This is a genomic window from Devosia sp. XGJD_8, from assembly GCF_046614475.1.
Taxonomy (GTDB): Bacteria; Pseudomonadota; Alphaproteobacteria; order Rhizobiales; family Devosiaceae; genus Devosia.
Window position 1 is genome coordinate 223,271 of record NZ_JBKJHF010000003.1, and the last position, 53,239, is coordinate 276,509.

Genomic DNA, 53,239 nt, shown 5'->3' on the forward strand with positions numbered 1-53,239 from the left:
TATGACGTCAGGCGGCACTGTTTCACGTGAATCAATCTGGTCACTGCGGGCACCCTCCACAGTGACGATCAGCTTGAGTTCCCGTGCTACCGTCCGCAGGAAGCTGACCTTGCGGCCATTGGGCTCGACCAGGGTGAAGTGGTGATTCGGCCCCTTCAAGGCGATGGCCAATGGCAGTGCCGGCAGGCCGCCGCCACTGCCAAGGTCCAGAAAGGCATGGTCGCTGGGTTTGAGCAGCGGCAAAACCTGCAGGCTGTCTATAAAGTGCCGCGACCACACGTCATCCAGTGTTTCACGTGAAACAAGATTCTGCACTGCCTGCCATTTGCGCAGCAGCTGAGCATAGGATTCCAGATCGGCCGCGACTTCGCCCGCCGGCCGGGTGAAGTACCTCGCATAGGGCGCGAGCGCATCGAGATTGCTCATCAACCAGCCTTGCGGAATTCACCGCGCCGGATCACCGCCAGCAGGAGCGTCACTGCTGCCGGGGTCATGCCGTCCATGGCCTGTGCCTGGGCAATGGTCTGTGGCCGGTATTGCGCCAGCTTCTGCCGCAGCTCCATGGAGAGGCCGGGAATCGTTGCATAATCAAGGCCGTCAGGGATTGGCTTCTGCTCATCGCGCCGCACGGCGGCAATGTCATTCTGCTGTCGGTCGAGATAGACCGCATATTGCGCATCCACGGTCAGCTGCTCGACAATGCCGGTCTCGATCTGCGCCACTTCAGGCCACAGGCGGATGACATCCGCACTCGTCAACTCGGGATAGGACAGCAGGTCGAAGGCGGAACGCGCCTTGCCATCTTCGTTCACCGCGATACCGGCCTTGCGGGCAGCACTCGGCGAGGTGGTGAGTTGCATCAGGATGGTGCGGCCACGATCGAGTGCCTCGGCCTTGCCTGCGAAGAGCTCGCGGCGCTCTTCCTGCACCAGACCGGTTGTGACGCCGAGCGGCGTCAGCCGCTGGTCGGCATTGTCGGCCCGCAGATGCAGGCGGAATTCGGCGCGCGACGTGAACATGCGATAGGGCTCGGACACGCCGCGCGTTACCAGGTCATCAACCATGACGCCGAGATAGCTCTCGGTGCGCGACAGGACCAGTGGCGCCGCGCCGGTAGCGGCGAGAGCCGCATTGGCACCCGCCAGCAGACCCTGCGCCCCAGCCTCTTCATAGCCCGTCGTGCCATTGATCTGGCCAGCGAGATAGAGGCCAGGCTGGCGCTTGACCTCGAGCGTCGGCCGCAGTTCGCGGGGATCGACATAGTCATATTCGATGGCATAGCCGGGCCGCACGATGCGGACATTTTCGAGCCCCGGCATGGAGCGCAGGAAGGCCTCCTGCACGTCAGCCGGCAGCGAGGTCGAAAGGCCATTAGGATAGATGGTCTGGTCGTCAAGTCCTTCTGGCTCAAGGAAAATCTGGTGGCTGTCGCGATCGGCGAAGCGGACCACCTTGTCCTCGATAGACGGGCAATAGCGCGGGCCGCGGCTCTGGATGCGGCCGGAATACATGGCCGAGCGATGCAGATTGTCCGAGATGATGCGATGCGTCTCGGCCGTGGTGCGGGTGATGTGGCAGCTGACCTGGCGCGTGGTAATGGCCCGGGTGAGCGCCGAAAAGACTTCGGGCGGATTGTCGCCCGGCTGCTCTTCGAGCACGGAGAAGTCGATGCTGGTCGCATCGAGTCGGGCTGGCGTGCCGGTCTTGAGACGGCCCAGTTGCAGGCCGAGGGCTTCGAGGCGCGTCGAGAGGCCGAGCACGGGCTTCTCGCCGACCCGGCCGGCCGGCGTGGTCTCCTCGCCGCGATGGATCAGGCCGCGCAGGAAGGTACCGGTGGTCAGCACCACCGCCCTGGTGCCGAGGCGGCGGCCATCGAGCAGGACAACGCCGCTGACGACGCCATCGGTGACTTCGACATCGTCGACTTCGCCCTCGATCACGTCGAGATTGGCTTGTGCTGAGATGGCGGCCTGCATTGCCTGGCGGTAAAGCTTGCGATCGGCCTGGGCGCGGGGACCGCGCACCGCCGGGCCCTTGCGGCGATTGAGCACGCGGAACTGGATGCCGGCCTGGTCGGCGACACGGCCCATCAAGCCATCCAGCGCGTCGATCTCGCGGACGAGGTGCCCCTTGCCCAAGCCGCCAATAGCGGGATTGCAGCTCATCTCACCGATGGTGGCGAACTTGTGGGTGACCAGGGCGGTTGGCGCGCCCAGACGTGCCGAGGCGGCCGCGGCCTCACAGCCGGCGTGGCCTCCCCCTACAACGATGACGGCATAGTCGGTCATGCTTGATCTCCGACCGGCTCAATAGGCCAATGTTTCACGTGAATCAATTCTAGAGCTGATCACGCTGCAGCGTTCGGCGTGAAGATTGTTCCACGTGAATCATTTGCCGATGCAGAAGCTGGCAAACAGGCGATCCAATACGCGCTCGGCATCCAGCCGCCCCACCAGACGCTCAAGGGATTGCGACGCGATCCGCAAACTCTCGGCCGCGAGTTCCGGGACCGCCAATTGCTGGGCGGAGGCATCCAGCGCGGTCATCGCCGCTTCCAGAGCAAGACGGTCGCGCTCCCGGCTCAAAAGCGCTGGCTCTCCGCTCGACAAGGAACTGCCGATGGACTCGATGCGCTGTAACAGGGCGTCGAGACCTGCGCCGGATTGCGCCGAGACCACCAGGTCGGCATTGGCCACGGCGGCGAGGTCGCTCTTCGTACCGACGCGGATATGTGTGGACGGCAATGTCTGCGGGGCCTCGCCAATAATGTCGGGGGCGGTGAGCCAGAGCACGATATCGGCCTGGTCGATGGCCAGGCGGGCGCGGCGCACGCCTTCGGCTTCGGCCTTGCTGTCGGTGTCGCGCAAGCCGGCCAGGTCGAGCAAAATGTAGAGCTGGCCATTGATGTCGAGCGGGACCTCGCGCACGTCGCGCGTGGTGCCGGCCTCGTCGGTGACGATGGCGATGTCTGACTTGGCCAAGGCATTGAGAAGACTGGATTTTCCGGCATTGGGCGGTCCTGCCAGCGCCACCCGAATACCCTCGCGGACAATGCGGCCGTGTTCGATCGAGGCCAGGGCATTGCCGATATCGGCACGCAGGGCGGCGATGGCGTCGCCGAAACTGGGCGGCAGCGCCTCGTCGACATCGCCTTCGTCGGAGAAATCGAGCCGCGCCTCGATCTCGGCGCGCAGGTCGAGCAGTTGATCGCGCCAGGTGTCGATGCGCTGGCTGAGGCCACCCTCGAAGCGGGCCAAAGCCTGGCGCCGCTGGTTTTCGGTTTCCGCTTCCAGCAGATCACCCAGCCCTTCGATCTCGACCAGGTCGAGCTTGCCATTCTCGAAGGCGCGGCGGGTGAATTCGCCGGCCTCGGCAAGGCGCGCGCCCTGGCTGACCAGGAGCTTGAGAATGGCGCGGACGCCGGCCGGCGAGCCGTGAACCTGGAGTTCGGCGCAGTCTTCGCCGGTAAAGCTGTGCGGTGCCGGAAACCAGGCGATAAGGCCGCGATCGAGCAGGCTCTCCTGGCCGATGGCACGGAGGGTCAGCCTGCGCGGTTCGGGCAGCTTGCCGGCGATTGCCCGTAGCAAAGGTTCGGTCTGCGGACCGGACAGCCGGATCACCGCCACGCCGGAGGGCGGCGCGCCGGAGGACAGGGCCACAATTGTATCGCCAGTCTGCATGCCGGAAGGTCCAAAGCAAAGAGCGACACGCCTTCCGGCATGCCGCTCTTTGGATAACATCACACGACGTGTTTCAGGTATTCATCGAATCGAAGAAGTCGGAATTGGTCTTGGTCTGCCGGACCTTGTCCATCAGGAATTCCATGGCGTCGATCGTCCCCATCGGATTGAGGATGCGGCGCAGGACGTACATCTTCTTGAGGATGTCCGGCTCGACCAGCAACTCTTCCTTGCGGGTGCCCGACTTGGTAATGTCGAGGGCAGGGAAGATGCGCTTGTCGGCGACCTTGCGGTCAAGGATGATTTCCGAGTTACCGGTGCCCTTGAATTCTTCGAAGATCACTTCGTCCATGCGGCTGCCGGTATCGATCAGCGCCGTGGAGATGATGGTCAGCGAACCGCCATCCTCGATATTGCGGGCGGCGCCGAAGAAACGCTTCGGGCGCTGCAGGGCATTGGCGTCGACACCACCGGTCAGCACCTTGCCGGAGCTCGGCACTACGGTGTTGTAGGCGCGGCCGAGGCGGGTAATGGAATCGAGCAGGATGACCACGTCACGCTTGTGCTCGACGAGGCGCTTGGCCTTTTCGATCACCATTTCGGCGACCTGGACATGGCGCGAGGCCGGCTCGTCGAAGGTCGATGAGATGACTTCGCCGCGCACCGAGCGCTGCATGTCGGTCACTTCTTCCGGCCGCTCGTCGATCAGCAGCACGATCAGATAGCATTCGGGGTGATTGGTGGCGATCGATTGTGCGATATTCTGCAACAATACGGTTTTACCAGTACGCGGCGGCGCAACAATAAGGGCGCGCTGGCCCTTGCCGAGCGGCGCCACCAGATCGAGCAGGCGGGCCGAACGATCCTTGAGGGTCGGATCGGGCAGCTCCATATGGAGCCGCTCTTCGGGATAGAGCGGGGTGAGATTGTCGAAGTTGACCTTGTGGCGGACCGCCTCGGGATCTTCGAAATTGATCGTGTTGACCTTGAGCAGCGCGAAATAGCGCTCGCCATCCTTGGGAGACCGGATCTGGCCTTCAACCGTGTCGCCGGTCCGCAGGCCGAAGCGGCGAATCTGGGATGGGCTGACATAGATGTCATCGGGACCCGGCAGATAGTTGGCGTCCGGGGAGCGCAGGAAGCCGAAGCCATCGGGCAGGACTTCAACGACGCCTTCGCCGGTAATGTCCACTTCCTGGGCGGCCAGTTCCTTGAGAATGGCAAACATCAATTCCTGTTTGCGCATGGTCGAGGCGTTCTCGACCTCGTGTTCTTCAGCGAACACCAGCAACTCGGCCGGGGATTTGGCCTTAAGCTCACTGAGCTTCATATTCTGCATGTAGCGGATAGACCCTTGAGGGAAATCTGGAAGGCTGGGTATTTTGGAGGGGTAGGCACCGCGCAGCGACCGGGGAGGTCAGCTTGTTTCTTGGGATGCGTTGTCAGCCATGTAGCGCGAACCGGGCACTTATTCAAGAATGAAACCGAACTGGCATCCGGATTCACGTGAAACGTCGAGCCGTCCCGCAGGGAAAATCACTCCAGTGGAGTGATTTTAGGCCATGAGGCCTATGGCCGAATGGCAGGGGCCGCTCAGCCCGGTGCTCAACCCCGCTTTCGCTAAGTGTAGTACCCTCGGGTCAAGCCGAGGGTGACGATCGTGGGATGTTGTACCCTTTGCGGCTAGAACGGCTTCACCACGACCAAGATGACGATCAGGATCATCAAGACCGTCGGCACTTCATTGATGATGCGGAAGAATTTCTGCGGCTTGGTGTTTTCGTCCTGGGCAAAGAGGCGGGTATATCTCGCCAGCATGCCGTGACAGGCCGTCAGCAGCAGCACCAGGAACAGCTTGGCATGCAGCCAGCCGGACATCATGTCGACCCAGCCGCCGAACACCATCCACAGCCCGAACACCCAGCTGGCAATCATCGCCGGATTGATGATGCCCTTGAGCAGGCGCCGCTCCATGACCTTGAAGGTCTCGGACTTGTCCGATCCGATCTCGGCGACCGCATGATAGACGAACAGCCGCGGCAGATAGAGCATGCCGGCCATCCAGGCGATCACCGAGATGACATGCAGTGCCTTGACCCATTCCATGGATTTCAACTCCTCAACAGTTGAACGCTTCAGCCCTTCTTGACCCGGTCGACCAGCCGCGCGACGTGTTCGATCGGGGTTTCGGGCACGATGCCATGGCCCAGATTGAAGATATGCGGGCGCGTGCTGAAGGCGTCGATGATGGCATCGACGCGCCGGTCGAGCTGATCGCCGCCCGCCACCAGCCGCAGCGGATCGAGATTGCCCTGCACCGGCAGCGTAGCCGGCAGGTGCTTGCCGGCAAAATCGAGCGGCGTGGCATAATCAAGACCCAGCGCATTGACCCCTGTCAGCTCGGCATAGCGCGCCAGATTGCCCGCCGCGCCGCGCGGAAAGCCGATGATCGGCGCATTGGGCACCCTGGCGCGTACGCCGGCGACGATACGGCGATTGGGCTCGATGACATGGCTGGCAAAGGCTGTGTCGTCGAGATTGAGCGCCCAGCTCTCAAACAGCTGCACCACGTCGGCACCAGCCTGCAGCTGGGCGACCAGGTAATCGACGCTCGTCGCCACCAGGATATCCATCAGTGCAGCAAAGGCATCGGGATGGCGCAGGGCGAACAGACGCGCGGCGGCCTGGTCGGTCGAGCCGCGGCCCCCGATCATATAGGTCGCCACCGTCCAGGGAGAGCCGCAGAAGCCGATCAAGGTCTTTTCCGGCGCTATGGCCGCCCGCAGCCGCCGCACGGTCTCCAGCACGGGCGCCAGATGATCGAGAGCCCGTTCCGGCTTCAGCGCCGTGATGGTTTCGGCAGCAACCGGATCAAGGATAGGGCCTTCGCCCTGTTCGAAGCGAACCTTCTGTCCCAGCGCATCGGGAATGACCAGGATGTCGGAGAAGAGGATCGCCGCATCGAGATCAAAGCGCCGGAGCGGCTGCAGCGACACTTCGACAGCCAGATCGGATGTATAGCAAAGCTCGAGGAAGTTCTTCGCTCTCGTCCGCGTCTCGCGATATTCCGGCAGATAGCGGCCAGCCTGGCGCATGATCCAGATCGGTGGTCGTTCCTGGCGTTCGCCCAGCACGGTTGCCAGCAGAGGCCTGTGGGTCACGTCGTCCTTCCCTTCCAAACCCCTAAAGAGTCTTTCTTGCTTGGTATTTGTATTATCATGGCGGTGTTTTGGGCCAATTCAGCATCGTCCACAATCGGGGTCGTGGCGGCACATGCGCGCAGGGCTATGGTTAATCGAGCCTTAACAGAGGCTGTGAATCCATTTTGGTCCCCAGCGGCGCCACACTCATTAACAAAGCCTTAACGAGCCGACTCCGGAGTCAACGATTCGTCTGGCGCTGTGTAAAACCACTTGGCGGGGCCGGGAGCCACCAGAAGGGTTATCCCCAGACCTATCCATCGCCCGGCTCAAGACGGGTGCCGGGTTGAACTGTTAACGCTTCGGTAACCAAGTCGAACAAATCGGGCCGAGGGCCAAAGTCATGAGTCATTGTCACAGGCACGGGGTTGAGCTGGGGATGACAGTGTGGAAAACATGGCCACCATGTTGATCCTTGCCAGCCAGAGCGACACCCGCAAAGCCTTGCTGCAGCAGGCCGGACTGGACTTCTCCACAGCCCCGGCGCGCATCGACGAGCGCGGCCTCGAACGCGCCGCCCTGGACGCTGGCGGCGATGGTCGCGACGTCGCCCTGCTGCTGGCCGAGCGCAAGGCCGCTGCGGTCGCCGCGGCCAATCCTGGCGCCATTGTGATCGGCGCCGACCAGACGCTGAGCCTGGGCGCCGAACTTCTGCACAAGCCGGCCGACCGGAGCGAAGCTGCCGCCCAGCTCGACCATCTGCGCGGCAAGACCCATCGCCTGCATGCCGCGGTCACCCTGGTGCGCGACGACCTGCTGCTCTGGTCCGATATCCAGACGGCGGAACTAACCATGCGCGATTTCTCGCCCGCCGAGCGCGAAGAGGTGCTCGACCGCGAAGGCGACGCCATCCTGGCCTCCGTGGGCGGCTATCGGCTCGAAGGGCCATCCATCCGCCTGTTCGAAACTGTCGCCGGCGACTATTTCACCATTCTGGGCTTGCCCCTGCTGCCGCTGCTGGCGGCTCTGCGGAACCTCGCCCCCGAGACCCTCACGTGACCATCAAAGCCTTTGTCATCGGCCACCCCATCGCCCATTCCCGCTCGCCCCTGATCCACGGCCAATGGCTGGTCGAGCACGGCATCGACGGCAGCTATGAGGCGATCGATGTGGCGCCCGAGGCCCTGCCCGGCTTTTTCGAGCGGCTGCGCAGCGGCGAATTTGCCGGCGGCAATGTCACCATACCGCACAAGGAGGCGGTGTTCGCGCTCTGCGACAGCGTCGACCCCCTGGCGACCACGATCGGCGCGGTCAATACGCTGGTGGTGCGCGACGGCAAGGTGCATGGCAGCAATACCGATTATCTGGGTTTTCTCGGCAATCTCGATGCCGCAACGCCCGGCTGGTCCGATGGTCCCAATGACGCGATGATCATCGGCGCTGGCGGCGCGGCACGGGCCATCCTGGTGGCACTGCGCCGGCGCGATGGCGGCAAGGTGCATGTGCTCAACCGCACGCTGGAAAAGGCCCAGGCCCTGGTCGCCGAGATCGACGGCCCCTTCGAGGCGCATGGTTTCGACGCTTTCCCCCAATTGGCGGCGCATACCGGGCTGGTGGTCAATACCAGCGCCATCGGCATGCATGGCAGCCGGTTCGACTGGCTCGACTTCGCCCTCCTGCCCAAGGCCACGCTGGTGACCGACATCGTCTATACACCCTTGGTGACCCCGCTCCTGGCCGACGCGGCGGCGCATGGCCTGCGCACGGTGGACGGGCTGGGCATGCTGCTGCATCAGGCCGTGCCGGGCTTTGAAGCCTGGTTCGGCGTCAGGCCCAGCGTGACGCCGGCCCTGCGCGCCCGCATCGAAGCGACGCTGGAGCATTGAGTATGTGGCGCATCGGCATGACCGGTTCCATTGCCACCGGCAAATCCACCGTGCTCAAGGCCTTTGCCGATCTGGGCGTGCCGGTCTTTTCGGCCGATGAGGCCGTGGCCGAACTCTATGCCGGCGAGGCCGTCGCCCCGGTCGAGGCGCAGTTTCCCGGCGTGACGCGCAATGGCGCCATCGACCGGGCGGCATTGTCGCAAAAACTCGCCGCCGATCCTTCCGGCTTCAAGCGGCTCGAAGCCGTGGTGCATCCCCTGGTGCGGGCGCGCATTGCCCGTTTCATGGATGAGGCGGAGGCCGCCGGGCATGAACTGGCCGTGGTGGAAGTGCCCCTGCTGTTCGAAAGCGGCTATGACTATGGCTTTGATGCCATTGCCGTGACCTGGGTCGACGAGGCCATCCAGCGCCAGCGCGCGTTGGCCCGGCCGGGCATGACGGTGGAAAAGCTCGACACCATCCTTGCCCGACAGCTGCCCCAGGCCGAAAAGAAGGCGCGCGCCACGTATCTGTTCGACACGTCCATGCCGATCGCCAGGACGGTGGAAATGGTCGCCGCGCTGGTGGCAGCGATCAAAGCCAGAGGGCCAAGCCGTTGAATCGCGAGATCGTGCTCGATACCGAAACCACCGGCCTGTCCCCCGCCATGGGCGACAAGCTGGTCGAAATCGGCTGCGTCGAGCTGATCAACCACATTCCCTCCGGCCGGCACTATCACGTCTATCTCAACCCGCAGCGCTCCATGCCCGAAGAGGCCTTCCGCGTGCATGGGCTGAGCGAGGAGTTCCTCGCCGACAAGCCGCTGTTCAAGGCGGTGGCAGGCGATTTTCTCGATTTCATCGGCGACGCCACGCTGATCATCCACAATGCGCCCTTCGACATGGGCTTTCTCAATGCCGAGCTGGAACGCGCCGGCCACCGGCCGCTGGCCAATACGGTAATAGATACCGTCATGCTGGCGCGCGAGAAGCATCCGGGCGCCCGGGTGAGCCTTGATGCGCTGTGCAAGCATTACGGCATCGACAATTCCCGCCGGACCCTCCACGGCGCGCTGCTCGACAGCGAGATCCTGGCCGAGGTCTATCTCGAGCTGATCGGCGGCAAGCAGGTGAGCCTGGCGCTGATCGCCGAGACGCGGATATCGGGCGCCGAGGCCATTGCCACGCGCACCGTGGTGGCGCCGCGGCCCACCCCGCTGCCCTCGCGCCTGACGGCGGATGAAGAGCTGGCCCATGAGCGCCTGGTCGCCACTTTGGGGGCAGAGTCGATCTGGGCGCAATATGCCGATGTCGCCGGCCCGCTCCGCGCCACCCAATAAAAAAGCCCCGGTCTCCCGGGGCTTTTTCGTCAATTGCAGGATATATCAGTTGAGCTTTTCGGACTCGCTGCCCGGAGCAGGCTGGGCGCCCGCGCCCTGCTGCTTGGCGGCCAGCGCCGCCAGGTTCTGCCGGTAGATGGCGGCAAAATCGACGGGCTCCATCATCAGCGGCGGGAAGCCGCCCTGCTGGGTGACGCTGGCCAGCACCTGGCGGGCGAAGGGGAAGATCAGCCGCGGACATTCGATCATCAGCAGCTGGCTGAGCTGGGCCTCGGGAATGTTCTTGAGGCGGAACACGCCGCCATAGACCAGCTCGACATTGAACAGGATGGTCTGTTCGCGATTGGCCTTGGCATTGAGCGTCAGCTCGACCGCATACATGTCGTCGGCCTGCTTCTTGACGGCGACCGAGATCGAGACGTTGAAGGCCGGATTGCCGCCGCCCGCCATGATCGAGCCGGGCGCGCCCGGATTCTCGAAGGAGAGGTCGCGGATATACTGGCCCACCATGTTCATCGAGGGCAGGTTTGCTGCCTGGGGGGCGGCACCGCCCTGGGTTTCGTCAGCCATGAGCTTGCAGTCCTTTGCCGAAATATCGTTGTTGGGTCGCTACCATCTTTGCGCTGGAGCGACAAGCTGGCGCCCGTCAGCGCGGGCGGTAGTCATCGTCGTCGAGATCGATCGTGCCATCGTTGAGCCGCGGGTCGCCCGCCTCGCTGCGGCGGCGGTAGCTGGCGGTCTCGACCACCGTGACCCGGCTGGCCAGACTGGAATAGATCCAGTTGCGCACCGGTGGCAGCAGCAAGGCCAGCGCCACGATATCGCTGAGAAAGCCGGGCAGGACCAGGAACAGGGCGGCCACCCCGAGCATCATCGCATCGGCAATGGTGCGGCCCGGCATGCGGCCGGAATTGACATTGCTGCGCAGCTGTCCGAGCACCGAAACGCCCTGCTGGCGCAGCAGCAAACCGCCCAGAATGGCGGCGCCGATCACCAGGGCCAGCGTGGGCAACAGGCCGATGGTCTGGCCCACCTTGATGAAGATGGCGATCTCGATAATCGGCAAGAGGATCAGGCCTAGGGCGAAAAATCGTGCCAAGATCGGGGTTTCCTTCTGTATGCGCTGCGGCAAAATAGGACTCTCGCCCTATCGTGAACTGGTTTTGGGGTGAGGCTTTGCCTATATATAGGACAAACGAGGCGCTCAACGAGCGTCGCCGCGTCGTTTTCTTCGGCGCGCTCACGCTAAGGTGCATTGCCCCATGGATGAATTCTTCGACCTGCCGACCCTCATCGTGATTGCCGTGGCCGTCTTCGTGCTGTTCCGGCTGCGCTCCGTATTGGGCACCAGGACCGGCAATGAACGCCCGCCGCTGGAACGCCGCAAGCCGGCAGCGGAAGCGGCGGCCGATGATACGGTGGTGCCGCTGCGTCCGCGGGGCACGGCCGCGCCCGAGCTCGACGAGGATCACCGCAGCCGCAAGATCGAAGCCGAGATCGAACAGTTCGCCAAGGGCAATGACGAACTGGCCGCCGGCTTCCGCGCCGTGGTGGAGGCCGATCCGACCTTCACCCCCAAGAGCTTCCTCGAAGGCGCCAAGCAGGCCTATGAGATGATCGTCACGGCCTATGCCACGGGCGACCGCCAGATGCTGAAGAATCTCCTCGAAAAGGACGTCTATGACGGCTTCCACCGCGCCATCAGCGAGCGCGAGGCCGCCGGCCAGACCGTGGACTTCACCTTTGTCGGCCTGCCCAAGGTCGAGATTTCCGATGCCGAATACGACAAGAAGAACGTGCTGGTGACCGTGCGCTTCCATGCCGAGGTGGTTTCGGCCACCCGCGACAAGGATGGCGCCCTGGTCGAGGGCAATGCCGACCAGGTGCAGACCGTCGCCGACGAATGGACCTTTGCACGCAACCCGAAGTCGCGCGACCCCAACTGGAAGGTCATCGCGACCAGCCAGCTCGACTGATCCTGAGCAAGCGGCGGGCCGGCGACCCTTTCCATGTCCAAGCGTGATCCCAAGCGCCTGCCGCACGACTTCCACCTGTGGACAGCGGTCGCATCGACCATCGATCCGCTGCGCCGCAAGGGCCTGCTGAAAATGGCGGCGGGCCCCCTGCCGCTGCCGGTCGAGGAGCAGCCCTCTGCCGCGACCAAGCCGCCACCCCGGCGCAAGCCGCCGCGCCAGCCCTTCCTGCCGCCCTATCAGGCGCCCCTGCCCTCCGCTGCGGCACCGGAAAAGGCCGTCGATCCCTCGATCCGCAAGAAGGTCGGGCGCGGTCGTATCGATATCGATGGTCGGATCGACCTGCATGGCATGACCCAGAACGAGGCGCGCGGCGCCCTGCACCGCTTCATCCATGCGCGGTTTTCGCGCGGTGACCGCACCGTGCTGGTCATCACTGGCAAGGGGGTCAAGACCGACAGCGACTATATCGCCGCCATGACCGAGCGCGGCGTGCTGCGCACCATGCTGCCGGTCTGGCTGAGCGAGCCGTCGCTGTCGCCGATGATTTCGGGCTGGAGCGTGGCGGCACGCGGCCATGGCGGAGAGGGGGCGTGGTATGTGCGCCTGCGCCGCGCATGACCCCGCTCGGCGCCAAGATTCGCGAATTGCGCGAAGCCCGGGGCATTTCGCTCAAGGACATGGCATCGGCGCTCAACGTGTCGAGCGCCTATCTCTCGGCCCTCGAGCATGGCCGCCGCGGCAGGCCGACCGGCTTCCTGCTGCACCGCATGATCGCCTTTTTCAACGTCATCTGGGATGAGGCCGAGGAACTCCAGCGCCTGGCCGAGATGAGCGACCCCAAGGTCACCATCGATACCGGCGGGCTGGTGCCCGAGGCGACCGAGCTGACCAACCGGCTGGCCGCCGATATCGGCCGGCTCGACCCCGAAGACCTGAAATTCCTGCTCAATGAGGTGGTGCGGCGCTCGGGCAAGTCGCGGAACTGAGAGGCGCTGGAAAACCCCTCCGATCGGGCGTATTTTTATACCCGTCTGCTGGAGGAGGTTATCATGCGCACTTTTGGTGTCGCGGCCATCCTTGCCGCGCTGACCATGCCCGCTCTATCCGCCGATCTGACGCCAAGCGCCTTCCGCGCCCTGCTGGAGCACCAGGACGCGACGGCCGTCGTTCAATCGCTCGACGACAAGTCCTGGAACGCATTTCTCAATCATATCGAGGCCGGCGAACGCGGCTGGATCGACCTGGTGCCGCTGCTGGCGCCCGGCACCGATGGCCGCAGTTCGGAGAGCCTTGCCATCGCCCTGTCCCGCGCCCTCAAGGCCAATCCGGCCGGCGTGCTGAGCGTGCTGGCCGCCAAACACTACAGTCCGACGGATATCTGCGCGGAGAGCGGTGGCACTGCCTCGGTCATCGAGATGGCCAGGGAGATCGACGCCGCGCTGGTCAAGGTCGCCGCGGTGATGGATCCGGCGCTGAGCGAGGCGCGCAATGCGTGTCTTCATGCGCTGAGCGATGCAAGGATTTCGGCGCTGATCTAGGGCACGGGCGCCGCCCTCTCCCGCAGGGGGAGAGGGCAAGGCGGTCTGCCCTAGAGCACGAACTTGCTGAGGTCCGTGTCCTTGGCCAAGACGCCGACCTTCTCGGCCACGAAGGCGGCGTCGATGGTGATGGTCTGGCCCTGCTTGTCGGGAGCCTCGAAGCTGATGTCTTCCACCAGCCGCTCCATCACGGTCTGCAGGCGTCGCGCACCGATATTCTCGACCGAATTGTTGACCCGCACGGCCGCGTCGGCAATGGCCTCGATGGCGTCCCTGGTGAAGTCGAGCACGACGCCCTCGGTGCCCATCAGAGCTACATATTGCTTGATCAGGCTCGCATCGGTGCTCGAGAGGATCTGGATGAAATCCTCGCGGGTCAGGGCCTTGAGCTCGACCCGGATCGGCAGGCGGCCCTGCAGTTCGGGCAAGAGGTCGCTCGGCTTGGAGACGTGGAAGGCGCCCGAGGCGATGAACAGGATATGGTCGGTCTTGACCGGCCCATATTTGGTTGAGACCGTCGTGCCCTCGATCAGTGGCAAGAGATCGCGCTGCACGCCCTCGCGCGACGGACCGCCCTGGGCGCCGCCCTCACGATGGGCCACCTTGTCGATCTCGTCGATGAAGACGATGCCGTGATTTTCCACCAGCTCGATGGCCTCGGCCTTGAGCTGGTCCTGGTCGAGCAGCTTGTCGGCTTCCTCGGCGATCAGCGGCTCATAGGCGTCCTTGACCTTGATCTTGCGCTTGACCCCGCGCCCGCCCATGGCCTGCTTGAACATGTCAGAAAGGTTGATCATGCCGATGCCGCCATTGGGCATGCCGGGGATCTCGAAGCCCCCGGTATTGGCCGAGGGCTGCATCTCGATCTCGATTTCGTTGTCGTCGATTTCGTTATTGCGCAGCTTGCGGCGGAAACTGTCGCGCGTCGAGGGCGTGGCCGAGGTGCCGACCAGCGCATCGAGCACGCGGTTTTCCGCATTGGCATGGGCCTGCGCCTGCACGTCGGCGCGGCGCTTGTCGCGCAAAACGGCAATGCCCGCCTCGACGAGGTCGCGGATGATCTGTTCGACATCGCGGCCGACATAGCCCACCTCGGTGAACTTGGTGGCTTCCACCTTGATGAAGGGGGCTTGAGCAAGTCGGGCAAGACGCCGGGCGATCTCGGTCTTGCCGACGCCGGTCGGCCCGATCATCAGGATATTCTTGGGTGTCACCTCGCGGCGCATGTCGGGGCCCAGCTGCTGCCGGCGCCAGCGGTTGCGCAGGGCGACGGCCACGGCCCGCTTGGCATCGTTCTGGCCGACAATATTGCGATCGAGCTCGGAAACGATCTCGCGCGGGGAGAAATTGGTTTCAGTCATTTTCTGTCTTTCCTGGTGCCTTGTCGAAGAAGCGCACCATCAGGTGTTCGTCGACAAAGCGACCGTTCACGCGTTGGAAGCGAGGATCCGTGCCATAGATGACGAACCCCGCCCTCTGGTAGAGCCGGAGCGCCGGCTCGTTGTGGCTGGCAACGCTGAGATGCAGCTGCAGCACTTCGGCCTGCGCATGGGCAATGACGGCGTCGAGCAAGGCCTTGGCGCAGCCCGTGCTGCGCATGGCCGGCTTCACATAGACCTGGAGCAGCCAGCCGCGATGGGCCTCGCGCTTCTGGCCCCGGTCATAGGCCATGATCCCGGCCAGCTCGCCCCCCGGCAGCACCGCCCCCAGAAACACCAGCTTTTCCAGCAGGCCTTCGAGGTCGGGGATCGAGCGCAGCACGAAATCCTCCGCCGAGCTGGCAAAGGCTTCCGGATGATTGGTCAGCGCTTCGAGCCGGATGGCGCGATAGGCATCGACATCGTCCCGGGTGAGGCGCCGGACGGAATAGTTCACGCGGAAAGCTCGATGGCTTCGAGCGTGACATTGCCATTGGTATAGACGCAGACCTGCTCGGCGATCTTCATGGCGCGCCGGGCGATATCCTCGGCGTCGAGCTCGGTGGCATCGGCCAGCGCCAGGGCGGCACTGAGCGCATAATTGCCGCCCGAGCCAATGGCGATGACGCCGTGATCGGGGGTGAGCACGTCGCCCGTGCCGGTCAGCACCAGGGTTTCGCGCTTGTCCGCCACGATCATCATGGCTTCGAGCTTGCGCAGGTAGCGGTCGGTGCGCCAGTCCTTGGCCAGTTCGACCGCGGCGCGCATCAGCTGGTCGGGATATTGCTCGAGCCGGGCTTCGAGCCGCTCGAAGAGGGTGAAGGCATCGGCGGTGGAACCGGCAAAGCCGCCGATCACATTGCCGCCGGCCAGCCGCCGGACTTTCTTGGCGCCGTGCTTCATCACGGTCTGGCCCATGGACACCTGGCCATCGCCAGCCACCACGACCTTATTGCCCTTGCGCACGGAAACGATCGTCGTCCCGTGCCAGCCGGGAAATGCAGAGTCACTCATGATCGGAAGATACTCCAGAACTGTTGGCTGATATTTAGGAGCGTCGCCGAGGAATGCAATGATGGGCGATGGGCAACGCCGTCCGATGCGGGGCCTCAACCCAATCTTCACGGGATCGTGCCTATCTGCTAGAGAGCCGCCCTGTCCGGAGACCCGCCCATGCGCAAAGCAACCATTGCCCGCAAGACCAACGAGACCGAGATCGCTGTCTCGGTAAACCTCGACGGCACGGGCGCGCATGCCATGGCCACGGGCATCGGCTTCCTCGACCACATGCTCGACCAGCTGTCCCGCCACTCCCTCATCGACATGGATGTCGCCTGCAAGGGGGACCTGCACATCGACTTCCACCACACGGCGGAAGACGTGGGCATCGCCCTGGGCCAGGCCATTTCGCAGGCGCTGGGGGACAAGAAGGGCATCCGCCGCTATGCCTCGGCCGACCTGCCGATGGATGGCACGCTGACCCGTGCGGCGCTGGACGTGTCCGGGCGCCCCTTCCTGGTGTTCCGGGCGGAGTTCTCCAGGGACAAGGTCGGCGAGATGGATACCGAGCTGTTCCGCGAATTCTTCCAGGCCTTCGCCATGAATGCCGGCATTACCCTGCATATCGAGAACTTCTACACCGACAACAACCACCATCTAGCCGAGTCGATGTTCAAGGCCGTCGCCCGCGCCTTGCGCGAGGCGGTCGAGATCGACCCGCGGGTGGGTGATCGGGTGCCGAGCACCAAGGGCACGCTCTGAGCGCTCCGACGGGCTTTCAACGCCAGGCATTTTGCACTAAGTCAGCCCCAACCACGGTGTCACCCCGGCCTTGAGCCGGGGCCCATCTCGAGATCTCAGGATGGATCCCGGCTCAAGGCCGGGATGACATCGAGAGTTTGGAGTGTTCGGTGACTCTATACGCCATCTATGATCCCAAGCCCGGCAAGCCGGCCTTGCCCGCCGCCGTGCCGGAGAAATTCTCCTGGCTGGCTGCCCTCCTGCCGCCGGTCTTCCTGGTTCTGCATGGGCTATGGCTGGAACTGCTCGGCTTTGTGCTGGCCGTGGTGGCGCTGGTCCTTCTCACGCGCGTGATCGGCGACGATGCGACCTTTCCGCTTTACGTGCTGGGCGCCGTCTGGCTCGGCTTTGCCGCTCCGGGCCTCCGCCGGCATGCGCTCGCCTGGCGCGGCTGGACCCATCGCGGCACCCGCGTCGCGCTCGGCCCCGACCTGGCGCAGCTCGAGGCGATCCGATGAGCCTCGTCACCATTATCGACTACGGCGCCGGCAACCTGCACTCGGCCTCCAAGGCCTTCGAGCGCATGGCCGATGGCCTGGGCGGCATTACCGTTGAGGTGACGGCCGACCCCGCGCGGGTCCGTGTGGCCGACCGCATCATGCTGCCCGGCGTCGGCGCCTTTGCCGACTGCAAGGCCGGGCTCGATGCCGTGCCCGGCATGGTGGACGTGCTCGAGGAAAGGGTGATCCGCGGCGGCGTGCCGTTCCTGGGCGTCTGCGTCGGCATGCAGCTCATGGCCAGCGAGGGTCGCGAAAAGGTCGTGACGCCGGGTCTGGGCTGGATCGCCGGCGCGGTGCAGAAGATCACGCCGGCCGATCCGGCGCTCAAGATCCCGCATATGGGCTGGAACACCATTTCGGTGACCCGTCCGCATGCGCTCTTTGCCGGCATTCCCGATGGGCCCGATGGGCTGCACGCCTATTTCGTCCACTCCTATCACCTGGTGACCGAGCGCCCGGACGAGTGCCTCGCCACCACCGACTATGGCGGGCCGCTCACCGCCTGTGTCGGCCGCGACAACATGTTCGGCACCCAGTTCCATCCGGAAAAGAGCCAGGCGCTGGGCCTGCAGCTGATCGAGAATTTCCTGAGGTGGACGCCGTGATCCTTTTCCCCGCCATCGACCTCAAGGACGGCCAATGCGTGCGCCTCAAGCTGGGCGACATGGATCAGGCGACCGTCTTCAACGACGACCCCGCCGCCCAGGCCAAATCGTTCGAGGACCAGGGCTTTGAATATCTGCACGTTGTCGATCTCAACGGCGCCTTTGCCGGCGAGAGCGTCAATGGCGCCGCAGTGGAAGCCATCCTCAGGACGGTGAACTTCCCGGTCCAGCTCGGCGGCGGCATCCGCACGCTGGCCCATATCGAGAGCTGGCTCGACAAGGGCCTCGCCCGCGTCATTCTCGGCACGGTCGCGGTGCGCGATCCGGCTCTGGTGCGCGAGGCGGCGCGCAAATGGCCCGGCCAGGTCGCCGTCGGCACCGATGCGCGCGGTGGCATGGTGGCGGTGGAAGGCTGGGCGGAAACCTCCGAACTCTCGGTGATCGAACTGGCCAAGCGCTTCGAGGGCGCTGGCGTGGCGGCCATCATCTATACCGATATCGACCGCGACGGCGTGCTGGCCGGCATCAACTGGGATTCGACGCTGGAGCTGGCGCGGGCCACCACAATTCCGGTGATCGCCTCGGGCGGCCTCGCCTCCATGGCCGATATCGAGCGCATGACGCGGTCCGATGCCGCCGTGCTGGAAGGCGCCATTTCCGGCCGGGCGCTCTATGACGGGCGCATTGATTCACGTGAAGCACTGGCCATGCTGAAAGCTGCAGCATGAAAGCCGCGCCGCGCCACATCATGATCCGCAAGGTCAACTGGTGGTGGTATCTCGCGCCGATCGTGCCGATAGTGGCGCTGGGCTATGCGGCCCTGCTCAACTGGCTGCCGAGCTGGGCCCTGCTGGTCGCCGTCTTCGCCTTTTTCATGTGGCTGTTCTCGCTGGCCTTCACGGCATTTGCCGTGCTGATGCGCCGGCGCCAGCAGCGGAAGGAAACCCGACTGTGACGCTCAAGACCCGTCTCATTCCCTGCCTCGATGTCATGGGCGGCCGTGTCGTCAAAGGCGTGCAGTTCGTCGACCTGCGCGATGCCGGCGACCCGGTCGAGGCCGCCATGGCCTATGACGCCGCGGGCGCCGATGAGCTGACCTTCCTCGATATCACCGCCAGCCACGAGGGCCGCGACACCATTTTCGACGTGGTGGCGCGCACCGCCGAGCACTGCTTCATGCCGGTGACCGTGGGCGGCGGCGTGCGCAGCATCGAGGATATCCGCAAGCTCCTGCTGGCCGGCGCCGACAAGGTGGCGATCAATTCGGCGGCGGTGAACGACCCCGATTTCATCTCCCGTGCCGCCGACAAGTTCGGCAACCAGTGCATTGTCGTCTCGGTCGATGCCAAGCAGCGGCTGACCCAGGCCGTGGGTGGCGACAATGCCAGCGCGTGGGAAATCTTCACCCATGGCGGGCGCAAGCCATCCGGGCTCGATGCGGTGGAATTTGCCGTCCGCATGGTGGAGCGCGGCGCCGGCGAATTGCTGGTGACCTCGATGGATCGCGACGGCACCAAGTCGGGCTTTGACCTCAAGCTCACCCGCGCCATTGCCGATGCGGTGGAAGTGCCGGTCATCGCCTCCGGCGGCGTCGGCAGCCTGCAGGATCTCGTCGACGGCGTGACCGAGGGCCATGCCAGCGCCGTGCTGGCCGCCTCGATCTTCCATTTCGGCACCTTCACCATTCCCCAGGCCAAGCAATATATGCGCGAGCACGGCGTCGCCGTCCGGATGGACTTGGCCGCGACCGACAGGGCAAATCGCCTGAGCGACTAAGTCCATGAGAGTTGCGCTCGAATGGCGGCTTAGGTCGTAGTGACGGCGGCTCCGTTTTTTGCTCTAAGCCGTCAACGGCCGGAGACACCCGACATGCCCATGACCTTGGATGACCTTGAAGCGCGCATTGCCTTGCGCGCCGCGGCCTCGCCTGATGAAAGCTACACCGCAAAACTCATTGGCCGCGGCATGGAAAAATGCGCGCAGAAGCTGGGCGAGGAAGCCACCGAAGCGGTGATCGCGGCGGTGACCGGCAATCGGCCCGAACTGGTCAAGGAATCGGCCGATATGCTCTACCACCTGCTGGTGGTGCTGCGCGCCGCCGACATTCCCTTGAGCGAGGTCATGGCCGAACTCGATGCGCGCACGGCCCAGTCGGGTCTCGCCGAAAAGGCCAGCCGCAGGGACCAGCATTGATGGCCAGGCGTTCCCCCGTGCTTGCGCCCTACCATCACTTCACCAAGGCGCAGTGGAGCGAGCTGCGCGCCGACGAGCCGATGACGCTGACCCGCGAGGATATTTCGCGGCTGCGCACGCTCTCCGATCCGATCTCGCTGGAAGAGGCCGAAGAGGTCTATCTGCCCCTGACGCGCCTCCTCTCCTTCTATGTCGAGGCGGTGCAGCACCTGCACAGCGTCTCGACGCGGTTCCTCGAGGCACCGGACCAGAAGCTGCCCTTCATCATCGGCGTCGCCGGTTCGGTGGCGGTGGGCAAATCCACCACCGCGCGTATCCTGCAGGCGCTGCTGCAGCGCTGGCCGGCCAGCCCAAAGGTTGACCTCGTCACCACCGACGGCTTCCTCTACCCCAATGCGATCCTGGCCGAGCGCGGCATCATGGAGCGCAAGGGTTTTCCTGAAAGCTATGACCGGACGCGCTTCGTGCAGTTCCTCGCCGATATCAAATCGGGCAAGGGCGGCGTCAAGGCGCCTGTCTATTCGCACCTGGTCTATGACGTCGTGGCGGGCGGCGAAGTCATTGTCGACCGGCCCGACATCCTCATCGTCGAGGGGCTCAATATCCTCCAGCCCGGCGAGCTGCCCAAGGACGGCAAGCCGATCCTGTTTGCCTCCGACTTCATCGATTTCTCGGTCTATATCGACGCCGATACCGACGATCTCGAAGACTGGTTCATGGAGCGCTTCTTCCGCCTGCGCGAAACCGCCTTCAAGGACCCGACCTCCTTCTTCCGCCGCTTTGCCGAAATGAGCGAGGCCGAGGCCGGTGAATTCGGCCGCATGGTGTGGCGCACCATCAACCTGCCCAACCTGATCGACAACGTGCTGCCCACCCGCGGTCGGGCGGACCTGATCCTCAAGAAGGGCAAGAGCCACCTGATCGAGACGGTGCAGCTGCGGCGCGTTTAGCGCCACCATGCATGGCGGGTCTCTCTCCACCTCTCCCCCAAAGGGAGAGGTAAGACTAATACGTACCGGGCTGGGGCTGGCTGAAGATGATCTGGTTGCCGTCGGGGTCGCGGAACTTGGCGGTCTTGAAGAAGTCGCCCATGGCCTTGGCCACCGGCTTGAGCTCCAGCAAAGCCAGCCGGCCCAGCTCCTCGGCCAGGTCTTCCACGATCAGCGTCACGGTGGAGGCGCCGGCCCGGTCGGCATCGGTAAAGACATGTACCCAGCCACCACCCGCCAGCTTCCACTCACCCACCTCGCTCATCGGGCGGGCATCGGCGGGCCGGCCGAACAGGCGCTCGTAATAGTCGAGCGCCTCGGTGATGTCGTCCACCGCGATACCGGCGAGCGCATTGGTGATGGCCAAATCAGTTCCCTTGGTTTCTGACTAAGCACAACCCTAGCATGATGACGGCAATGGGGCACGGCTGTTGGCGTTTTGCCGGGGCGCTGCTATAGGCGGAGCCCAATCGCGGAGATGGATTGATGGCAGCTCTGAAGGTCGTGGTGGCAGGCGCTGGCGGACGCATGGGCGCTGCCAATATACGCGCGGTGGCCGCGCTGGGCGGTCTGGCGCTGCATGGTGCCGTCGCCAATGCCGCCGGCATGACCCTGCACGCCGCCGTCGACCGGCCGGGCACGGCAGCCATCGGCCAGGATGCGGGGCTCTATGCCGGCATTGCGGCGCTCGGCGTCAAGATCACCGATGACATGGATGCGGCCCTTGTTGGGGCCGACGCCATCATCGACTTCACCGCTCCCGGCGCCAGCGTTGCGCTGGCGCACAAGGCGGCAACGCTCGGCCTCGTCCATATCATCGGCACGACCGGCTGTTCGGAAGCCGACGACGCCGCCATTGCCGAAGCGGGCCGCCAGGGCGCACGCGTGGTCAAGTCCGGCAATTTCTCCATGGGCATGGTGGTGCTGGCCAACCTGGTCAGGAAGGCCGCGGCCGCCTTGGCCGATTACGACATCGAAATCCTTGAAATGCACCACAACAAGAAGGTCGATGCGCCCTCCGGCAGCGCCCTGCTGCTGGGCGAGGCCGCGGCTGCCGGCCGCAAAATCGCGCTCAAGACCCATTCGGTGCGGGTGCGCGATGGCCATACCGGGCCGCGCGAGGCGGGCACGATCGGCTTTGCCACCCTGCGGGGTGGCACGGTGGTGGGGGATCACTCGGTGATTCTCGCCGGTCCGTCCGAGCGCATCGAACTCAACCACCGCGCCGAGGATCGCACCATCTTTGCCAATGGCGCCGCCCGCGCCGCCCTCTGGGCCGCCGGACAGGCGCCCGGGCTTTATTCCATGAACGAGGTCCTCGGCCTCACCGACTGATGCGCTGCAAAGGCGCCACCAACCGACAGACAGCAAGGATATATCCATGACCGGTACCCTGATCCTCGTGCGCCACGGCCAGAGCGAGTGGAACCTGCAGAACCTCTTCACCGGCTGGCGCAACCCGAACCTGACCGAGCAGGGCATCGAGGAAGCCCGCGCCACCGGCAAGGCGCTCAAGGCCAAGGGGATCGTGCCGGACCTCTATTACACCTCGGCTCTGCGCCGCGCCCAGCACACCCTCGATCTGATGCTCGAGGAGATGGGCATTCTCAACGTCACCATCGTGCGGCACACCGCGCTCAACGAGCGCGACTATGGTGACCTCGCCGGTCTCAACAAGGATGATGCCCGCGCCAAGTGGGGCGAGGAACAGGTGCTGGTCTGGCGCCGGTCCTTCGACGTGCCGCCCCCGGGTGGCGAAAGCCTCAAGGACACCGCTGCGCGCACCCTGCCCTATTACGAGGCCGAAATCCTGCCCCAGCTCAAGGCTGGCAAGACCGTGCTGATCGCCGCGCACGGCAATTCGCTGCGCGCCCTGGTCATGGCGATCGAGGGGCTGACGCCCGAGCAGATCCTCAAGCGCGAAATCGCCACCGGCGAGCCGACGGTCTACAAGATCGGCCCCGATGGCAAGCTGGTGGAGCGGGTCACGCTGTAGGGGGCCGCTGAACTACACCTTTCCCTTTGGGGGAGAGGTGAAGAGCGTTCCCACCGATTCACGCTAATGCGCCGCTGAGATCACCCCGGCTTCCCAGCCAAGGATGGCGCGCTTGCGCGGCACGCCCCAGTGATAGCCGGTGAGCGCGCCTGACGTGCCCACCACGCGGTGGCAGGGCACGACAAAGGAAATCGGGTTCTTGCCGACGGCGGCGCCGACGGCGCGGGCCGCCGTGGGGCGGCCGATATGGTTGGCGACGCTTTGATAGGTGGTGGCCTGACCGCAGGGGATCTTGAGCAGCGTCTCCCACACCTGCACCTCGAAATCGGTGCCGATCAGCACGACCCGGACCGGCCGCTTCGGCGACCAGTGGGCCGGATCGAAGGCCTGGGCGATCATTGGTGCGACCCGCGCATCGTCGCGCGTGAAACGGGCATTGGGCCAGCGATTGGCCAGGTCCTCGAAGGCCTGTTCGATACTGGTCTCCGCGTCGGCAAAGCCCAGCCCCGACATGCCGTAATCGGTCGCCGTCGCCACCGCCATGCCAAAGGGAGAGGGCGCCGCCCCCCACACCATGTCGATCCCGGCGCCGCCGGCGCGAAAGACGCCAGGCGGCATGGCCTCATAGGTCACGAACAGGTCATGCAGGCGCGAGGTGGAGGAGAGCCCCACCTCATAGGTGGTGTCGAGCACGCTTTGCTTGGCGCGCAGCAGCGACTTGGCATGATCGAGCGCCACCGCCTGGGCAAAGCTCTTGGGGCTGAGCCCGCACCAGCGGCGGAAGAGGTCCGTCAGCTGGCGCTCGGTGAGACCCAGGGCAAGCGCAAAGCGCGGCAGGTCGGCGACGTCGGGGCCGTTTTCGGAGAGATAGCGGATCGCCGCGCGGATCATGTCGTAATCGGTGGCCGGCGAGATGGGAGCGAGCTGGTTCATCGAAACACCCGTGGCGTCATTCATCTTCTGGGTGCCTGTCTAGGGCCACGAGGCGCGCCATGCGACCCGGTTTTGACGCGTCCCGCTACTGCCGTGCCTGGCGCAGGGCCCGGCCGAATTCCTTGGCAAAGCTCGCCTTGTCATCGGCATTGAGAAAGGCGCCGATCTCGATGTCCTCGGTGCCACTGCGCAATCGCAGCGCCCTTGTCTTTTCATTGAGGTCACGATCGAGCACGAGGCGCACCGCCTTGGGGTCAAAGCGGCGGAGCATCCGCTCCCCCTTGGCGTCGGTCGTGGCGATCTCGAGCTGTTCGGGCCAGAGCGTGATCTGCTGGGTGATGCGCTGGTTGCGCGATTGCCGCACGCCCAGGATGACCAGACCCGTTGCGGTCAGCGCAAATCCGGCCAGCACCGGCACGGCAAATTCCGGCACGGCCACGATGATCGGCGCCACCAGCGCCGCCGCCACGCCCAGCGCAACCCAGCCGCCCGCGGCCCGCAGCGACCGGTCGGGACGCAGCGCAGCGGAAAACAACGGCGTCGTGGTTGTGGTTTGCATGGCCATCGTGATCTCTTCCGCCTGACTATAGGCGCAGAATCAGAGGCGAGAGAATGGCAACGCCGAAAAAAGTGAAGAGCCTGCCCAAGGCCGATGTCGAGGCCATCTTCGCGCGCTTCCATGAAATCGAGCCCGAGCCCAAGGGCGAACTCGATTATCTCAACGCCTTCACCCTTCTGGTTGCCGTCGTGCTGTCAGCCCAGGCGACCGATGCCGGCGTCAACAAGGCGACCAGGCGCCTGTTCGAGCTGGCCCCCTCCCCGGCCGCCATGGTGGCGCTTGGGGTGGACACCATTACCGAGCTGATCAAGACCATCGGGCTCTATCGCGGCAAGGCCAGGAACGTCTTTGCGCTCAGCCAGATCCTGCTCGACCAGCATGGTGGCGACGTCCCCCAGGATCGGGCAGCGCTGGAGGCCCTGCCCGGCGTCGGTCGCAAGACCGCCAATGTCGTGCTCAATATCTGGTTCAAGCAGCCCACCATTGCGGTGGATACCCACCTCTTCCGCGTCGGCAATCGCACGGGGCTCGCCCCCGGGGCCAACCCGCTGGCCGTCGAGCAGATCCTGCTCAAGGTCATTCCCGCGCAATATATGCTGCATGCGCATCACTGGCTGATCCTGCATGGCCGCTATATCTGCAAGGCGCGCAAGCCCGAATGCTGGCGTTGTCCTATCGCGCAGTGGTGCCGCTTCGAGCCCAAGACGCCACCGCCCAAGGGCGCCTAGCTGCCATAGCCGCGCGCCATGGCGGCGGCAAAGATCGGGATCAGCAGCAGGACGGCGCCCTGCAGGTGAATATAGCGTCGATTGGCGCTGACCTCGGCCGCCGGCGGCGCATAATTGCCGTCCCCCGCCAGCCCCTTCTGCCAGCGGCGGATGGCGAGTGTCGGCGGAATGGTGAGCAGGCCCATCACGAGGATGGCCGCCATCTTGCCCAAGAAGGCCTGGTTGCCGACATAATATTCCCAGCCGGCGGCCCCGAAGATTACGCGAAAGATGCCCACGATGATGACCACGGCGGCCAAGCCGCCATAGGCAGCATCGATCCGGCCCAGTTGGCGGATTTGTGGGCCGGAAACGCCGGGCCGGAGCAGGGCAAATTCGGCGGCATAGACAGCCACCAGCGCAAAGACCGCCAGATGGTGGGCAATCGCCAGGATCAGGTCGCTAACCATTTGCAGGGCCTCGGCGCCATGTTATCAATGCTTACATATAGATACGAGTAAGTAAGCAGTGTCAACATCCCTTCCCAATGCCCCCTATCACCATGGCAATCTGCGCCAGGCCCTGCTCGAAGCGGCCCTGGTCATCCTCGAAAAGGAAGGCGAAGCCGGGCTGGGGCTGCGCGACCTGGCCCGGGCCGTCGGCGTGTCGCCCGCCGCGCCCTACCGGCATTTCGACAGCCGCTCCGCCCTGCTCGAGGCGCTTGCCGTCACCGGCTATCAGCGCTTCACGCAGCGCATGGAGGCCATCGCCACCGACGACACGCTGGACCATATGACGGCCATGGGGCGCACCTATGTCAAATTCGCCCTCGATAATCCCAACCTGTTCCGCCTGATGTTCTCGCCCGTGCTGCGGCGCGACAATCGCCCCGGCCTGCGCATGGCGGCCGATGCCGCCTATCGCACGCTGCGCCACGTGACCGGGGAGGACCTCGATACCGGGCGCGTCGCCGCTCTCGCGGCCTGGGCCCGCGTGCATGGCCTGGCCGTGCTGCTGCTCGATGGCCAGATCGCCATCCAGGCCGGCGAGGATATCGAGGCGCTGATCGTCCAGATCATCGAGAAGCATTAGCGCCAGGCGCAAGGTTGCGGCGAGCCGACTGTTCCTCTAAACCGGCTAACGGTTTTCCTCGCGCCGGACCTGTTCATGACCCAGACCCGCTTTGACGTCCTCACCATCGGCAATGCGATTGTCGACATCATCGCGCCGGTCGAGGCGGGCTTCATCGAACGGGAGGGCATGAGCGAGGGCATCATGCACCTGATCGATACCGATCGGGCCGAGGACCTCTATGCCAAGATGCCGCTGGGCCGCCAGCAGATCTCGGGCGGCAGCGCTGCCAATACCGCGGCCGGCGTCGCCTCGCTGGGTGGCCGCGCCGCCTTTATCGGCAAGGTGGCCGATGATCCGCTGGGCGACGTGTTCGAGGCCGATCTCGACGCCATCGGCGTGCACTATTCCACCAGCCGGCTCAAGAATGGCGCCCTGACCGCCCGCTCGATGATCTTCCTTTCCGAAGACGGCGAGCGCACCATGAACACCTATCTCGGCGCCTGCCACCAGCTCACCGAGCAGGATATCAGGCCCGACGAGATCGGCGGCGCCGCCATCACCTATATGGAAGGCTTCCTGTGGGACCCGGTCGAAGCCAAGAAGGCCTTCGTGCTGGCCGCCCACTATGCCCACAAGAACGAGCGGGCCGCAGCCTTTACCCTTTCCGATCCCTTCTGCGTTGATCGGTACCGCGCCGAATTCCTCGACCTGATCCGGTCCAAGACCATCGACTACGTCTTTGCCAATGTGCATGAGCTCAAATCGCTCTACCAGACCGACGACCTGGGCGAAGCCGTGCGCGAGATTGCCAAGGATGCCGAACTGGCGGCCATTACCATGGGCGCCGACGGCGCCATGGCGGTCTATAATGGCGAAGTGACCTCGGTTCCGGCCTATGCCATCGACAAGGTGGTCGACGCCACCGGCGCCGGCGACCTCTTCGCCTCGGGCTTCCTGCTGGGCATGGCCCGCGGCCAGACGCTGGAATCCTCGCTCCAGACCGGATGCCTCGCCGCATCCGAAGTGATCAGCCATATTGGCGCCCGGCCCCTGCTGGATCTGCAGGACCTGACCAAGGCGCATGGGCTGGCGGGGTAGGCGCTCCCGAATAGTGAGCTGGAAGCCGCTCAAATTCCAAGCCCGCACCTGTGGTGGTGCGGGTTTTTTGCTTCAGCCCAACCGTCCCCACGTCTCCTTCAGCGCATCCGCCGTGCTGCCCGTCGGCCGGAATTCCAGTCCCACCCAGCCGTCATAGCCCTGCGCATCGAGCCAGGTCAGGTGCGGCTGCAGGTCGAGCCGGCCGGTGCCGGGCTGGTGGCGGCCGGGATGGTCGGCGAGGTGGACGTGGAAGATGCGGTCGAGATGGCCGGCGGCCACGTCCTGCGGGTCCTCGTCCATGATCAGCGAATGATAGAGATCGTAGGTCAGCCCGATTTCCGGGCGGTTGACCGCGTCGGCGATGGCGAAGGCCTCCGCCGAGCTGGTGAGGTAATAGCCGGGATGATCGACCCGGTCATTGAGCGGTTCGAGCCCCAGACGCACGCCGGAGCCGGCCAGCACGTCGGCCGCGCTCGCCATGGCAAGGGTCAGGTCGTCATGCTGGCGTGCGCGATCGATGCCGGCCAGCAGCGGACCCGACTGGCAGATCAATACCTTTGTGCCCAGGCGCAGCGCGACGTCGCGGCTCTGCTCGAGGCCACGCAGGAAGCGGTCATGATCGCCCTGGCGGGTAAGCTCGGCAAAGGGCTCGGCAACGATCGCTGCCAGCGCCAGCCCGGTTTCGTCCAGCGCACGCTCGACGGCGTCGAGGTCCTTGTTGGACCAGAACCAGAATTCGACGGCCTCGAGCCCCGCCGCCTTGGCGAGGCGAATGCGCTGGGCCGGATCGTCCGTTTCCGGCACGAAGAGCATTTCGATACAGGCGGAAAAGCGGGTCATGCGAGGCGCGTCCCCGAATTCATGTCGGCCAGGATGGCGCGTGCTGCGGCGGCCGGGTCGGCCGCCTCGATGATCGGGCGGGCCACGACCAGATGCGTCGCGCCCTCGGCCAGGGCCTCGCCCGGCCCCATGACGCGCTTCTGGTCGCCGGCCGCGGCACCCGGCAGGCGGATGCCCGGGGTGACGATGGCCATGCGCGGGCCGATAATGGTGCGCACCATTTCGGCTTCGTGCGGCGAACTGACCAGCCCGCCAATGCCGGCATCGCGCGCCTGCTGCGCCCGCAGCGCCACAAGGCCTGCCGTGTCGCGCGCAAAGCCGGCCTCGGCGACGTCGGCATCATCCATCGAGGTCAGCACCGAGACGCCCAGTATGCAGAGGTCCGATCCGGCGGCGCCGCGCACCGCGGCGCGCATGCATTGGGGATAGGCATGGACGGTCAGCATGGTGGCGCCGGTTTCGGCAATGGCCGCCACGCCCTTTTCGACCGTATTGTCGATGTCGAGCAGCTTGAGATCGAAGAACACCTTCTTGCCGGCGGCCAGCAAAGCCTTGCCGAGGCTGAAGCCATCGGCGCCGTAGAAGCACTGGTAGCCGATCTTGTAGAAATCCACCGTGTCGCCCAGCAGCGCCACGATCTCCTCGGCGCGGGCGCGTGACGAAACGTCGAGGCCCACGATTAATTGGCCAGCCATGGTGGATCCTCCGCTGTCGATGTCAGGCTGGACTAGACCAAATCCGCCCGCGCCGCAACCGGCACTAGCCGAACCAGCCCGGCGCGAAATCCTCCATCGCGGTCCATTCGCAACCAAGTTTCATCTGCTTGAGGTCGAAGGTGAAGCAATTGCCGCCGCCGCGATGGGCATGCCGGCTCTGGTCCTCGCTGCGGGAGATGGGCCTTCCCCCGACATGGCATTTGAGCAGCGTGCCCACAGCACCATGGCCGCAGAACACGGCCGGCGTGCCTTCCGGTACGCTGGCCATGGCAGTGCTGATGGTGGCGACGATCCGCTCCTGGGCGTCGACGGCCCGCTCCCAGCCATCGGCGCTGCTGCGGGGCGCGGCGAAGAAACGGTCGGCCATCTCTTCGAACAGGTTGGGCGGCAGGAAGCCGGTGGCGCTGCGATCATTTTCGCCCATCAGGTGATCGCTCAGCACCAGGCTGCCCGCCGCCTCCGCCAGGATATCGGCCAGCTGCATGGCCTTGGTCTCACGGCTGGAAAAGATCATGCTGCCGGTCGGCACCACGCCCCGCGCGGCAAAGTCCAGCGCCCGGCGCCGCCCCTCGCCATTGAGCCCCCAGAGCGGCACCGGCACATTGGCGTCGATCTGCACCTGCGGATGAGTGACATAGAGCGCCCGCATCGATGGTCACCCGCGGCTGAAATGGATCAGTTCATGCACCATCGAATCCACCTTGCGGATGATGGCGGGCTCGACAAAGTCGCCCTTTTCGTCGAAGGCCTGCTCCGCCGGGCCGATGCCGAGCAGGGTGGGCACGACCAGTGCCCCCATTTTCGACAGCGTGTCGCGCAGATGGCTCAGCGCCCAGATGGTGCCGTACTTGCCCGAGCTGACCCCGCCAATGCCGAAGATCGCGTGGCGGAAAACGCTCGGCTTCTGGCGGCTGAGCCAGGTGATGGTATTGACCATGAGCGGGGTGACGCCGCCATTATATTCCGGGCTGGCGATGAAGACGATGTCGTGGCTGCGCCAGAGCTCGGCCAGCCGCGCCGCCGCTTCGGGCACCTGATCGGGTTCGAGGTCTTCGTTATAGATCGGCATGTCGAAATCGCCGAGGCTGATGGCGTTGACCGCAACGCCGGCGGCCTCGAGCTTGCGGCCCATATGCGCCTGCAGGCGCTGATTTTGCGAACCCTGTCGGATGGAGCCGGAGAGCGTGAGGGCAGTGGTCATATGGGCAGGGTCCTGATTGTCCTGCCCAATCTGCGATGCCTCGGCAGGGGGCGCAAGCCGGAGAATCCGCGCCCGTTGACACTTCTGCCGAGCCGCCTTATTGTTAAGTCATAACTTAAGTAATGGGAGCCGGACATGCCCACATCCATCTTCGTCAATCTGCCCGTCGCCAACCTGGATGAAGCCAAGGCGTTTTTCAGCGCGCTCGGCTTCAGCTTCGATGCCCAGTTCACCAATGAGGCGGGCGCCGCCCTGGTGATCGACGAGACAATCTATTTCATGCTGCTGACGCGGGAGAAGTTTGCCGAATTCATCACCCTGCCGATGGCCGATGCCAGGCAGGGGACACAGGCGCTCTACGCCATTTCGCGCGAGAACCGCGCCGCGGTCGACGAGATCGTCGACAAGGCCCTTGCGGCCGGCGCCACCGAACCGCGCCCCGCGCAGGATCACGGCTTCATGTATGCCCGCGCCTTTGCCGACCTGGACGGCCATATCTGGGAATTCTTCTGGATGGACGTCAGCCTGATCCCCGCCAGCTGACGGTTTCAGGCCAGCCGCAGCCAGCGCCGGAGCAGGCCCGCCATCCGCTCGCGCCGGTACTGGTAGAAGTACCGGTTGGTCATCAGGTGCCGATAGGTCCGCTTGAAGGCGACGCGCGACCAGATGAACCAGGGCTTGGGATTGGCCGAATAGTGCAGGATATGCGGATCGAGGATCTCGTGCGCCGGCTCGGGATTCTGCAGGTTCCAGCGATAGCCCAGCTCGAGGATCCGGCCCTTGAAGGCGAAATTGATGATGTCCTGGTCGTAGTAGAACATGTCGATTTCCGACTGCGGCAGGCTGTCCCGCAGCATCGCGGCAAAGTCGACGCCGCGATACTGCGCCATGTCGATGAGCATGACGCCGGAGTTGAAATAGGGCTCGGCCATGGAAAAGGCATTGCGGGTCCGCAGGTCGGTGCCGGAAATGCAATGCAGCCGGTCCGGCTGCAGGGCCGCGGCAATCGCCTTGCCGCCCATATCGATATGGAACAGTTGCTCGATCGGGCTGCGCACGAAAATGTCGCTGTCGAGATAGAGCACCCGCTCGATGTCGGCCGGCAGCAGCTCACCCATGAACAGGCGGGCATAGATGACGGGCCGGAAGCGCCGCATGCGGATCGTCGGGAAGCTGGCGATGCGGTCGCCGAAGAGGCCCTGGTCATCCAGCGCGATGTGGTTCAGCGCGGCGCCATGGTCGGTGCCGATGGAATCGATGGCCGCCCGGTGCTCCGCCGAGAGGCCGAGCGTCAGCAGGTGGAAGCGGAGCCGTTCGGGATGCTTGGTGGTCAGGCACACCGACCGCATGCTGGCATAGGCCGGCGCCCAGAAGCCGTCATCGAACGCCAATGCGATGTCGATCATGTCGCCTCACAGCCAGCCTATTCGTGCCATTCGGGCTCAGCCCTCATGGCCTTGGGACCTAGAATCGCCCACCGGGGCGACTTTCACGGTCTCAAGCCTCGAACATTTTCTTGAGCTTGTCGAAGAAGCCGCCCGAGGTCGGGCTGGTCTCCTGCGTTTCGAGCTTGGCGAATTCCTCGAGCAGCTCGCGCTGGCGCCGGCTCAGGGCCTGCGGCGTCTCGATATCGAGCTGCACATAGAGATCGCCGACATCCTTGCTGCGCAGCACCGGCATGCCCTTGCCCTTGAGGCGGACGCGCTGGCCCGGCTGGGTTCCGGCCGCGACCTTGACCTTGGCCCGGGCATTGTCGAGCGTCGGCACTTCGAATTCGCCGCCCAGCGCCGCGGTGGTCATGGCAATGGGCACGCGGGCATAGAGATCGGCCCCGTCGCGCTGGAACAGCTCATGCGGGCGGATCGAGATGAAGATATAAAGATCGCCCGGCGGCCCCCCCCGCAGGCCGGCCTCGCCCTCATTGGCCAGCCGGATACGGGTGCCGTCCTCGATACCCTTGGGAATGTCGACGGAAAGCTTGCGGTTTTCCTGCCGGCGCCCCTGGCCGCCGCAATCGGTGCAGGGCTGGTCCATCATCTGGCCGCGGCCCTGGCAGACCGGGCAGGTGCGTTCGATGGTGAAAAAGCCCTGCGCCGCGCGCACCTTGCCGTGGCCATTGCACTGCCGGCAGGTATGGGTGCCGGTGCCCGGCTTGGCGCCGGCTCCGTCGCAGGTGGTGCAGCCCACCAGGGTCGGCACGTCGATCTCGACGGTGCGGCCTTCAAAGCTCTCCTCGAGGCTGATTTCGAGGTTGTAGCGCAGGTCGCTGCCGCGCAGCTTGGCCGCGCCGCCACCGCCGCGCCGGCCGCCGCCCATGAAGTCGCCGAAAATATCGTCGAAGATGTCGGACATGGAGGAGGTGAATTCGGGGCCGAAGCCACCGGCGCCGCCGCGCCCGCCGCCATTCTCGAAGGCGGCGTGGCCGAAGCGGTCATAGGCGGCGCGCTTCTGGCCGTCCTTGAGCGCGTCATAGGCCTCGTTGATTTCCTTGAACTTGGCTTCCGCCTCATGGTTACCCGGATTGCGGTCCGGGTGATGCTGCATGGCGAGCTTGCGATAGGCGCTCTTGAGCGCCGCGTCGTCGGCGCCCTTCTGGACGCCGAGTACCTCGTAGAAATCCCGTTTGGACAAAAACCACGTCTCCAATGCGATGCCGGTCGCGTCACGCGCGCCCCGCAAAATCTGAGCCCCAAGCACACCCTAGATGGCAATCGACCCCGCGGCCCGCAAGGGGTCTGGGGTCGCGAGCGGCAAAACCATTGCCCCGCTCTTAGCAAGAGCGGCCAATCGCTTCAACATTGCTGATTCGGCGGGGGCTAGCCCTGGCGCTTCGGCGTGAAGGCCTTGCTCAGTGCATCGGCCGCATCCGACTGGGCAAACAGCGCCTTGGTGACGACGAGGCCGAGGCCGAAAAAGCCCTGGGTCACGCCATGATAGGTCCAACAATTGACCGGCACGCCGGCCGCCTCGAGAGCCTCCGCGAAAGCCTCGCCTTCCGAGCGCAGCGGGTCGATCTCGGCCAGCACCACTGTGGCCGGCGCCACGCCGGCGAGATCATCGCGCGATACGAGGTCGATGCGGCTATCCGCCAATCCCGCCTCGTCCTCGAACAGATGCCGGTAGCGCCAGCGCATGGCCGGCAGGCCGATGGGCCGGGCGCGCAGCATCTCGCCATAGGATGGCGTGGCGAGGTCACCCCCGGCAATGGGGTGGATCAGCAGTTGATGCACCGGCTGGACGCCGCGTGCATCGCGGGCCGTCAGCGCGACATAGGCGGCCAGGTTGCCACCGGCATCCTCGCCGGCCACGGCCAGGCGGCGCGGATCGCCTGCCAGCTTGCCCGCATTGTCCGCCAGCCAGCGCCAGGCCGCCCAGGCATCGTCATGGGCGGCGGGAAACTTGTGTTCGGGCGCCAGCCGGTAAGCCAGCGACATCACGATGGCGCCGGTCCGCCGGGCCAGCGCCCGCGCCGATGCGTCATGGCTGTCGAGATCGCCGGTGACGAATCCGCCGCCATGGAAATAGAGCACCATCGGGTTGAGCCGGCTCAACAGCCCCGCCGGGCGATAGAGGCGCGCCGGCAATTCGCCATCGGCACCGGCCACTGCGATATCCTCGACGGCCACGCCGTCATCGGGTCGCTCGCGGCTCTGCTGGCCGAGAATGGCGGCAATGGCCTCGGCCGCGCGCGGCTGGCGCCGGGCGGCATCCGGGGTCAGCATCTCCAGCGGCCGTGCGCCGATCTCGCCCAGCCGGTCCAGCACATGCTTCATATCGGCGTCGAGCCGGTTTGCCGGATCGCCCGAGATCAGTTCGGCGAGGCGGCCAATGGAATCCGACGGAGCTGCGGCCATCGGGTAAGGCTGGTGGGAATCGTCCATGGCGGCGCCTCGCTTTTGCGTGACACCTGTTTGACCGCCAAAACCGGCCCGCAATTTGGCCCAATCATGGGCATTTCAAGGCCGCAGCCGAATGCATGGCGGCTCCGACGCCTCGCCACGACATGGAAAGGCCCCGGATCGCTCCAGGGCCGAATACGGATTCACGTGAAACTTCTCGCCGGCCCTGCGGGCAAAATTGCTCCGGTGGAGCAATTTTAGGCGAGAAGGCCATGAGGCCTATGGCCGAATGGCTGAGCCTATTGAAAAGCTCTCAGTGCTAAGCCGCCACCGTCTCGCCCATGGCCACGCCCTGGTCCATCAGCTTCTTGCGGGCCGCATTGACCACGTCGACGCTGAAGGCGTCTTCATTGTTGATGACGATCGCCTCGCCGGTCAGGTCGCTGCGGTTATGCGCAACGAGCTTTTCAAAGCCATCGCTGAGCTCGGGGGCCATCATCATGTCCGACAGCACTTTGACGGCGCCGACGCGCTTGTGCTTGGAGCGGATCTTGATCAGCTTGGTGGAGCGGCCATTGTCGGCAGTGCGGAACTCTTCGGCGGCGACGAGGCCGGTGAAGAAGGCGCGTTCGACGGCATCGGTATGGGCGGCGCCGGCGAGCTCGGCAATGCGCATCTGGCAGCCGAAGGCGAGGTCGTCATAGCCAAGCCGGACGGCATTGGCCATGAGTTTGCGCAGCTTGTCCGGGTCGGTGAAGGTCTGGGGGTCTGGAATGTTCATGGGCCACCATAGGCCATCCCGGCGCAATTAGCGAATGATAACGGAATTTGCGAATGGCGGTGAAGTCAAGGCGATGACGCAGGCGGCATGACCCCTGCGCGTCGGGCTCGCCGGCAAAACAAAAAGGGCCCGGCTTGCGCCGGACCCTCTCGATCTAGACTGGCTTGGGCTTAGGCCGACTTCTTGTCGTCGTCGTCCTTGACCTCTTCGAAATCGGCGTCGACCACGTCGTCGTCGCCATCATCGTCGGTGCCATTGGCCTTGGCTTCGGCTTCAGCCTGGCTGGCCTTGTACATGGCCTCGCCCAGCTTCATCGACGCCTGCGCCAGCGCTTCGGTCTTTTCCTTGATCAGCTCGCCATCCTCGCCCTCGATCACGGCCTTGAGCTCGGTGATCGCGGTTTCGATGGCGGTCTTGTCCTCGGCCGAAACCTTGTCGCCATATTCCTTGAGCGACTTTTCGGTCGAGTGGATCAGGCTTTCGCCCTGGTTCTTGGCTTCGACCGACTCGCGCTTCTTCTTGTCGGCTTCGGCGTTCTGCTCGGCTTCCTTGACCATCTTTTCGATGTCGGCGTCGCTGAGGCCACCCGAAGCCTGGATGCGGATCTGCTGCTCCTTGCCGGTGCCCTTGTCCTTGGCCGAAACCTGCACGATGCCGTTGGCATCGATGTCGAAGGTCACTTCGATCTGCGGCACGCCGCGCGGTGCGGGCGGAATGCCGGCCAGGTCGAAATTGCCCAGCAGCTTGTTGTTGGCGGCCATTTCGCGCTCACCCTGGAACACCCGGATGGTCACGGCGCTCTGGCTGTCCTCGGCGGTCGAGAAGGTCTGGCTCTTCTTGGTCGGAATGGTCGTGTTGCGATCGATCAGGCGGGTGAAGACGCCACCCAGGGTCTCGATGCCCAGGCTCAGCGGGGTCACGTCGAGCAGCAGCACGTCCTTGACGTCGCCCTGCAGCACGCCGGCCTGGATGGCCGCGCCGAGCGCCACCACTTCATCCGGGTTCACGCCCTTGTGCGGCTCCTTGCCGAACAGTTGCTTCACCACTTCCTGCACCTTGGGCATGCGGCTCATGCCACCGACCAGCACGACTTCGTCGATCTGGCTGGCGGTGATGCCGGCATCCTTCATCGCCAGCTTGCACGGCTCGATGGTGCGCTGGATCAGGTCGTCGACCAGCGATTCGAGCTTGGAGCGGCTGAGCTTGAGCGTCAGGTGCTTGGGGCCCGATGCGTCGGCAGTGATGAAGGGCAGGTTGATTTCGGTCTGGGTCGAGCTCGAGAGTTCGATCTTGGCCTTTTCGGCGGCTTCCTTGAGACGCTGCAAGGCGAGCTTGTCGGAGCGCAGGTCGATGCCCTGCTCCTTCTTGAACTCGTCGGCCAGGTAGTCGACCAGGCGCATGTCGAAGTCTTCACCACCCAGAAACGTGTCGCCATTGGTGGACTTCACTTCGAAGACGCCATCGCCGATCTCGAGGATCGACACGTCGAACGTGCCGCCACCCAAGTCATAGACCGCAATGGTGCCGGTATTCTTCTTGTCGAGGCCATAGGCGAGCGCCGCAGCGGTGGGCTCGTTGATGATGCGCAGCACTTCAAGGCCGGCAATCTTGCCCGCATCCTTGGTGGCCTGGCGCTGGCTGTCGTTGAAATAGGCGGGAACGGTGATGACGGCCTGCGTGACGGTCTCGCCGAGATAGGATTCGGCGGTTTCCTTCATCTTCTGCAGGATCATGGCCGAGACCTGGCTCGGCGAATACTTTTCACCCGAGGCTTCCACCCACGCGTCGCCATTGTCCGCCTTGACGATCTTGAAGGGCACAAGGTTCTTGTCCTTGGCCACGACAGCGTCGTCGAAACGGCGGCCGATCAGGCGCTTCACCGCAAACAGGGTGCCTTCGGGATTGGTGACCGCCTGGCGCTTGGCCGGCTGGCCGACGAGACGCTCGCCATCCTTACTGAAGGCGACCATCGAGGGGGTGGTGCGCGCCCCTTCCGCGTTTTCGATAACCTTGGGATTGGTGCCGTCCATCACTGCGACGCAGCTATTGGTGGTGCCCAGATCGATACCGATGACTTTAGCCATTACTCTAGCCTCTCTTTCAGCAAACCCATACTGGCGCCCTCCGCTGGGAAGCAGCGCCGTGGCCGCAAGGGCCGGGTTCCTTGCACTGGAATGCGCCCTTGTCAGGGCTTACGGGCTATATAGGGGGGGCGCCCAAAGGCTTCAAGCGCCTCGCGGGCAAATCTGCCCCGGGCCGATGGGGCCAGCACCTGGCTGGCCCCGCCAAACGCACTCAGTCGGTCAGCGTATATTCGCCAAGCTCGCAGATATCGACTTCATAGACTTCGAGCAGGGCGCCCTCGCCGGTCTCGAAGCGGAAGTCATAGAGGCACTGGTCCGAGCCGTCGCCGATGAAGACGGTGCCCTGCATGCCCGGCTCGAGCGTGCCGGTCTCGCCCAGCAGGTCTTCGCCCCAGGCATCCTGGTCGCTCGGATTGGTGTAGAAATAATGCAGCGACTGCGAGCTGGCATTGATCAGCGTAAATTCGACATTCTGCGCAGCAGCAGGCACGGCGCTGGCCAGCAGCGCCAGGGCGACCAGGCCGCCCTTGAGATTGAAAGTCATGGAAAGCTCCCGAAGCCGACAGCGACACCGCTGCCGGTCACAATCTATCTACCACGGCGGAATCAATCGGCAAGCGGCGGTCGTGCCGAGGGTAAATGTCACCGCGCCGCTGCAAGGTGACGCGGCATATAAAACCATCTAGAAGGCGGCCATGTTCGCCCCCGGCACAGTGCTGCTCCACGATACGCTCGACCCCCAGGGCGAGAACCTGCTGTTCACCGCGCCCCGCGAGATCCTCGTGGCCTATGACGCTGCCGACGCGCGGCGCGCGCTGGCCCGGCTGGAGACCGCCACCGCGCAAGGGCTCCATGCCGCCGGCTATCTCGCCTATGAGCTGGGCTTCATTTTCGAGGAACGGCTGGCCGATCGCCTGCCGCAGGCCAGCGCCACGCCCCTGCTCTGGCTGGGTCTCTACGATGCACCGCAGATGCTGAGCGCCCAGGAAGTCGACCGGCGCCTCGCGGTCATCGCCGGCAACGCGGCCGGCGCCGCGCGCGACATCACCCCTCGCTGGGATGAGGCGGCCTATGGCCTGGCCTTCGACCAGATCAAGGCGCTGATCGCCGCTGGCGATACCTATCAGGTCAACCTCACCTTCAAGGCCGATTTCCGCCTCGAGGGCGATCCGGTGGGGCTCTATCGTGAGCTGGTGCGCAAGCAGCCGGTGGCCTATGGCGCGTTGATCAATACCGGCAGCCAGTGGATCCTGTCGCGCTCGCCCGAGCTGTTCGTTGAGAGCCGTCACGGCGCATTGGCGGCCCGCCCGATGAAGGGCACGCTCAAGCGCGGCCGGACCCTGGCCGAGGACGAGGCCGGCCGCATCGCGCTTGCCGGTGATGAAAAGAACCGCGCCGAAAACCTGATGATCGTCGACCTGCTGCGTAACGATCTCGGTCGCATTGCCGAGATCGGCTCGGTCAAGGTCACCGACCTCTTCACCGTGGAAACCTACCGGACGCTCCACACCATGACCTCGGGCATCATCGCCCGCCGCCGGCCGGAGGTCACCACCACCGATCTGCTGGCCAATCTCTTCCCCTGCGGCTCGATCACCGGGGCGCCCAAGTTGCGGGCCATGGAAATCATCCATGAAGTCGAGGCCGGCCCGCGTGGCCTCTATACCGGCTCCATCGGACACTTTTCGCCCAATGGCGACCTGACGCTCAACGTGGCCATCCGCACCGCCGTGATCAATGCCGCAGGCGAAGGCGAGATCGGCATTGGCGGCGGCATTGTTGCCGACAGCGTGGCCGGCGACGAATATCGCGAGGCCCTGCTCAAGATGGCATTCTTCACCGAACCCGCCGAGCCCGTCACGCTGATCGAAACCCTGCTCTGGGAGCGGGCCGAAGGCTTCGCCCTGCTCGACCGGCATCTGCAGCGGCTGGCGCAATCGGCGCGCTATTTCGGCCTGCCCTTCGACCGCGCCTCCATCCTGGCGGCACTGGATGCGCGGAATTTTGCCGCCGACCGCATGCGGGTGCGGCTGACGCTGGATGCCGCCGGCCCTGCCATGACCGCCATGCCGCTGCCGCCCAGCCCGCCCGTCTTCCGCTTCGCCATGGCGTCCGAGCGGCTCGATTCGCAGAGCCTGTGGCTCATGCACAAGACCACCAACCGCGCCTTCTATGATGAGCCGCGCCAGCAAGCCCATGCCGCGCTCGGGGTCGACGAGGTGCTGTTCCGCAACGAGCGGGACGAATTGACCGAAGGCTCGATCACCAGTCTCTTCATCCAGCGTGACGGCACGTTGCTGACGCCGCCGCTGTCCTCGGGCCTGCTGCCCGGCACATTGCGGGCCGAGCTGATCGATCAGGGCAAGGCTGTCGAGCAGGTTTTGACCCTTGCCGATCTTGCAGGCGCCGAGGCAATCTTCCTCGGCAATTCCGTGCGCGGCCTGATGCGCGCGCAATGGGTAAGGGAGTGAGCATGGCCATCGAAATCGCAGCCACCGACGTGCTGGTCGTCGTCGACGTGCAATATGACTTCCTGCCCGGCGGCAGCCTTGCCGTCGCGGGCGGCGACGAGATCGTGCCGCTGATCAATACGCTGGCCAGGAAGTTCACCAATGTGGTCTTCACCCAGGACTGGCACCCGGCCGACCATGTGTCCTTTGCCAGCCAGCATGAAGGCAAGGCGCCGTTCGAAACCATCGAACTCCCCTATGGCACGCAGGTGCTCTGGCCCGACCACTGCGTCTGGGCCAGCCATGGCGCGGCACTCTCGGCAGACCTCGACATTCCCCATGGCCAGCTGATCATCCGCAAGGGCTATAACCGGCAGATCGATTCCTATTCCGGCTTCCAGGAGGCGGACCGCCAGACCCTGACCGGCCTTGCCGGCTATCTCAACGAACGCGAGGTCGGCCGGCTCTATGTGGTGGGGCTGGCCACCGACTTCTGCGTCGGCTGGACCGCCATTGATGCCGCAGCCGGCGGCTTCGACGTGACCGTAATCGAGGACGCCACCCGCGCCATCGACAATGCGGGCAGCCTCGCCAGGGCGTGGACGGACATGGCAGAGGCAGGGGTCGAGCGGATGATGAGCAAGGATATTTTGGGCTAGGGCGGCCGAAGGCAAAATCGCTCCAGTGGAGCGATTTTAGCGAACTAGGCCATGAGAGCTATGCTCGAATGGCGGGGCCTTGTGCCCAAAAACGAAAAATCCCCGCTCTCGCGGGGATTCACGTGAAACGCTGAACCTGATGTCAGGCGCTCTTGTCGACGGCCTCGTCGGCCGGGGCATGGCTCGGGCCGCCCTTGGCGACGCCGACCATGGCGGGGCGCAGCACGCGGTCGCCAATGGCAAAGCCGGCCTGCACCACCTGCACGACCGTGCCTTCCGGACGGGACGGATCGGGCACTTCGAACATGGCCTGGTGCCGGTGCGGATCGAATTTCTGGCCCTCGGCCTCGATCGGCTTGACTCCGTGCTTGGCCAGGAGGCGCTGCATTTCGCGCTCGGCCATTTCAATGCCTTCGATCAGGCCCTTGGTGGTCGCATCGCCATTCTCACGGGCCTCGGCCGGCAGCACCATCAGCGCACGGCTCAGCGCGTCGGTGGCGCTCAGCATGTCGCGGGCAAAGCCGGCAATGGCATAGCTGCGCGTGTCATTGACGTCGCGCTCGGTGCGCTTGCGCAGGTTTTCCATCTCCGCAATGGTGCGCAGCACACGGTCCTTGAGCTCCGCATTCTCGGCGCGCAGCGCCTCGATGGGATCGACCTCGGGCTCTGCCGGGATTTCGACTTCAGGCGTCTCGCCTGATGCGGCGTTCTCGTCGCTCATCATTATGCTGTTCCGCAAAGATTACTGGCTTTGCCCCGCATATCGGCCAATGCGCTGCAGATTTCAACCCTTGGCTCGGCCCGGCCGTACGTGCCGCAGGCGAATGGCACGGCGCTCATCGCTTCCGCGCCATCATCGCGCTGATCACATTGGCGGTATAGTCCACCACCGGCACGATGCGCGCATAGTTGAGGCGCGTTGGGCCGATGACCCCCAAAACGCCAACCACCTTGTCATTGGCATCCTTGTAGGGCGAGAGAATGACCGAGGAGCCCGACAGTGAAAAGAGCTTGTTTTCCGAGCCGATGAAGATGCGCACGCCCTGCGCCTTTTCCGCGTCGCCGAGCAGTTCGAGCAACCCGTCCTTGCTTTCCAACTCGTCGAACAATTGCCGCATGCGCAGCAATTCGTCGCTCGCCATCGCGTCATTGATCAGGTTGGCCCGGCCGCGCACGATGACGGTCGGCTGGCTGGCCGGCGATGCCTGCCCCAGCGTGGCAATGCCGGCATCGACCAGCTTCTGGGTCAGGTCGTCGAGTTCGGCGCGCTGTTCGTTGCGCTGCTCGGCCAGGGCCTTGCGCGCCTCGGGAATGGTCCGCCCCACCACATAGCGCGCCAGATAATTGCCCGCCTGGGTCAGCGCCGAGGCCGTCAGGCCCGGCGGCACATCCATGATGCGGTTTTCCACCTGCCCGTCCTGCCCCACCAGGATCGCCATGGCGCGGGTGGTGTCGAGCCGCACGAATTCGATATGCCGCAGCACCATGTCGGCCTTGGTGGCGATGACGACGCCCGCGCCCTGGCTGAGCCCGCTCAGCAATGTGCTGGCCTCGGTCAGCACATCCTCGACCTGCCCGCTATGCTGGCCTTCGATGGATTTGGCGATCTGGCTGCGCTCGCTTTCGTTGACCGCGCCGACCTCGAGCATCGCATCGACGAAAAACCGCAGGCCCTCCTGCGTCGGAGCTCGGCCGGCCGAGGTATGGGGCGCCGCGATCAGGCCCAGATCCTCGAGATCGGCCATGACATTGCGCACCGAGGCTGGCGACAGCCCGGTCTGCAGCATGCGGCTCAGGTCACGCGAACCGACGGGTGAGCCGGTCTCGAGATAGCGCTCGACAATCTTGCGGAAGATGTCCTGGCTGCGGGCGTTGAGCACGCTCAAAAAGTCTTCGGGCGGCTTGACCATGGGTGTTCGATAAAATCGTCCGCTTTAACCTTGCCCTCTCATTTAAGCGCATTGCAGCCTCCCGCCAAGCGCCAGCGGCTTGTGAGCGGGGCCGTGGGGCGTTAAGAGGCGGTTAACGATAATGTCTCAGTGGATTTTTAATGCGCCCTTCCGGACGTGAGCCCAACCAGATGCGCGCCGTAACGATCGAGCGCAACATCGCCCAGAAGGCGGAAGGCTCCTGCCTCGTCTCGTTTGGCAATACCAAAGTACTCGTCACCGCCTCGGTCGAAACCAGCCTGCCCGGCTGGCTGCGCGGCAAGGGCCAGGGCTGGGTCACCGCCGAATATGGCATGCTGCCCCGCGCCACCGGCAGCCGCACCCGCCGCGAGGCCACCGCCGGCAAGCAGTCCGGCCGCACCCAGGAAATCCAGCGCCTGATCGGCCGCTCGCTGCGCGCCGTGGTCGATATGCAGCTCCTGGGCGAAAACCAGATCACCGTCGATTGCGACGTGCTCGAAGCCGATGGCGGCACGCGCACCGCCTCGATCACCGGCGCCTATGTGGCTCTGGCCGACGCCATTGCCTGGATGGATGAGCGCAAGCTGACCAAGGGCAAGGCACTGCGCGATTCCGTCGCTGCGGTCTCCTGCGGCATCTATCGCGGCACCCCCGTGCTCGATCTCGATTATCTCGAGGATGTCGAGGCCCATACCGATGCCAATTTCGTCATGACCGGCTCGGGCAAGTTCGTGGAGATCCAGGGCACTGCCGAGCAGGCGCCGTTCAGCCGCGACGAGCTCAATGCGCTGATGGGCCTCGCCGAGCAGGGCATCGGCGATCTGACCCTGATGCAGCAGACGGCGCTCGTCCCATGATCGGCTGGCTCAAGAAACGCCTCGCTGCCAAGCCGCAATCCAAGCCGCAGGTGACCCCGCGCGCCGCCTCGCCGGAAAACTGCGCCCTTTGGCACGATGTGGCCCGCGCCCTCGACGCCAAGCCAAGGACGTCCAAATGAGCATCGCCCGGCTCCGCGAAGGTGATCGCCTAGTGCTGGCCACGCATAATGCGGGCAAGCTCAAGGAATTCCAGGAGCTGTTCGAGCCCTATGGCCTGGAGCTGGTGTCGGCCGGCGAACTCGGCCTGCCCGAGCCGGAAGAGACCGGCACCACGTTTGCCGAGAATGCGCGCCTCAAGGCGCATGCCGCTGCACAGGCCTCCGGCATGCTGGCGCTGAGCGACGATTCCGGGCTCTGCGTCGATGCGCTCAACGGCGATCCGGGCGTCTATACCGCCGACTGGGCCGGCGTGCCGCGCGATTTCAATCACGCCATGAAGCGCGTCGAGGATGCGCTGCAGGCCGCCAATGCCACCTCGCCCGGCCAGCGCCGGGCCAATTTCAACGCCACGCTTTGCCTGGCCCATCCCGACGGCCGCGACGTCATCTATCACGGCCAGTGCTTCGGCACGCTGGTCTGGCCGCCGCGCGGCACGCAGGGCCATGGCTATGACCCCGTCTTCATGCCCGACGGCTATGACATCACCTTCGGCCAGATGCCGCCCGCAATGAAGCATTCCTGGTCGCCCGGTCAGCAGGGGCTGAGCCACCGCGCCCGCTCCTTCGCCAAGTTCGTGGAGCAGCAAATTGAGCTCTAACCCCAACGACATGTTCGGGGTTTACGTGCACTGGCCCTTCTGCGCGGCCAAGTGCCCCTATTGCGACTTCAACAGCCACGTCCATCGCGGCCCCTTCGACGAGATCGACTACGTCGCCGCCTATGAGCGCGAGATCGCCACGGCCGCCCAGCTGGCGCCGGGCCGGGTGGTGCAATCCATCTTTTTCGGTGGCGGCACGCCCAGCCTGATGAACCCGCAATCGACCGGCCGCATCATCGACGCCATCGCCAGGCACTGGACGATGGATCGCAATGCCGAGATCACGCTCGAGGCCAATCCGACCAGCGTCGAGGTCGACCGCTTCAAGGGCTATCGCAGCGCCGGGGTCAACCGCGTCTCGCTCGGCGTGCAGTCACTGCGCGAGGGCCCGCTGGCCGAACTGGGTCGTCGCCACACGGTGGACGAAGCCATTGCCGCGGTGCGCATCGCCCAGTCGGTTTTCGAGCGCTCCAGCTTCGATCTCATCTATGCCCGCCCCAAGCAGACGCTGGAAGACTGGGAAGACGAGCTCAAGGAAGCGCTCTGGATGGCGCGCGGCCATATCAGCCTCTACCAGCTGACCATCGAGCAGGGCACGCGCTATTTCGACCTGCACCAGGCCGGCAAGCTGGCCATGCCCAATGAGGATTTGTCAGCCGATTTCTATGAGCTGACCCAGGAACTGACCGCGGCAGCGGGCCTGCCCGCCTACGAGATTTCCAACCACGCTCGCCCGGGTCAGGAGAGCCGCCATAACATGCTCTATTGGCGCTATGGCGAATATGCCGGCATCGGTCCGGGCGCCCATGGCCGGTTGATGATCAACAACCAGCGCCACGCCACGGCGGCCGAGAAACTGCCCTTCGACTGGCAGAAGCTGGTGACGTCCAAGGGCCACGGCATGGTGGTCGACGACGTGCTGACCTGGGAAGAGCAGGGCGACGAATTCCTCGTCATGGGCCTGCGGCTCAAGGAGGGCATCTCCCCCGCCCGCTTCACCGCCATCTCCGGCCGCCAGATTTCGCCGCGCCAGATCGATACGCTCAAGGGCTACGGCTTTGTCGAAACCCTGCCCAACGGCAATATCCGCGTCACCGACCGCGGCTGGCCGGTACTGGATGCCGTAGTGGCAGATCTGGCGGCCTAGCTTGCTTACCTCTCCCTTTGGGGGAGAGGTCGACCCGAAGGGTCGGGTGAGGGGGCCTGTTCAAAATGCGGCGCGTGGAAAGGCCCCCTCACCCGTCTTGCTGCGCAAGCCGACCTCTCCCCCAAGGGAGAGGTTAGAACTACAGCTTCGCCCCTTCGATCAGTTGTGCCCCGCCCGGCGCGATCCGCTTGATCGCCAGCGCATATTCGCTCTTGCCATTGCCCAGGAACCGGAACACGCCGTCGCGGCCGTTAAACCCGGTCGGGCTGGTCATCAGGGCAGGGTTGTAGGGCGGATTGGCCATGGAAAGCGTGTTCACATTGGCCAGGATCGTCGCGGTATAGGCGATGGTGGCCAGAGCATGCGGCTGGGTGCCGAACTGGCGCTGGTAGTCGGCGCTGATCGCCAGCATGCCGGCGGGGTCCACCGTGGGATAGATCGCGCCGCTGAGCTGGCTGGCCGTGGCGATGGTGGGGTCACCCTCCCAGTCGGCCGAGCCGACAATCTGCAACGCATCGCCACTGACCCCCGCCTGGCCCAGCAGCACGCCAAAGCTTGGCGCGGTGGCGCGGTCGGGCAGGAACAGCGTGTCGATCATCCCCTTCTGGATCAGCGGCAGCGCCTGGTTGACGATCTGCTGTGCCTCTTCGACGTTCGAGAACGTATAGACTGCCTGCGGCGCAAAGCCGGCCGCGACAGCCTGTTGCCGGAAGGCAGTTTCCTGCGCCTGGCCGAATTCGGTGGCGGGGAAGACGCCGGCAATGCCGCGCCGGCCCTGCGCCATCAGCCAGCCCATCGAGCGCTTCATCTCCATGTCCGGCAGGACGCTCAAAAGGTAGACGCCCGGGCTGGCCGCCGTCGGATTGTTGGAAAAGCCGATCAGCGGCAGCCCGGCAGAGTGGGCAACGGCGCCGGCCGCCGTTACCTGGTCGGCGCGCAGCGGCCCCAGGATCAGCCTGGCGCCATCGGTGACCGCCGCGCTGGCCGCCGCTGTCGCGCCGGCGACGCTCGTGCCGGTATCGCGCAGCGTGATGGTGATGTTTTCCGCGATATTGGGATTGGCCTCGATGAAGGCGATGGCCAGGCGGCTGGCATTGGCGAGCGATTGGCCGACCGCGGCAATGCCATTGTCTCCGCTCAGCGGCAAGAGCAGCGCCACCTTGACCGGTCCGCGCCCGAAGCTCTGCGAAGGCCCGGCTGGCATCGTGACCGGGGCTTGGATAGTCTGGGCCGGAGGCGCGCCGAAATCGAGCGTGCGCGAACCCAGCTGGATGGGTGAACAGGCCGATAGCACCAGCAGCGCCACCGCGCCCAAGGCCTGTGCTATGCCATGCCATGACATTGGATGTGCCGTCACGCTTGCCCCGGATTTGCTAGCAGACTGTTAACATTTAGAACCGCATTGCTTAACCAATTCTCAACCGACCGGAACTCTGGCGCATGGCTGACACCAATTCGGGCTATTTCATCGCCGGCTCCACTTTTTCCGCGCCGCCGCTGGCGCCGGGCCTTTATGTGGTGGCGACCCCGATCGGCAATCTGCGCGACATCACCATCCGCGCCCTCGAGACCCTCGCCGCCGCCTCGGTGATCCTCTGCGAGGATACGCGCATGTCGGCCCGCCTGCTCGACCACTACGGCATCAAGGGGCGGCGCATCGCGCTGCATGAGCATAATGAACGGGCCAAGGCCGATGACATCGTGCGGCGCGTGGCCGGTGGCGATGCCATCGCGCTGATCTCGGATGCCGGCACGCCCCTGCTCTCCGATCCCGGCTTTCCGCTGATCCGGGCGCTGGCCGAGGCCGGCCAGCCGGTCTTTCCCATTCCCGGCGCCTCGGCCCTGCTCTCGGCGCTGGTCGTGGCGGGCCTGCCCACCGATGCCTTCGCCTTTCACGGCTTCTTGCCCCCTAAGGCGGGTGCCCGGGCCAATGCGCTCAAGTCCCTGCGCGATTCACGTGAAACTTTGGTCTTCTACGAAAGCCCGCGCCGGCTCGACGATACGCTGGCCGCCATGGCCGAGGCCTGGGGCGAACGGCAGGCTGCCGTGGCGCTGGAGCTGACCAAGCGATTCGAGCGCGTGCATCGCGGCACCCTGCCGGCACTGGCCGCCGAGTTTGCCGATAGCGAGACCAAGGGCGAGGCGGTCATCGTCGTGGCCGGCGCCGCCGAAGCAGCTGCCCCCGATGCGGCCGACTGGCAGGCCGCCCTGCTGGCCGCCATGGCCGACCAGCCGCTGCGCGCCGCGGTCGATGCGGTGACCGAGCAGTTCGGCCTCAAGCGCAAGGAAGTCTATGATGCCGCCCTCGCCCTCAAAGCCCAAGAGTAAGGCGCGCATCGCCGCCTATCTCGGCGGCCATCGCGGCGAGGCGCTGGCGGCCTGGTTCCTGCGCCTCCAGTTCTACCGCATCCTGTCGCGCCGCTACAAAACCCCGGTGGGCGAGATCGACCTCATCGCCGAGCGCTTCGGTACCGTGGTCTTTGTCGAGGTCAAGGCGCGCAGCCGGGCCGCCACCGAGGCCGAGACGCTGGAGGGTATCAACCGCTCCCGCATCCTGCGCGCGGCGCAATATTGGCAGGCGCGCCACCCGGCACGGGCAGCCTCGCCGCTGCGCTTCGACGTCATCTTCCTCACGCCCGGCCGCTGGCCGCGCCACATCAAGGATGCCTTTGGCGGTTAGGGGCGCGCCTAGTCGGAAATGTCCGCCCAGATCAGGTGATGGTCGCTGGCGGCATGGATGTCCCTTTCCAGCTCGGGAAACATCTCCCAGCGGCCCGAGGCGGTCCAGGCGCCCTTGCGGAACAGGCCCGCCGCGGTCACACGCGCAAAGAGCGCCGGCGAGAGCAGCAGGTAGTCGATCTTGTGCGCCTTGCTGCCCGTGCCATAGGTGCCGATGCCGCTGAACTGGCCAGGTGAGAAACGGGGATGCTCGGTCACCTCCTTGAGGTCGGTCTGTGCCAGCAGGCGCTGCAGCGGCGCCGCATCGGGCGTATCGTTGAGATCGCCCAGCACCACGACCTTGTCCTGTCCATCCGCTCGCAGGGCCTCATAGATCTCGGCCGTGCGCTCGGCCTGTGCAGCGCGCTTTTTGACCGAGCTGGGGTCATTGCCGCCATACTTGGATTTGAAGTGGCTGGGCAGGACCCAGATGATCTCCCCACTCGGCGTGATCACCTGATATTCCGGGCAGTCGCGCGAAAACACCCGCTCGCCATTGGGCAGCATGTCGGCAATGTGGCTGCGCATCAGCCCCACCGAAAAGCCATTGGTGACCATCAGCCCCACATCGATGCCGCGCTGGTCATTGCCGTCGATCAGCATGATCTCGTCATAGGGCGCGCCATCCAGCTTCTTGAGCACCTGGTCGGAAAACTGCATCAGTGCCACGCGATCTTCCGCCTCGATCACCGCCAGGATATCGGCGCCGACCTCCTTGATCACCCGCCCGGTATTCATCACCGCCACGGCATTGTTGTGTTCGGTCTTGAGCTCCACCCAGCCGACCCAGTCGCCGCGGCCATTGGCGACGATCTCAAGCGGCCCATTGCGCGGCTTCTTCCAGAAGGCGCCGCGTATCTTGCGGAAATTGACGAAAGGCGGGTTGCTCGATGTCAGCTTGAGCTCCCCGATCAGCACCAGCATGCGCGCCTTGTCGGCAGCGCTGTATTCGTCCTTGTTGATCAGCACATTGAGCTCGGCCACCGCATCGGTAATGGCCGCGCCCTTTGCATGATCCTCCAGATTGAAGGCCTTCGGCCGGTCGAACAGATTCTCCACATTGAATGCCGCGATCTTCATGATGCCCTCCCCCGCAACAGTGGGGCCATCATGCGCCTCGATCGTGACAGGTGCCAATCGGCAGAACTTCGCGCCCGCCCCCTTGCATCGGCTGGCGTCCCGCGTCATGTCATCTACGCTCGACGCTATGCTAAGGGGCTTTCATGTCGCTCAAAGTCGCGGTCCAGATGGACCATGTCGCCACCATCAATCCGCGCGGCGATTCCACCTTCGCCATGATGCTAGAAGCGCAGGCACGCGGCCATGCGCTGCTGCATTACACGCCCGACACCCTGGCGCTGCGTGGCCACACGGTCTCGGCTCTGGCCCAGCCGATCGAGGTGTTCGACAAGCCCAAGGGCGAGCATTTCGCGCTGGGCGAGGCGCGCCGGGTCGATCTCTCGACCCAGGACGTGATCCATATGCGCCAGGATCCGCCCTTCGACATGAACTACATCACCCTGACCCACCTGCTGGAAAAGCTGCATCCCCAGGTGCTCGTGGTGAACCCGCCAGCCGCGGTCCGCAATGCGCCCGAGAAGATCCTCGTTACCGATTTCCCCGAGCTGATGCCGCCCACTCTGGTGACGCGTGACCGCGAGATGATCTACGATTTCCGCAGGGAGCACGGCAATATCATCGTCAAGCCGCTCTACGGCAATGGTGGGGCCGGCGTCTTCTTCATCCAGGAGGGCGACCATAACCTGGCGAGCCTGCTCGAGCTGTTCGAGCAGAACTACCGCGAACCCTTCATGATCCAGAAATACCTGCCCGACGTGCGCAAGGGCGACAAGCGCATCATCATCGTCGATGGCGAGCCGGTGGCCGGGCTCAACCGCATACCCGCCGATGGCGAAGCGCGCAGCAACATGCATGTCGGCGGCCGCCCGGAACTGAGCGAACTTACCACCCGCGAGCGCGAAATCTGCGCCACCATCGCCCCGGCGCTCAAGGAGCGCGGCATGATCTTCGTCGGAATCGACGTCATCGGCGACTATCTCACCGAGATCAACGTCACCTCCCCCACCGGCATCCGCGAGATCAAGCGCTTCGGCGGGCCGGACATCGCCGTCATGATCTGGGACGCCATCGAAAAGCGCCGCGCCTGATGTGGCTGCTGGTTGGGCTGGTCCTGTCCGGCCTCGGCTGGTTCCTGTTCCGCCGCTGGCGCCGGAGCCTGCCGGTCGATCAGCGGCTGACCCTGCCCTATTGGCGCAATACGCTTTTCGTCACCGGCTTCTATCTGCTCTCCATCCTGCTCGGTGCCGGCATTACCCGCGTCATGGTCGGCTTCAACCGCTCCGGCTGGGCGGACCTGCTGATGGTGGCCTTCTTTGCCGTCTGGGTGCTCTATGGCGCGGTCTGGCTTGTCCGCTTCCTGCCCACGACACGGCCCATGCCGGCGTGGCTGACGCGCGGGCGCGGCTGGATCGACGGCCTCGCCCTGATCCTGCTGGCCTGTCTGGCAACCGGCGCGCGCATGCTCTAGTGCCTCGGGGGCTGGGCAAGCTCTTGCGAAACGGCTAGGTCTAGCCGACGCAGCGGGGGAACAGCGTCATGCCCACCACGACATTTCTGGTCGCCTTCGCGACCCTGTTTGCCACCGTGGGCGTGGCCGATATCGCCTTCATCTTCGCCGCCCTCACCAAGCACAACACGGCCAAGCAGCGCTTTGCCTTTGCCACGCGCGGCGTCATCATTGCCGGGTTGATCCTGCTGCTCTTCGGCGTGCTGGGTAACCCGATCCTCGACATCTTCGGCATCACCATTCCGGCTTTGCGCACCGCCGGCGGCCTGCTGCTGTTCCTGATCGCCATCGACATGGTCTTTGCCCGTCATTCCGGCGGCACCGACATCACCGACCAGGAAGAGGTGGAAGCCCGCTCGCGCGACGATATCGCCGTCTTTCCGCTCGCCATGCCGCTGCTGGCCGGGCCCGGCGCCATCAGCGCCGTCATCCTGCTGACCACTGGCACGCGGACCGACCTCGAATTCTGGGCCGTGCTGGCGGCGATCGTGGTGATCCTGTTCCTGGCCTGGCTGACGCTGCTGGTGGCCATTCCCATCCAGCGCCTGCTCGGCGTCACCGGTCTTGCCGTGGTGTCGCGCGTCGTTGGCATTCTGCTGGCAGCCCTGGCCGTGCAGTTTGTCTTCGACGGCATCAGGACCAGCGGCCTGCTCGGCGCCGCGACCTGACAACCCGTTGAATTTTCAGAAAATTGTCGCGTTAAGCAAGTCTTAACGCCGTTGTTGACCGGCTCCGGGCAAGCAGTCCATCAAGGTGGCAGACCTGCCTGGAGGACCGGACAAGTGCGTGTTGCCGCCATTCTGCTGCTCTTCATCATGGCCATGCTGGCCGCCAGTGCCAGCACCACGACCACGGCACGTTCCGAAATCCTGCTGCCGATCGAGGCCCCGGCGGCGTGACATGCAAAAGGCGGCCCGCTTGCGCCGGCCGCCCCTCGTTCAATCCTGCATCAAAGCCTATTTCTTGGCGTTGCCGGCGCTGCCCGAGCCCAGGCCCGTGATCGGCTTGGCGGCGGCAATCTTGTCCTTTTTCGGCTTCTTGGCTTCCTTGTTGCTCTTCATCTGACCTTTGGCCATGGTCCCGTTTCTCCTCGCTGCGGGCCACGTGCCCGGATCAATATCGAGCGGAGGCTAGACCTGTGGCGAATCGCTGGCAAGTCCCCGGATTACTTGGCTGATTGGCAACGGCCGGTCGGGCCCAGCGAGGCGATGGCGCGCGGATCGCAACCGGTCAGCAGGAAGGTGATCCAGTCGTTCTGATTGCCATAGAAGGCATTGCGGTCGACCTCGCCGCGCACGCCGCGCACCACCCCGGTCTGTGTCCACTGCCAGAAGGTCCACGTGCGGTTGCCATAGCGCTCATGCGGCTCGGCGGCGGTGGAGCGCAGCCAGAAGGCATTGGGGAAATACTCGCCCGCCATGATGTCGCGGTGGAAGTTCATGTCGGTATAGATGATGGGCAGCTTGCCGGTATGGCGCTCCATGGCGTCGAGCATGTAGCGGATCTTTTCCAGGGCATCGGCCCGGTTCGGCTTGACCTTGCAACTCGAATGGTTGTTCCACTCCAGATCGAGCACCGGCGGCAAGGCATCGGGGTCGTTCGGCACGTTCTGGGCGAACCACACTGCCTGTTCTGAGGCCAGCGAACACCAGGTCATGAAGTGATAGGCGCCGCGCGGCATGCCGGCATCGCGCGCGCGCACCCAGTTGGTGCGGAAATTGGGGTCGATATAGTCCTTGCCCTCGGTCGCCTTCATGAAGACGAAATGGATGCCCGAGGCAAAGGCCTGGCGGAAATCGACATTTTCCTGGTAGCGCGCCACGTCGATCCCCTGGATCGGCAGCGTGCGGGCGCGGTCGACGCCCGAATGCGGGCGATTGTCGCCCTGGATCGGGCCATAGAGCCCGCCGCCCGAGGAACACGCCACCAGCACTGCGGCCAGAACGGCCGAGATCGTGCCCTTTGCGATCGTGGAAAACGAGGGAAAAGGCCGGCTGGCAAACATCAGGAAACCACTCACGCAGGACTACAAATGAGCCTTTGATTCAACATGGGCGGGTTAATGAGCGATTAGGTTTACCTTTGTGGCAAAGGGCGTGGTTAACAGGTCGTAATTTGTTCGCTTTACGTTCTTGTTTGCCGAAATTGCCTTTGCTAAGCTGCCCACGGGCTTGGGGAATTGGGCATGGTCACCCGCGTCGCCACCGTGGCGTTTCAGGGCATCGAGGCGGTGCCGGTCGATGTGCAGGTGCAGATCGCTCCGGGCATTCCCAAGATCATTCTGGTCGGCCTGCCCGACAAGGCCGTCAACGAATCCGGCGAGCGCGTCCGCGCCGCACTGATCGCCTCCGGCCTCGGCCTGCCGCCCAAGCGCATCGTCGTCAATCTGGCCCCGGCCGACCTGCCCAAGGAAGGCAGCCACTATGACCTTCCCATCGCCCTGGGCATCATGGCCGCCATTGGCGCCATCCCGCAGGATGCGCTCGATGGCTATCTGGCGCTGGGCGAATTGGGGCTGGATGGGCGCCTTGCCCATGTCGGCGGCATATTGCCGGCCGCCATCGCCGCCCAGAGCCGCGACCTGGGGCTGATCTGCGCCGAGCCCTCGGGAGCCGAGGCCGCCTGGGCCGGTGAAGAGCTTGATATCGTCGCCGCCGAGAGCCTCCTGGCCCTCGCCAATCACCTCACCGGTCATCAGCTGGCGGCCAGGCCCGTCCCGCGCCGGCAATTGCCAAATACGGCCCTGCCCGATCTCAGCGAAGTGCGCGGCCAGCTGGTGGCGCGGCGCGCGCTGGAAGTGGCGGCAGCCGGCGGGCACAATATGCTGATGGTGGGGCCGCCCGGCGCCGGCAAATCCATGCTGGCGGCGCGGCTGCCCTCCATCCTGCCGCCGCTTGATCCGCGCGAACTGCTCGATATTTCCATGATCCAGTCGATTGCCGGCGAGCTGGTCAATGGCGCCCTTTCCGATCGCCGGCCCTTCCGCGCGCCGCATCATTCCGCCTCCATGGCCGCGCTGGTCGGCGGCGGCCTGCGGGTGCGGCCAGGCGAGGTGAGCCTGGCCCACAACGGCGTGCTCTTTCTCGACGAATTACCCGAATTTGCCCCCAGCGTGCTCGACAGCCTGCGCCAGCCGCTGGAGTCCGGGGAGACGGTGATTGCGCGGGCCAATGCTCGGGTGAGCTATCCCAGCCGTGTGCAGCTGATCGCGGCCATGAACCCCTGCAAATGCGGGCTGGCCGGCACGCCGGGCCACGCCTGC

General features: G+C 64.9%; 64 protein-coding genes (2 of these 64 cut by a window edge). 34 read left to right on the forward strand and 30 right to left on the reverse strand.

Going from position 1 to position 53,239, the window contains the following annotated elements; translation table 11 throughout:
• The 6 genes from rsmG to hemE form a co-directional block, all read right to left on the reverse strand.
• Window positions 1-426, reverse strand: partial view of a 16S rRNA (guanine(527)-N(7))-methyltransferase RsmG gene (rsmG, locus tag ACLI1C_RS19835; protein WP_411399297.1) — the 5' portion only. Its footprint begins 222 nt before the window's first position; 426 of the gene's 648 nt are visible here — the first part of the coding sequence; its start codon is at window positions 424-426; the stop codon falls past the left edge of the window.
• On the reverse strand, window positions 426-2,288 hold the full coding sequence (mnmG, locus tag ACLI1C_RS19840; protein ID WP_411399298.1) for a tRNA uridine-5-carboxymethylaminomethyl(34) synthesis enzyme MnmG: 1,863 nt from the start codon (window positions 2,286-2,288) through the stop codon (window positions 426-428). Before mnmG ends, rsmG begins: the two co-directional genes overlap by 1 nt.
• A gap of 99 nt (window positions 2,289-2,387) precedes the next feature.
• Window positions 2,388-3,680, reverse strand: coding sequence for a tRNA uridine-5-carboxymethylaminomethyl(34) synthesis GTPase MnmE (gene mnmE / locus ACLI1C_RS19845; protein ID WP_411399299.1), 1,293 nt, complete (start codon window positions 3,678-3,680; stop codon window positions 2,388-2,390).
• Window positions 3,681-3,753: 73 nt separating this feature from the next.
• Window positions 3,754-5,019, reverse strand: a complete 1,266-nt coding sequence (gene rho / locus ACLI1C_RS19850; protein ID WP_332687518.1) for a transcription termination factor Rho — start codon at window positions 5,017-5,019, stop codon at window positions 3,754-3,756.
• A gap of 344 nt (window positions 5,020-5,363) precedes the next feature.
• Window positions 5,364-5,786, reverse strand: a complete 423-nt coding sequence (gene hemJ, locus ACLI1C_RS19855; protein ID WP_411399300.1) for a protoporphyrinogen oxidase HemJ — start codon at window positions 5,784-5,786, stop codon at window positions 5,364-5,366.
• A gap of 29 nt (window positions 5,787-5,815) precedes the next feature.
• A complete protein-coding gene (hemE, locus tag ACLI1C_RS19860) occupies window positions 5,816-6,841 on the reverse strand; it encodes a uroporphyrinogen decarboxylase (RefSeq protein ID WP_411399301.1) in 1,026 nt (341 codons plus the stop codon).
• A gap of 435 nt (window positions 6,842-7,276) precedes the next feature.
• Here hemE and ACLI1C_RS19865 point away from each other — a divergent pair, with 435 nt between their 5' ends.
• From ACLI1C_RS19865 to dnaQ, 4 genes are read left to right on the forward strand one after another with little or no spacing between them, the layout of a single operon-like run.
• A complete protein-coding gene (locus tag ACLI1C_RS19865; RefSeq protein WP_411399302.1) occupies window positions 7,277-7,879 on the forward strand; it encodes a Maf family protein in 603 nt (200 codons plus the stop codon).
• On the forward strand, window positions 7,876-8,706 hold the full coding sequence (locus tag ACLI1C_RS19870) for a shikimate dehydrogenase (protein WP_411399303.1): 831 nt from the start codon (window positions 7,876-7,878) through the stop codon (window positions 8,704-8,706). The genes ACLI1C_RS19865 and ACLI1C_RS19870 overlap by 4 nt, the downstream gene beginning before the upstream one ends.
• 2 nt (window positions 8,707-8,708) lie before the next feature.
• The gene (gene coaE / locus ACLI1C_RS19875) at window positions 8,709-9,305 is read left to right on the forward strand and encodes a dephospho-CoA kinase (protein WP_411399304.1); all 597 of its coding nucleotides are present in this window, start codon (window positions 8,709-8,711) and stop codon (window positions 9,303-9,305) included.
• Window positions 9,302-10,024: a DNA polymerase III subunit epsilon gene (dnaQ, locus tag ACLI1C_RS19880; protein ID WP_411399305.1), complete on the forward strand. Its 723-nt coding sequence runs from the start codon at window positions 9,302-9,304 to the stop codon at window positions 10,022-10,024. Before coaE ends, dnaQ begins: the two co-directional genes overlap by 4 nt.
• 45 nt (window positions 10,025-10,069) lie before the next feature.
• Here the strand turns inward: dnaQ and secB are convergent, their stop codons facing one another.
• Window positions 10,070-10,594: a protein-export chaperone SecB gene (gene secB / locus ACLI1C_RS19885; protein WP_411399306.1), complete on the reverse strand. Its 525-nt coding sequence runs from the start codon at window positions 10,592-10,594 to the stop codon at window positions 10,070-10,072.
• A 76-nt stretch (window positions 10,595-10,670) separates the two neighbouring features.
• Window positions 10,671-11,123, reverse strand: a complete 453-nt coding sequence (locus ACLI1C_RS19890; RefSeq protein WP_411399307.1) for an FxsA family protein — start codon at window positions 11,121-11,123, stop codon at window positions 10,671-10,673.
• 163 nt (window positions 11,124-11,286) lie between these two features.
• Here ACLI1C_RS19890 and ACLI1C_RS19895 point away from each other — a divergent pair, with 163 nt between their 5' ends.
• The 4 genes from ACLI1C_RS19895 (at window position 11,287) to ACLI1C_RS19910 (ending at window position 13,538) form a co-directional block, all read left to right on the forward strand.
• Complete coding sequence (locus ACLI1C_RS19895) at window positions 11,287-12,000, forward strand: Tim44/TimA family putative adaptor protein (protein WP_411399308.1); 714 nt, start codon at window positions 11,287-11,289, stop codon at window positions 11,998-12,000.
• Window positions 12,001-12,033: 33 nt separating this feature from the next.
• The gene (locus ACLI1C_RS19900; protein WP_411399309.1) at window positions 12,034-12,618 is read left to right on the forward strand and encodes a Smr/MutS family protein; all 585 of its coding nucleotides are present in this window, start codon (window positions 12,034-12,036) and stop codon (window positions 12,616-12,618) included.
• Window positions 12,615-12,986 (forward strand): helix-turn-helix domain-containing protein, encoded by a 372-nt coding sequence (locus ACLI1C_RS19905; RefSeq protein ID WP_411399310.1) that lies wholly within the window; start codon window positions 12,615-12,617, stop codon window positions 12,984-12,986. The genes ACLI1C_RS19900 and ACLI1C_RS19905 overlap by 4 nt, the downstream gene beginning before the upstream one ends.
• Window positions 12,987-13,049: 63 nt before the next feature.
• The gene (locus ACLI1C_RS19910) at window positions 13,050-13,538 is read left to right on the forward strand and encodes a hypothetical protein (RefSeq protein WP_411399311.1); all 489 of its coding nucleotides are present in this window, start codon (window positions 13,050-13,052) and stop codon (window positions 13,536-13,538) included.
• A 50-nt stretch (window positions 13,539-13,588) separates the two neighbouring features.
• On the opposite strand, the gene hslU is transcribed toward ACLI1C_RS19910, so the two are convergent.
• The 3 genes from hslU to hslV are packed head-to-tail and all read right to left on the reverse strand — an operon-like array spanning window position 13,589 to window position 15,970.
• A complete protein-coding gene (gene hslU / locus ACLI1C_RS19915) occupies window positions 13,589-14,899 on the reverse strand; it encodes an ATP-dependent protease ATPase subunit HslU (RefSeq protein WP_411399312.1) in 1,311 nt (436 codons plus the stop codon).
• Window positions 14,892-15,413 carry an N-acetyltransferase family protein gene (locus tag ACLI1C_RS19920; RefSeq protein ID WP_411399313.1) on the reverse strand — a complete coding sequence of 174 codons (522 nt, stop codon included), beginning with the start codon at window positions 15,411-15,413 and terminating at the stop codon, window positions 14,892-14,894. The genes hslU and ACLI1C_RS19920 overlap by 8 nt, the downstream gene beginning before the upstream one ends.
• Window positions 15,410-15,970: an ATP-dependent protease subunit HslV gene (gene hslV, locus ACLI1C_RS19925; RefSeq protein ID WP_411399315.1), complete on the reverse strand. Its 561-nt coding sequence runs from the start codon at window positions 15,968-15,970 to the stop codon at window positions 15,410-15,412. Before hslV ends, ACLI1C_RS19920 begins: the two co-directional genes overlap by 4 nt.
• Window positions 15,971-16,129: 159 nt before the next feature.
• Between hslV and hisB the strand changes: the two genes are divergently transcribed.
• The 8 genes from hisB (at window position 16,130) to coaA (ending at window position 21,004) form a co-directional block, all read left to right on the forward strand.
• Window positions 16,130-16,717, forward strand: a complete 588-nt coding sequence (gene hisB, locus ACLI1C_RS19930; protein ID WP_411399316.1) for an imidazoleglycerol-phosphate dehydratase HisB — start codon at window positions 16,130-16,132, stop codon at window positions 16,715-16,717.
• A gap of 149 nt (window positions 16,718-16,866) precedes the next feature.
• Complete coding sequence (locus tag ACLI1C_RS19935; protein WP_411399317.1) at window positions 16,867-17,214, forward strand: DUF2628 domain-containing protein; 348 nt, start codon at window positions 16,867-16,869, stop codon at window positions 17,212-17,214.
• A complete protein-coding gene (hisH, locus tag ACLI1C_RS19940) occupies window positions 17,211-17,861 on the forward strand; it encodes an imidazole glycerol phosphate synthase subunit HisH (RefSeq protein ID WP_411399318.1) in 651 nt (216 codons plus the stop codon). Before ACLI1C_RS19935 ends, hisH begins: the two co-directional genes overlap by 4 nt.
• Entirely contained in the window at window positions 17,858-18,589 is a 732-nt protein-coding gene (gene hisA / locus ACLI1C_RS19945; RefSeq protein ID WP_411399319.1) for a 1-(5-phosphoribosyl)-5-[(5-phosphoribosylamino)methylideneamino]imidazole-4-carboxamide isomerase, read from the forward strand. The genes hisH and hisA overlap by 4 nt, the downstream gene beginning before the upstream one ends.
• Window positions 18,586-18,816, forward strand: a complete 231-nt coding sequence (locus ACLI1C_RS19950) for a hypothetical protein (RefSeq protein WP_411399320.1) — start codon at window positions 18,586-18,588, stop codon at window positions 18,814-18,816. Before hisA ends, ACLI1C_RS19950 begins: the two co-directional genes overlap by 4 nt.
• A complete protein-coding gene (hisF, locus tag ACLI1C_RS19955) occupies window positions 18,813-19,637 on the forward strand; it encodes an imidazole glycerol phosphate synthase subunit HisF (protein WP_411399321.1) in 825 nt (274 codons plus the stop codon). Before ACLI1C_RS19950 ends, hisF begins: the two co-directional genes overlap by 4 nt.
• A gap of 93 nt (window positions 19,638-19,730) precedes the next feature.
• Window positions 19,731-20,054: a phosphoribosyl-ATP diphosphatase gene (locus ACLI1C_RS19960; protein WP_411399323.1), complete on the forward strand. Its 324-nt coding sequence runs from the start codon at window positions 19,731-19,733 to the stop codon at window positions 20,052-20,054.
• Window positions 20,054-21,004, forward strand: a complete 951-nt coding sequence (coaA, locus tag ACLI1C_RS19965) for a type I pantothenate kinase (protein ID WP_411399324.1) — start codon at window positions 20,054-20,056, stop codon at window positions 21,002-21,004. Before ACLI1C_RS19960 ends, coaA begins: the two co-directional genes overlap by 1 nt.
• Before the next feature lie 55 nt (window positions 21,005-21,059).
• Here coaA and ACLI1C_RS19970 read toward each other — a convergent pair whose 3' ends face one another.
• Window positions 21,060-21,410, reverse strand: a complete 351-nt coding sequence (locus tag ACLI1C_RS19970) for a VOC family protein (protein ID WP_411399325.1) — start codon at window positions 21,408-21,410, stop codon at window positions 21,060-21,062.
• Between the two features lie 119 nt (window positions 21,411-21,529).
• On the opposite strand from ACLI1C_RS19970, the gene dapB reads away from it, so the two are divergent.
• Complete coding sequence (gene dapB, locus ACLI1C_RS19975) at window positions 21,530-22,378, forward strand: 4-hydroxy-tetrahydrodipicolinate reductase (protein WP_411399326.1); 849 nt, start codon at window positions 21,530-21,532, stop codon at window positions 22,376-22,378.
• A gap of 46 nt (window positions 22,379-22,424) precedes the next feature.
• Complete coding sequence (locus tag ACLI1C_RS19980) at window positions 22,425-23,039, forward strand: 2,3-bisphosphoglycerate-dependent phosphoglycerate mutase (protein WP_411399327.1); 615 nt, start codon at window positions 22,425-22,427, stop codon at window positions 23,037-23,039.
• Window positions 23,040-23,102: 63 nt separating this feature from the next.
• Here ACLI1C_RS19980 and ACLI1C_RS19985 read toward each other — a convergent pair whose 3' ends face one another.
• Both ACLI1C_RS19985 and ACLI1C_RS19990 read right to left on the reverse strand, forming a co-directional pair.
• The gene (locus ACLI1C_RS19985) at window positions 23,103-23,972 is read right to left on the reverse strand and encodes a methylated-DNA--[protein]-cysteine S-methyltransferase (RefSeq protein ID WP_411399328.1); all 870 of its coding nucleotides are present in this window, start codon (window positions 23,970-23,972) and stop codon (window positions 23,103-23,105) included.
• A gap of 85 nt (window positions 23,973-24,057) precedes the next feature.
• Window positions 24,058-24,537: a DUF2244 domain-containing protein gene (locus ACLI1C_RS19990; RefSeq protein WP_411399329.1), complete on the reverse strand. Its 480-nt coding sequence runs from the start codon at window positions 24,535-24,537 to the stop codon at window positions 24,058-24,060.
• 47 nt (window positions 24,538-24,584) lie between these two features.
• Between ACLI1C_RS19990 and nth the strand changes: the two genes are divergently transcribed.
• Entirely contained in the window at window positions 24,585-25,259 is a 675-nt protein-coding gene (nth, locus tag ACLI1C_RS19995) for an endonuclease III (protein WP_411399330.1), read from the forward strand.
• On the opposite strand, the gene ACLI1C_RS20000 is transcribed toward nth, so the two are convergent.
• A complete protein-coding gene (locus ACLI1C_RS20000; RefSeq protein ID WP_411399331.1) occupies window positions 25,256-25,708 on the reverse strand; it encodes a DUF2214 family protein in 453 nt (150 codons plus the stop codon). The two genes, nth and ACLI1C_RS20000, sit on opposite strands and share 4 nt — an antisense overlap.
• Window positions 25,709-25,766: 58 nt before the next feature.
• Here ACLI1C_RS20000 and ACLI1C_RS20005 point away from each other — a divergent pair, with 58 nt between their 5' ends.
• Both ACLI1C_RS20005 and ACLI1C_RS20010 read left to right on the forward strand, forming a co-directional pair.
• On the forward strand, window positions 25,767-26,330 hold the full coding sequence (locus ACLI1C_RS20005; RefSeq protein ID WP_411399332.1) for a TetR/AcrR family transcriptional regulator: 564 nt from the start codon (window positions 25,767-25,769) through the stop codon (window positions 26,328-26,330).
• Window positions 26,331-26,405: 75 nt separating this feature from the next.
• Window positions 26,406-27,410, forward strand: coding sequence for an adenosine kinase (locus ACLI1C_RS20010; protein ID WP_411399333.1), 1,005 nt, complete (start codon window positions 26,406-26,408; stop codon window positions 27,408-27,410).
• 72 nt (window positions 27,411-27,482) lie between these two features.
• Here ACLI1C_RS20010 and ACLI1C_RS20015 read toward each other — a convergent pair whose 3' ends face one another.
• From ACLI1C_RS20015 to ACLI1C_RS20030, 4 genes are all read right to left on the reverse strand, one after another.
• Window positions 27,483-28,250 carry a hydroxypyruvate isomerase family protein gene (locus ACLI1C_RS20015; RefSeq protein WP_411399334.1) on the reverse strand — a complete coding sequence of 256 codons (768 nt, stop codon included), beginning with the start codon at window positions 28,248-28,250 and terminating at the stop codon, window positions 27,483-27,485.
• On the reverse strand, window positions 28,247-28,945 hold the full coding sequence (pyrF, locus tag ACLI1C_RS20020; protein WP_411399335.1) for an orotidine-5'-phosphate decarboxylase: 699 nt from the start codon (window positions 28,943-28,945) through the stop codon (window positions 28,247-28,249). Before pyrF ends, ACLI1C_RS20015 begins: the two co-directional genes overlap by 4 nt.
• 64 nt (window positions 28,946-29,009) lie before the next feature.
• Window positions 29,010-29,615 carry a histidine phosphatase family protein gene (locus tag ACLI1C_RS20025; protein WP_411399336.1) on the reverse strand — a complete coding sequence of 202 codons (606 nt, stop codon included), beginning with the start codon at window positions 29,613-29,615 and terminating at the stop codon, window positions 29,010-29,012.
• Between the two features lie 6 nt (window positions 29,616-29,621).
• A complete protein-coding gene (locus ACLI1C_RS20030; protein ID WP_411399337.1) occupies window positions 29,622-30,167 on the reverse strand; it encodes an NADPH-dependent FMN reductase in 546 nt (181 codons plus the stop codon).
• A 135-nt stretch (window positions 30,168-30,302) separates the two neighbouring features.
• Here ACLI1C_RS20030 and ACLI1C_RS20035 point away from each other — a divergent pair, with 135 nt between their 5' ends.
• Complete coding sequence (locus ACLI1C_RS20035) at window positions 30,303-30,710, forward strand: VOC family protein (protein WP_411399338.1); 408 nt, start codon at window positions 30,303-30,305, stop codon at window positions 30,708-30,710.
• A 5-nt stretch (window positions 30,711-30,715) separates the two neighbouring features.
• Here ACLI1C_RS20035 and ACLI1C_RS20040 read toward each other — a convergent pair whose 3' ends face one another.
• The 6 genes from ACLI1C_RS20040 to ACLI1C_RS20065 all read right to left on the reverse strand — a co-directional run bounded on the left by ACLI1C_RS20040 (window position 30,716) and on the right by ACLI1C_RS20065 (window position 37,415).
• Window positions 30,716-31,573 (reverse strand): glycosyltransferase family 8 protein, encoded by an 858-nt coding sequence (locus tag ACLI1C_RS20040; RefSeq protein ID WP_411399339.1) that lies wholly within the window; start codon window positions 31,571-31,573, stop codon window positions 30,716-30,718.
• A 91-nt stretch (window positions 31,574-31,664) separates the two neighbouring features.
• Complete coding sequence (gene dnaJ, locus ACLI1C_RS20045; protein WP_411399340.1) at window positions 31,665-32,798, reverse strand: molecular chaperone DnaJ; 1,134 nt, start codon at window positions 32,796-32,798, stop codon at window positions 31,665-31,667.
• A gap of 185 nt (window positions 32,799-32,983) precedes the next feature.
• Window positions 32,984-34,048 carry an alpha/beta hydrolase gene (locus ACLI1C_RS20050; protein WP_411399341.1) on the reverse strand — a complete coding sequence of 355 codons (1,065 nt, stop codon included), beginning with the start codon at window positions 34,046-34,048 and terminating at the stop codon, window positions 32,984-32,986.
• 277 nt (window positions 34,049-34,325) lie between these two features.
• Window positions 34,326-34,787 carry a hypothetical protein gene (locus tag ACLI1C_RS20055; RefSeq protein WP_411399342.1) on the reverse strand — a complete coding sequence of 154 codons (462 nt, stop codon included), beginning with the start codon at window positions 34,785-34,787 and terminating at the stop codon, window positions 34,326-34,328.
• A 170-nt stretch (window positions 34,788-34,957) separates the two neighbouring features.
• Window positions 34,958-36,871 carry a molecular chaperone DnaK gene (gene dnaK / locus ACLI1C_RS20060; protein WP_411399343.1) on the reverse strand — a complete coding sequence of 638 codons (1,914 nt, stop codon included), beginning with the start codon at window positions 36,869-36,871 and terminating at the stop codon, window positions 34,958-34,960.
• Window positions 36,872-37,082: 211 nt separating this feature from the next.
• Window positions 37,083-37,415 (reverse strand): hypothetical protein, encoded by a 333-nt coding sequence (locus ACLI1C_RS20065; RefSeq protein ID WP_411399344.1) that lies wholly within the window; start codon window positions 37,413-37,415, stop codon window positions 37,083-37,085.
• Between the two features lie 151 nt (window positions 37,416-37,566).
• On the opposite strand from ACLI1C_RS20065, the gene pabB reads away from it, so the two are divergent.
• Entirely contained in the window at window positions 37,567-39,342 is a 1,776-nt protein-coding gene (gene pabB, locus ACLI1C_RS20070) for an aminodeoxychorismate synthase component I (protein WP_411399345.1), read from the forward strand.
• Window positions 39,343-39,344: 2 nt separating this feature from the next.
• The gene (gene pncA, locus ACLI1C_RS20075) at window positions 39,345-39,980 is read left to right on the forward strand and encodes a bifunctional nicotinamidase/pyrazinamidase (RefSeq protein WP_411399346.1); all 636 of its coding nucleotides are present in this window, start codon (window positions 39,345-39,347) and stop codon (window positions 39,978-39,980) included.
• Window positions 39,981-40,122: 142 nt separating this feature from the next.
• Here the strand turns inward: pncA and grpE are convergent, their stop codons facing one another.
• Both grpE and hrcA read right to left on the reverse strand, forming a co-directional pair.
• Window positions 40,123-40,701 carry a nucleotide exchange factor GrpE gene (gene grpE / locus ACLI1C_RS20080; protein WP_411399398.1) on the reverse strand — a complete coding sequence of 193 codons (579 nt, stop codon included), beginning with the start codon at window positions 40,699-40,701 and terminating at the stop codon, window positions 40,123-40,125.
• Window positions 40,702-40,816: 115 nt separating this feature from the next.
• A complete protein-coding gene (gene hrcA / locus ACLI1C_RS20085) occupies window positions 40,817-41,890 on the reverse strand; it encodes a heat-inducible transcriptional repressor HrcA (protein ID WP_411399347.1) in 1,074 nt (357 codons plus the stop codon).
• A gap of 140 nt (window positions 41,891-42,030) precedes the next feature.
• Here hrcA and rph point away from each other — a divergent pair, with 140 nt between their 5' ends.
• Genes rph through hemW form a run of 4 tightly spaced genes read left to right on the forward strand, consistent with a single transcriptional unit; the run spans window position 42,031 to window position 44,672 of the window.
• Window positions 42,031-42,747 (forward strand): ribonuclease PH, encoded by a 717-nt coding sequence (gene rph / locus ACLI1C_RS20090; RefSeq protein WP_411399348.1) that lies wholly within the window; start codon window positions 42,031-42,033, stop codon window positions 42,745-42,747.
• On the forward strand, window positions 42,744-42,887 hold the full coding sequence (locus tag ACLI1C_RS20095; RefSeq protein WP_411399349.1) for a hypothetical protein: 144 nt from the start codon (window positions 42,744-42,746) through the stop codon (window positions 42,885-42,887). The genes rph and ACLI1C_RS20095 overlap by 4 nt, the downstream gene beginning before the upstream one ends.
• Window positions 42,884-43,525, forward strand: coding sequence for a non-canonical purine NTP pyrophosphatase (locus ACLI1C_RS20100; RefSeq protein ID WP_411399350.1), 642 nt, complete (start codon window positions 42,884-42,886; stop codon window positions 43,523-43,525). The genes ACLI1C_RS20095 and ACLI1C_RS20100 overlap by 4 nt, the downstream gene beginning before the upstream one ends.
• Window positions 43,515-44,672 carry a radical SAM family heme chaperone HemW gene (gene hemW, locus ACLI1C_RS20105; protein WP_411399351.1) on the forward strand — a complete coding sequence of 386 codons (1,158 nt, stop codon included), beginning with the start codon at window positions 43,515-43,517 and terminating at the stop codon, window positions 44,670-44,672. The genes ACLI1C_RS20100 and hemW overlap by 11 nt, the downstream gene beginning before the upstream one ends.
• Before the next feature lie 139 nt (window positions 44,673-44,811).
• On the opposite strand, the gene ACLI1C_RS20110 is transcribed toward hemW, so the two are convergent.
• A complete protein-coding gene (locus ACLI1C_RS20110) occupies window positions 44,812-46,029 on the reverse strand; it encodes a penicillin-binding protein activator (protein WP_411399352.1) in 1,218 nt (405 codons plus the stop codon).
• 83 nt (window positions 46,030-46,112) lie between these two features.
• On the opposite strand from ACLI1C_RS20110, the gene rsmI reads away from it, so the two are divergent.
• Window positions 46,113-47,000 carry a 16S rRNA (cytidine(1402)-2'-O)-methyltransferase gene (gene rsmI, locus ACLI1C_RS20115; protein ID WP_411399353.1) on the forward strand — a complete coding sequence of 296 codons (888 nt, stop codon included), beginning with the start codon at window positions 46,113-46,115 and terminating at the stop codon, window positions 46,998-47,000.
• Window positions 46,966-47,352, forward strand: a complete 387-nt coding sequence (locus tag ACLI1C_RS20120) for a YraN family protein (RefSeq protein ID WP_411399354.1) — start codon at window positions 46,966-46,968, stop codon at window positions 47,350-47,352. The genes rsmI and ACLI1C_RS20120 overlap by 35 nt, the downstream gene beginning before the upstream one ends.
• 8 nt (window positions 47,353-47,360) lie before the next feature.
• On the opposite strand, the gene ACLI1C_RS20125 is transcribed toward ACLI1C_RS20120, so the two are convergent.
• The gene (locus ACLI1C_RS20125) at window positions 47,361-48,470 is read right to left on the reverse strand and encodes an endonuclease/exonuclease/phosphatase family protein (protein ID WP_411399355.1); all 1,110 of its coding nucleotides are present in this window, start codon (window positions 48,468-48,470) and stop codon (window positions 47,361-47,363) included.
• A gap of 143 nt (window positions 48,471-48,613) precedes the next feature.
• Between ACLI1C_RS20125 and gshB the strand changes: the two genes are divergently transcribed.
• The 3 genes from gshB to ACLI1C_RS20140 all read left to right on the forward strand — a co-directional run bounded on the left by gshB (window position 48,614) and on the right by ACLI1C_RS20140 (window position 50,645).
• Complete coding sequence (gene gshB / locus ACLI1C_RS20130; protein ID WP_411399356.1) at window positions 48,614-49,558, forward strand: glutathione synthase; 945 nt, start codon at window positions 48,614-48,616, stop codon at window positions 49,556-49,558.
• A complete protein-coding gene (locus tag ACLI1C_RS20135) occupies window positions 49,558-49,938 on the forward strand; it encodes a hypothetical protein (RefSeq protein ID WP_411399357.1) in 381 nt (126 codons plus the stop codon). The genes gshB and ACLI1C_RS20135 overlap by 1 nt, the downstream gene beginning before the upstream one ends.
• 68 nt (window positions 49,939-50,006) lie before the next feature.
• Window positions 50,007-50,645, forward strand: coding sequence for a MarC family protein (locus tag ACLI1C_RS20140; protein ID WP_411399358.1), 639 nt, complete (start codon window positions 50,007-50,009; stop codon window positions 50,643-50,645).
• Window positions 50,646-51,142: 497 nt separating this feature from the next.
• Here the strand turns inward: ACLI1C_RS20140 and ACLI1C_RS20145 are convergent, their stop codons facing one another.
• Window positions 51,143-51,997 (reverse strand): GH25 family lysozyme, encoded by an 855-nt coding sequence (locus ACLI1C_RS20145; protein ID WP_411399359.1) that lies wholly within the window; start codon window positions 51,995-51,997, stop codon window positions 51,143-51,145.
• 165 nt (window positions 51,998-52,162) lie between these two features.
• Between ACLI1C_RS20145 and ACLI1C_RS20150 the strand changes: the two genes are divergently transcribed.
• Window positions 52,163-53,239 carry the 5' portion of a YifB family Mg chelatase-like AAA ATPase gene (locus ACLI1C_RS20150; RefSeq protein WP_411399360.1) on the forward strand. 447 nt of this gene lie beyond the right edge of the window, so 1,077 of the gene's 1,524 nt are visible here — the first part of the coding sequence; it begins with the start codon at window positions 52,163-52,165; its stop codon lies beyond the right edge, outside the window.

Bases quoted from the DNA above. Each gene is read 5' to 3' on its own strand.
- ACLI1C_RS20125 (WP_411399355.1), bottom strand. From the start codon at position 48,470: ATGAAGATCGCGGCATTCAATGTGGAGAATCTGTTCGACCGGCCGAAG.
- rsmI (WP_411399353.1), top strand. From the start codon at position 46,113: ATGGCTGACACCAATTCGGGCTATTTCATCGCCGGCTCCACTTTTTCC.
- ACLI1C_RS19895 (WP_411399308.1), top strand. From the start codon at position 11,287: ATGGATGAATTCTTCGACCTGCCGACCCTCATCGTGATTGCCGTGGCC.
- coaE (WP_411399304.1), top strand. From the start codon at position 8,709: ATGTGGCGCATCGGCATGACCGGTTCCATTGCCACCGGCAAATCCACC.
- pncA (WP_411399346.1), top strand. From the start codon at position 39,345: ATGGCCATCGAAATCGCAGCCACCGACGTGCTGGTCGTCGTCGACGTG.
- ACLI1C_RS20035 (WP_411399338.1), top strand. From the start codon at position 30,303: ATGCCCACATCCATCTTCGTCAATCTGCCCGTCGCCAACCTGGATGAA.
- ACLI1C_RS20135 (WP_411399357.1), top strand. From the start codon at position 49,558: ATGTGGCTGCTGGTTGGGCTGGTCCTGTCCGGCCTCGGCTGGTTCCTG.
- ACLI1C_RS19910 (WP_411399311.1), top strand. From the start codon at position 13,050: ATGCGCACTTTTGGTGTCGCGGCCATCCTTGCCGCGCTGACCATGCCC.
- ACLI1C_RS20120 (WP_411399354.1), top strand. From the start codon at position 46,966: ATGATGCCGCCCTCGCCCTCAAAGCCCAAGAGTAAGGCGCGCATCGCC.
- secB (WP_411399306.1), bottom strand. From the start codon at position 10,594: ATGGCTGACGAAACCCAGGGCGGTGCCGCCCCCCAGGCAGCAAACCTG.
- ACLI1C_RS20100 (WP_411399350.1), top strand. From the start codon at position 42,884: ATGAGCATCGCCCGGCTCCGCGAAGGTGATCGCCTAGTGCTGGCCACG.
- hisB (WP_411399316.1), top strand. From the start codon at position 16,130: ATGCGCAAAGCAACCATTGCCCGCAAGACCAACGAGACCGAGATCGCT.
- ACLI1C_RS20065 (WP_411399344.1), bottom strand. From the start codon at position 37,415: ATGACTTTCAATCTCAAGGGCGGCCTGGTCGCCCTGGCGCTGCTGGCC.
- ACLI1C_RS19865 (WP_411399302.1), top strand. From the start codon at position 7,277: ATGGCCACCATGTTGATCCTTGCCAGCCAGAGCGACACCCGCAAAGCC.
- hslU (WP_411399312.1), bottom strand. From the start codon at position 14,899: ATGACTGAAACCAATTTCTCCCCGCGCGAGATCGTTTCCGAGCTCGAT.
- ACLI1C_RS20055 (WP_411399342.1), bottom strand. From the start codon at position 34,787: ATGAACATTCCAGACCCCCAGACCTTCACCGACCCGGACAAGCTGCGC.
- ACLI1C_RS19990 (WP_411399329.1), bottom strand. From the start codon at position 24,537: ATGGCCATGCAAACCACAACCACGACGCCGTTGTTTTCCGCTGCGCTG.
- dnaK (WP_411399343.1), bottom strand. From the start codon at position 36,871: ATGGCTAAAGTCATCGGTATCGATCTGGGCACCACCAATAGCTGCGTC.
- ACLI1C_RS20140 (WP_411399358.1), top strand. From the start codon at position 50,007: ATGCCCACCACGACATTTCTGGTCGCCTTCGCGACCCTGTTTGCCACC.
- gshB (WP_411399356.1), top strand. From the start codon at position 48,614: ATGTCGCTCAAAGTCGCGGTCCAGATGGACCATGTCGCCACCATCAAT.
- ACLI1C_RS19900 (WP_411399309.1), top strand. From the start codon at position 12,034: ATGTCCAAGCGTGATCCCAAGCGCCTGCCGCACGACTTCCACCTGTGG.
- ACLI1C_RS20000 (WP_411399331.1), bottom strand. From the start codon at position 25,708: ATGGTTAGCGACCTGATCCTGGCGATTGCCCACCATCTGGCGGTCTTT.
- hemJ (WP_411399300.1), bottom strand. From the start codon at position 5,786: ATGGAATGGGTCAAGGCACTGCATGTCATCTCGGTGATCGCCTGGATG.
- ACLI1C_RS20030 (WP_411399337.1), bottom strand. From the start codon at position 30,167: ATGACCACTGCCCTCACGCTCTCCGGCTCCATCCGACAGGGTTCGCAA.
- rph (WP_411399348.1), top strand. From the start codon at position 42,031: ATGCGCCCTTCCGGACGTGAGCCCAACCAGATGCGCGCCGTAACGATC.
- ACLI1C_RS20050 (WP_411399341.1), bottom strand. From the start codon at position 34,048: ATGGACGATTCCCACCAGCCTTACCCGATGGCCGCAGCTCCGTCGGAT.
- coaA (WP_411399324.1), top strand. From the start codon at position 20,054: ATGGCCAGGCGTTCCCCCGTGCTTGCGCCCTACCATCACTTCACCAAG.
- ACLI1C_RS20095 (WP_411399349.1), top strand. From the start codon at position 42,744: ATGATCGGCTGGCTCAAGAAACGCCTCGCTGCCAAGCCGCAATCCAAG.
- mnmE (WP_411399299.1), bottom strand. From the start codon at position 3,680: ATGCAGACTGGCGATACAATTGTGGCCCTGTCCTCCGGCGCGCCGCCC.
- ACLI1C_RS19985 (WP_411399328.1), bottom strand. From the start codon at position 23,972: ATGAACCAGCTCGCTCCCATCTCGCCGGCCACCGATTACGACATGATC.
- nth (WP_411399330.1), top strand. From the start codon at position 24,585: ATGGCAACGCCGAAAAAAGTGAAGAGCCTGCCCAAGGCCGATGTCGAG.
- rho (WP_332687518.1), bottom strand. From the start codon at position 5,019: ATGCAGAATATGAAGCTCAGTGAGCTTAAGGCCAAATCCCCGGCCGAG.
- hrcA (WP_411399347.1), bottom strand. From the start codon at position 41,890: ATGGTCAAGCCGCCCGAAGACTTTTTGAGCGTGCTCAACGCCCGCAGC.
- ACLI1C_RS19980 (WP_411399327.1), top strand. From the start codon at position 22,425: ATGACCGGTACCCTGATCCTCGTGCGCCACGGCCAGAGCGAGTGGAAC.
- mnmG (WP_411399298.1), bottom strand. From the start codon at position 2,288: ATGACCGACTATGCCGTCATCGTTGTAGGGGGAGGCCACGCCGGCTGT.
- ACLI1C_RS19905 (WP_411399310.1), top strand. From the start codon at position 12,615: ATGACCCCGCTCGGCGCCAAGATTCGCGAATTGCGCGAAGCCCGGGGC.
- ACLI1C_RS20010 (WP_411399333.1), top strand. From the start codon at position 26,406: ATGACCCAGACCCGCTTTGACGTCCTCACCATCGGCAATGCGATTGTC.
- pyrF (WP_411399335.1), bottom strand. From the start codon at position 28,945: ATGGCTGGCCAATTAATCGTGGGCCTCGACGTTTCGTCACGCGCCCGC.
- dapB (WP_411399326.1), top strand. From the start codon at position 21,530: ATGGCAGCTCTGAAGGTCGTGGTGGCAGGCGCTGGCGGACGCATGGGC.
- ACLI1C_RS20040 (WP_411399339.1), bottom strand. From the start codon at position 31,573: ATGATCGACATCGCATTGGCGTTCGATGACGGCTTCTGGGCGCCGGCC.
- pabB (WP_411399345.1), top strand. From the start codon at position 37,567: ATGTTCGCCCCCGGCACAGTGCTGCTCCACGATACGCTCGACCCCCAG.
- ACLI1C_RS19950 (WP_411399320.1), top strand. From the start codon at position 18,586: ATGAAAGCCGCGCCGCGCCACATCATGATCCGCAAGGTCAACTGGTGG.
- hslV (WP_411399315.1), bottom strand. From the start codon at position 15,970: ATGAGTGACTCTGCATTTCCCGGCTGGCACGGGACGACGATCGTTTCC.
- hisH (WP_411399318.1), top strand. From the start codon at position 17,211: ATGAGCCTCGTCACCATTATCGACTACGGCGCCGGCAACCTGCACTCG.
- ACLI1C_RS20025 (WP_411399336.1), bottom strand. From the start codon at position 29,615: ATGCGGGCGCTCTATGTCACTCATCCGCAGGTGCAGATCGACGCCAAT.
- ACLI1C_RS19960 (WP_411399323.1), top strand. From the start codon at position 19,731: ATGCCCATGACCTTGGATGACCTTGAAGCGCGCATTGCCTTGCGCGCC.
- grpE (WP_411399398.1), bottom strand. From the start codon at position 40,701: ATGAGCGACGAGAACGCCGCATCAGGCGAGACGCCTGAAGTCGAAATC.
- ACLI1C_RS20015 (WP_411399334.1), bottom strand. From the start codon at position 28,250: ATGACCCGCTTTTCCGCCTGTATCGAAATGCTCTTCGTGCCGGAAACG.